A 56,223-nucleotide genomic window follows, 5' to 3' on the forward strand; every position below is an offset into this window, starting at 1 on the left:
CCACGGTGTAAACGTGGCGCTCTACCAGCTGAGCTAAAGGCCCTGGTGCCCCCAGTGTATCGGCCACCCGATGCGCGACTGTGTCGTAGAAGAGGGATAGGCTGATTCCGGCGCGCGTTGTGCACAGCTGACAAGGCTGCCCGTGTCGCTTCCCGTTTCCTTGGCATGACCTGCCAGCTTGACGAAAGGTTCGCCCCGTGACCGTGCACGACCAGGATCCTTATTCCCAGGGCCCACTCGACAGCGATCCGGAGGAGACCGGCGAGTGGCAGCAGTCCCTCGACGAGCTGGTCGATGCCAAGGGCCACGGCCGAGGCCGCGAGATCATGCTCAGCCTCCTCAAGCGCTCGAAGGAGCTGCACCTGGGCGTGCCGATGGTCCCGACGACGGACTACATCAACACCATCGCGTCCGAGAACGAACCCGAGTTCCCCGGTGACGAGGAGATCGAGCGCCGCTACCGCGCCTGGATCCGGTGGAACGCCGCGATCACGGTGCACCGTGCGCAGCGCCCCGGTATCGGCGTCGGCGGTCACATCTCGACCTACGCCTCGTCGGCGGCTCTCTACGAAGTCGGCTTCAACCACTTCTTCAAAGGTGCCGACAACCCGGGCGGCGCCGACCAGATCTTCATCCAGGGTCACGCCTCCCCCGGCACCTACGCCCGCTCCTTCCTCGAAGGACGCCTGAGCGAGGACCAGCTCGACGGCTTCCGCCAGGAGAAGTCGCACGCGCCGCACGGCATCCCCTCCTATCCGCACCCGCGCCTGATGCCGGAGTACTGGCAGTTCCCGACCGTGTCGATGGGTCTCGGCCCGATCAACGCGATCTACCAGGCGATGTCGAACAAGTACCTCGAGAACCGTGGCATCAAGGACACGTCCCAGTCGCACGTCTGGGCGTTCCTCGGCGACGGCGAGATGGACGAGGTCGAGAGCCGCGGCCAGCTGCAGGTCGCCGCCAACGAGGGCCTCGACAACCTGACCTTCATCGTCAACTGCAACCTGCAGCGCCTCGACGGCCCGGTGCGCGGCAACGGCAAGATCGTCCAGGAGCTGGAGTCGTTCTTCCGCGGCGCCGGCTGGAACGTCATCAAGGTCGTCTGGGGCCGTGAGTGGGACGACCTGCTCGCCCGCGACACCGAGGGCGCTCTGCTCAACCTGATGAACGTCACACCCGACGGTGACTACCAGACGTACAAGGCCGAGTCCGGTGCCTACATCCGCGAGCACTTCTTCGGCCGCGACGAGCGCGCAGCCGCCCTCGTCAAGGACTACTCCGACGACGACATCTGGAACCTCAAGCGCGGTGGCCACGACTACCGCAAGGTCTACGCCGCGTTCAAGGCAGCGACCGAGCACAAGGGCAAGCCCACCGTCATCCTCGCGAAGACCGTCAAGGGCTACGGCCTCGGTCCGCACTTCGAGGGCCGCAACGCGACCCACCAGATGAAGAAGATGACGCTGGACAACCTCAAGACGTTCCGCGACGCGATGCACATCCCGATCACGGACGCGCAGCTCGAAGAGAACCCGTACCTGCCCCCGTACTACAACCCGGGCCCCCAGGACGAGACGATCCAGTACATGCTCGAGCGCCGTCAGGCACTCGGCGGCTACCTGCCGGAGCGCCGCTCGACGCACGTCGGCCTGTCGCTGCCGGACGACACCGCATATGCGCTTCCCAAGAAGGGTTCCGGCACGCAGGAGATCGCCACCACCATGGCATTCGTCCGTCTGCTCAAGGACCTGCTGCGTTCGAAGGACTTCGGCCACCGCATCGTGCCGATCATCCCCGACGAGGCGCGCACGTTCGGTATGGACGCGTACTTCCCCTCGGCGAAGATCTACAACCCGAACGGCCAGCACTACACGTCGGTCGATCGCGAGCTGCTCCTCGCCTACAAGGAGAGCCCGCAGGGCCAGATCGTGCACGTCGGCATCAACGAGGCCGGCGCACTCGCAGCCTTCACCGCCGCCGGAACCTCCTACGCCACGCACGGTGAGCCGCTCATCCCGGTCTACATCTTCTACTCGATGTTCGGCTTCCAGCGCACGGGCGACGCTCAGTGGGCTGCCGGAGACCAGATGGCCCGCGGCTTCATCATGGGCGCCACCGCCGGTCGCACCACCCTCACCGGTGAAGGCCTCCAGCACGCCGATGGCCACTCGCATCTGCTCGCCGCCACCAACCCGGCGACGATCTCGTACGACCCGGCCTACGGCTACGAGATCGCGCATATCGTGCGCTCCGGTCTCGCTCGCATGTACGGCGGCAACCACGAGGACCCCAACGTGATGTACTACATCACGCTCTACAACGAGCCGATCGTGATGCCCGCCGAGCCGGAGAACGTGGACGTGGACGGTATCGTCCGCGGCATCCACCGCATCTCGGTCGGCGAGGGCGACGGCCCCCGCGCGCAGCTGTTCGCGTCGGGTGTCGGACTCCCCTGGGCTCTCGAGGCCCAGGAGCTGCTGAAGAACGACTGGGGCGTGATCGCCGACGTCTGGTCGGTCACCTCCTGGACCGAGCTGCGCCGCGACGGCCTCGCCGCTGACGAGCACAACTTCTTGCACCCCGAGGCGGAGCCGCGCACCGCGTACCTCACCCAGAAGCTCCAGGGCGCGGAAGGTCCGGTCGTCGCGGTCAGCGACTTCATGCACGCCGTGCAGGACCAGATCCGCCCGTGGGTCCCGAACCGCTTCGCCACGCTCGGCGCCGACGGCTTCGGCTTCTCGGACACCCGTGCAGCTGCTCGTCGCTTCTTCAAGATCGACGGCCCGTCGATCGTCGTCCGCACGCTGCAGTCGCTCGCCGAAGACGGCAAGGTCGACCGCTCGCTCGCGGCGCAGGCGATCGAGAAGTACCGTCTGCACGACGTGAACGCCGGCACCAGCGGCAACGCGGGTGGCGAAAGCTGAGCCCTCAGTGACAGGTTCTTCTCCTTCCGGCATGGACAAGGCCGCGACGCTCACCTGGCTGCGCCGGATCTCCGGTGACATCGCCTCGGTGACGATCAAGCGCCTGGAGGACACCCTCCCGTGGTACGCCGACATGCCACCAGCCCGCCGCTCCGCGGTCGGGCTGGTGGCCCAGGCGGGAATCACGTCGTTCATCCAGTGGTACGAAGACCCCAACTCCACGCCGTGGATCGCGGCGGACATCTTCGCCGCGGCACCGCGTGAGCTGCTGCGCAGCGTCAGCCTCCAGCAGACTCTGCAGCTCATCCGCGTGACGGTCGAGGTCACCGAGGAACGCGTCGCCGGTCGGGGGAACGATCTCCGCGAGGCGATCCTGCTGTACTCCCGCGATGTCGCCTTCGCGGCAGCCGACGTGTACGCCAGAGCCGCAGAGGCTCGAGGCCTCTGGGATGCGCGCCTCGAAGCCCTCGTCGTCGACTCGATCCTCACCGGCGAAGCCGACGAAGAGCTCCCGAGCCGGATCGCGGCACTCGGCTGGCACGGTCACGGCGAGGTCGCCGTCCTGGTCGGCACCACCCCTCCACAGTTCGACGTGGACCTCGTCCGCCGAACGGCCAGGAAGCTCGCCGTCGACGTGCTCATCGGCGTTCAGGGCTCTCGTCTCGTCCTCGTCCTCGGGCGCGCACGCGCCGAAGGAGCTGAAGGGGAAGAAGAGGAGCTGGGGTTCCAGGAGATCGCGACCAGGCTCGAGCCGTCGTTCGGACCGGGTTATGTCGTACTCGGGCCCGCTGTCGCGGCGCTCGTCGACGCGAGCCAGAGCGCGCGGGCAGCCCTGGCCGGTTTCGCGGTCGCCCGTGCCTGGCGCAGCGCACCCCGTCCGGTCGAAGCCGACGACCTGCTCCCGGAACGAGCCCTCGCCGGAGACCCGCTCGCGAAGCAGACGCTGATCGAGCGCATCTTCCGTCCCCTGCAGGCGCACTCCACCGACCTGGTCACCACCCTCTGGAGCTACCTCGACAACGGACGCTCCCTCGAGGCGACGGCCCGCGAGCTCTTCGTGCACCCGAACACCGTGCGCTACCGACTCAAGCGCGTGAGCGAGGTCATCGGGTGGGATGCCACCGGTCCCCGCGAGGCGCTCATCCTGCAGACCGCGCTGATCCTCGGCTCCATCGGCACGGCGGAGCAGGTGCGGCGACGAGCCCCGCTTCGGCGACAGCAGCGCTGATACCCGGCCGATCTGTGCGCCACACACAAGGGTTTCTCGCAATCTTGTGATGGATCATCCACCGCTCTGCCGCAATCGTTGGCAGACTGGGTGGGTGATTGTCGTCGTATGCCCTGGTCAGGGCTCGCAGACCCCCGGTTTCCTCGCTCCTTGGCTCGAGCTCGACGGAGTGGCCGAGCGCCTCGCCGCGTACTCGGATGCCGCAGAGGTCGATCTCCGCGAACACGGCACGGTGTCGGATGCCGATACCATCCGTGACACGCGCATCGCGCAGCCGCTCATCGTCGCAGCGTCCCTGATCGCCGGTGACGCACTCGTCCAGAAGGCGGGACGCCGCGCCGACGGCATCGCCGGACACTCGGTGGGCGAGATCGCGGCGCTCGTGGGCAGCGATGTGATCGACGCCGAGACCGGCATGCGCCTCGTCGGCATCCGCGGTCGTGCGATGGCCGATGCCGCAGCGCAGGAGCAGACCGGCATGAGCGCGGTTCTCGGTGGCGATGAGGAAGCCCTCCTCGCACGACTCGCCGAACTCGACCTCGCCCCCGCGAACTACAACGGCGGTGGACAGATCGTGGTCGCCGGCGCGCTTCCTGCCCTCGCAGCTCTCGCCGAGGAGCCCCTCAAAGGCACGCGCGTGATCCCCCTCCAGGTCGCCGGTGCGTTCCACACCCGCTACATGGCCTCGGCCGTCTCGGCCCTCCGCGATGCGGTCGCCGATGTCACGCCCGCGAACCCCGACATCACGCTGTGGACCAATCGTGACGGCTCTGCCGTCGCTGACGGCGCTCAGGCGCTCAGCTACCTCGTCGACCAGGTCTCCTCCCCCGTGCGCTGGGACCTGTGCATGCGGTCGTTCTCCGACGCCGGCGTCACCGGTGTGATCGAACTCACTCCCGCTGGCGCCCTGGTCGGACTCGCCAAGCGCGGCCTCCGTGGCGTGCCGACCGTTGCTGTGAAGACCCCCGAAGACCTCGATGCAGCCGTCGCGCTGCTGAACGGAGAAGCCGCATGAGCGTCACCCTCGCCCAGGTCACCGGCCCCGCCTACACCCGCATCTACTCGTACGGTGCCGCCCGCGGTGAGAACGCCGTGCCGAACGAAGACCTGATCGGGCCGATCGATTCCAGCGACGAGTGGATCCGCCAGCGTACCGGCATCATCACTCGTGCCCGTGCCGACAAGGGCACCGACGCCATCGACCTCGCCACCACGGCCGCAGCCGAGGCCATCGAGAAGTCGGGCGTGCCGGCCGATCAGGTCGACCTGGTGATCGTCGCGACCATCAGCAACCCGAAGCAGACCCCCTCGGTCTCGGCCATCGTCGCCGACCGCGTCGGTGCGAATCCGGCCGCCGCCTACGACATCAACGCGGCCTGCGCCGGATACGCCTACGCGATCGCCCAGGCCGACGCCCTGATCAAGGCCGGAGCAGCCCGCTACGCACTGGTCATCGGCACCGAGAAGCTGTCCGATGTCGTCGACCCGACCGACCGCAGCATCTCGTTCCTCCTCGGCGACGGGGCGGGTGCCGCACTGATCGGCCCGAGCGACACGCCGGGCATCGCCCCCGCTGTCTGGGGCTCCGACGGCTCGAAGGCCGACGCCGTGGGCATGAACGGCACGCTGACCGACTTCCGCGACGGCGTGGTGCCGTGGCCGACCCTGCGCCAGGAGGGCCAGACGGTCTTCCGCTGGGCCGTGTGGGAGATGGCCAAGGTCGCGCGCGAGGCGCTCGACCGGGCCGGCGTCGAGCCCGCCGACATCGCCGCATTCATCCCGCACCAGGCGAACATGCGCATCATCGATGAGTTCGCGAAGCAGCTGAAGCTGCCGGAGACCACGGTGATCGCCCGCGACATCGAGACCACGGGCAACACCTCGGCGGCGTCGATCCCCCTGGCGAGCCACCGTCTGATGGCCGAGCACCCCGAGCTCTCGGGCGGTCTCGCCCTGCAGATCGGCTTCGGCGCCGGACTCGTGTTCGCCGCACAGGTCGTCGTCCTTCCCTGAGAATGCGCTGACCTTCTCTAGACTGTTCCACGGTTCCGAATACAACCCGTAAGAAAGAGGAAGACCACATGGCTTTCACCAACGATGAGGTCCTCGCAGGCCTCGCAGAGCTCATCACCGACGAGACCGGCATCAACGCCTCCGAGGTCGCCCTTGAGAAGTCGTTCACCGATGACCTCGATATCGACTCCATCTCGATGATGACGATCGTCGTCAACGCCGAAGAGAAGTTCGGCGTCACCATCCCCGACGACGAGGTCAAGAACCTGAAGACCGTCGGCGACGCCGTCAGCTTCATCGTCGCGGGCCAGGAGTAATCCCGGCAGGATGCCACCCCCCACCTCGCGGGGAGTGGCATCCTCCGCCCTGCCCTCTCACCCCCTTCGACGTTCGACAAGGAACCACACCCCATGACCAAGCGCATCGTCGTCACCGGCATCGGCGCCACATCCGCCATCGGCGGCACGGCCCCGGAGAACTGGACGAACCTGCTGGCCGGAATGTCCGGCACCCGCACGCTCGAGCACGACTGGGTTCAGCAGTACGAGCTGCCCGTCACGTTCGCCGCCGAGGCGATCGTGCGCCCGGAAGAGGTGCTCCCCCGCCACGAGGCCAAGCGCCTGGATCCGTCGTCGCAGTTCGCCCTCATCGCGGCCCGCGAGGCATGGGCCGACGCCGGTTCCCCCGAGGTCGCGCCCGAGCGCCTCGGCATCGACTTCGCCACCGGCATCGGTGGTCTCTGGACCCTGCTGGACGCCTGGGACACGCTGCGTGAGAAGGGCCCGCGACGGGTCATGCCGCTGACGGTCCCGATGCTCATGCCGAACGCCGCTGCGGGCAACCTCTCGCTGCAGTTCGAGGCTCGCGCCTATGCGCAGACCGTCGTCAGCGCGTGCGCCTCCAGCACGGAGTCGATCATCCACGCTTTCCACCACCTGCAGGACGGTCTCGCGGACGTCGTGATCGCCGGTGGCACCGAGTCCGCGATCCACCCGATCACAATGGCTTCGTTCGCATCGGCGCAGGCACTGTCGCGTCGGAACGACGATCCTGCCCACGCCTCCCGCCCCGGGGCCATCGACCGTGATGGGTTCGTCATGGGTGAGGGTGCGGCCGCGCTGATCCTCGAGACCGAGGAGCACGCCAAGGCTCGCGGCGCCAAGATCTACGGCTACGTGCTCGGCGGCGGAGTCACTGCCGACGCGTACCACATCACCGGGAACGACCCCGAGGGCAACGGCGCAGCACGAGCCGTCACGCAGGCGCTCGACGAGGCCGGCGTGACCGCTGACCAGGTCACGCACATCAACGCGCACGCGACGTCGACCCCGGTCGGCGACCCGAACGAGTACGTCGCGCTCAAGAAGGTCTTCGGCGACCGGATCGACGAGATCCCCGTGTCGGCGACGAAGGCCTCCACCGGACACCTGCTCGGTGGTACGGGGGCACTCGAAGCGATCTTCTCGCTTCTCGCGCTGCGTGATCGCGTCGCTCCGCCGACCATCAACATGACCGAGCCCGACCCGGCGGTTCCGTTCCGTCTTTCCGGCGAGGCCACGCCGCTCGGCGACGGCCCCCAGATCGCCATCAGCAACTCGTTCGGGTTCGGCGGACACAACGCCGTGCTGGTCGTCGCCAGCGCCGACTGACCCTGCATACACGAAGAGAGGCCCCGGGATTCCGAGGGCCTCTCTTCGCGCAACAGGACCGGAGTCCGAAGCCGCTCAGACGGCGCGCAGTGCCCCGAGCTGACGCGAACGGGCTTCACGGATGCGCGTGATGCGGGGCAGGAACCACCCGATCAGCGGACCGACTCCGAAGGCGAAGAGCACCGTTCCGACGCCCACCGGGCCGCCGAGGAGGAAGCCGACGAGCAGCACACTTCCCTCGATCAGGGTGCGGACGAGCCACACCGCCCATCCGGTGCGGCGGACCAGCCCCGTCATCAGGCCATCGCGCGGCCCAGGCCCGAAGTCGGCAGCGATGTAGAGGCCCGTCGCGAAGGCGAGGAGCAGGAGCCCGAAGACGAACATGGGGGCACCGATCCACACCGAAGCGGGCTGCGGGATCAGGAAGAGCGCCAGATCGGCGCTCGGGCCGACCAGGAGCGCGTTCAGCACCGTGCCGAGCCCCACCCGCTGACGCAGCGGGATCCACAGCAGTAGCACGACGATCGAGACGAGCACGGTCATGGCCCCGTATCCGACGCCTGTCTGCCCCGCCAGGCCCAGCGCCAGAACATCCCACGGCGCCACACCGATGCCGCCTCGTACCATGAAGCCGAGTGCCACACCGTAGAGGAACAGACCGACGAGAAGCTGCACGAGCCGCTCGACGAGGTCACGCCGGCTGGTGGCGGCTATGGGGAGGAACAGAGAACGGAGGAACATCCTCCTACTCTGGCCCGTGGACCACGGTCCGATGCGAAGCCACTCGCCGCAAAGTGGCCTGCGCATATCAGACCACTTTGCGCCATGCTGGAGGCATGGGATCACGGCTCGTCGAACAGCTCGGAGTGGATAACGTCGCGGGCACCGCGGCGACGGCGCTCGCCGACCGCATCAGGGCGCTGATCCTCGACGGCCGTCTCACGGTCGGCGAGCGTCTGCCGAGTGAGCGGGCGCTCGCGCTCGAACTGCGCCGATCACGCTCGACGATCACCCGCACCTACGGCCTGCTGGAGGCCGACGGCTACGTCTCCCGCCTGCACGGAGGAAGCACCCGGGTCACGCTGCCGCACGGTCGCACCGCTGCGGGCGCGGACGCCGACGACGACGCCATCGACCTCTCGATCGCCTCGATGGATTCGACACCCGGCCTGTACGACGCGACAGTCCGCTCCCTTCCCCGCCTCGCGGCCTTGCGCGGCACCAGCGGGTATTCGCTCCGCGGGCTCCCTGAGCTCCGTGAAGCCGTCGCCCAGCGGTTCCGCGATCGCGGAGCACCGACCTCCGCCGACGAGATCATCATCACGTCGGGGGCGCTCAACGCCGTGAACCTGATCCTCACGGCCATCGGGCGTCGCGGTGAAAGGGCACTGGTCGAGCAGCCGACGTTCCCCCACGCGCTCGAAGCGCTGCACCGGCACGGATACCGACCGGTGCCCACGCCCGTCGACGTCGACGGCTGGGACACCCGGCATCTGAACGAGACGCTTCTCGGGACGCGTCCGCACATCGCCTACCTCATCCCCGACTTCCACAACCCCACCGGCGCGACGCTTCCCGATGACGAGCGCTCGCGGATCGTGACGACGGCTCGGAACGTCGGCACCCACCTCATCGTCGACGAGACGACCGCAGAACTCGACATCGATCGCGGCTGGGCGCCTGCACCGATGGCTGCGAGCGGACCGAATGTCATCACCGTCGGATCGATGTCGAAGATCGCCTGGGGCGGTATGCGCATCGGCTGGATCCGCGCGGAGCGCTCTGTGATCGCGCGACTGCTCGCCGTGCGCCCCTCCTTCGAGTTGGGCACCGCCCTGCTGGAGCAGTGCATCGCCGTGGAGCTGTTGGACGACATGCCGGCGTTGACGTCTCACGTTCGCCGCAGGTTGCGCGCAGGGCGCGACGCGGTCGAGCGCGGTGTCTCAGGGATCGCCGGGTTCCGGATGCCGTCTACGCCCGGCGGCCTCTCGGCCTGGATCGACATCGGGGCGCCGCTCTCCACCTCCCTCTCCCTGGCTGCGCGAGAGCATGGTCTCGTGCTGCCGCCGGGCCCCCGCTTCACGACCGGCGGCGTGCTCGAACGTCGACTGCGCATCCCCATCACCCTCCCGCCGGAGCGGACGACCGAGGCCATGCAACGACTGGCTCTCGCCTGGGAAGACGTGCGCGGCGGCGCGCACTCGCGCACCCACGAGCTGCAGCACACCGCCGTGATCTGACCGGCGAGCCACCGCTGCGCGACGAGGACCCCGCCTCTTTTCGGGGCGGGGTCCTCGTCGTGCGGAGCGGGGATACGTCTTCTCAGCGTCCGGGATGATTCACCGGCATCCGATACTCACGCCTCCCCCGCTCCCGGTCTGTGGTGTCGGCTAGCCGACCTTGTGGAGCCAGACGACCCTGGCGTCGTCGCTGGCATGACGGAACGGCTCCAGTTCCTCGTCCCAGGCGGACCCGAGCGCGATGTCCAGCTCGCGCTGCAACTCGATCGCACTGCCCGCGGCGATCTCCATCGCATAGCGGATCCGATCCTCGCCGATGACGATGTTGCCGGCGGCATCCGTCTGGGCGTAATGGATGCCCAAGTCGGGAGTGTGCAGCCAGCGTCCGCCGTCGCTGCGCGGAGTGGGGTCCTCGGTCACCTCGAACCGCAGATGCTCCCACCCGCGGATGGACGTCGCGAGAGCAGCACCCGTGCCGACAGGGCCGTCCCAGTAGAACTCGGCCCGCCGGGCACCCTCGAGGACGGGCTGCGCGGTCCAGTCGAAATTCACCGCACGCCCGATAGCGCGACCCACCGCCCATTCGAGGTGTGGGCAGAGCGCGCGAGGCGCAGAGTGGATGAACACCACTCCGCGTGAGTAAGCCGTCGCCATGATCTCTCCGTTTCATCAGGTGCGTCTTCCCCAACGACCTGAACCACGAAGTGGCGAGAATATGCGGTTGTGGGCCCATTCTCGCCGAGATCTCCTGAAATCACAAGCATGTGATTCGACGACGAAGGCCCCGGTCACAGGGACCGGGGCCTTCGCAGTGCTCAGAAGAGGATCAGGCCTCGCTCATGGCCTGCTTGACCTGCTGGCCCTTCGCCGCGTAGTACGCCGCACGTGCAGCGTCCTTGCGCGCCTGCTCGGCGTAGCCGAACTCCAGCGTCTCCTGGTCGACCTCGTAGTTGGGGACATCGTCAGTGCCGTGGTACTTCTCGATGTAGGCGTCGAGCTCGGGGCCCGAGGTCCACGACGTGATGAGGCAGTAGCGCGGCTCGGTGCCGTTGTGCGTGGCCGCGTGCCACAGGCGCTGAGTGTCGACGATGAGCTGCGCGCCGGCCGGAAGAGCGATGCGGTACTCGATGCTCGGGTCGGTGCGGTTCTCGCGCAGGACGAAGTAGCTGTCCTTGTCGTCCGTCAGGTTGAAGAAGCCGCGGACCACCCAGCCGGTACCGTCGGGGTTCAGACGGTTGTTGTCGTCCTGGTGCAGGTTGTAGAGGCACTCGCCGTAGGGGGTCGGCTGCAGCTCGATCACGCGGCAGCGGCCGACGTTGGCGCCGGGCTCCTGCGCACGACGCGTCAGGTTCGGAGCCTTCTCGGTCTGCGAATCGATCCAGACGCCGTCCTTGTCGGTGCGCGGCGGCTTGTGGTTCCAGAAGCCGTTGCACTCGATGTCGCCGAAGGCACTGGCGAGCGGCGCGAAGCGGGTGTCACCCGACGACTTCCAGTCGTTGTACTCGATGTCGAGCCATTCCTTGGGGTCGAGCTCCTGGTTGTAGCTGTCGAGGACGACGAATCCCTTTTCCTCGAGGGCAGCGGACTTGATGTAACCCATGATCGAGTCATGTTCCTTTCATCGGGGGCCAGCACGTTTTAACAGGCCCTGATAAGGCAAGCCTAACAGCGAAGCCCGCGAGCCCTTCGGAGGTCGGCCGTGGATAACCGAATAGACTGATCGGGGCGCCCGGCGAGTCCTCGGCACCCGTCGCTACGGGAGGACGAGACACCAGTATGAGCACCGCGACCAACGTCGAGGCGACAGCAGTCAACACGATCGAGTGGCTCGCGGCGGGCAGCACCACCATCGTCGTCCCCGTGTATCAGCGGCAGTACCGCTGGGACATCGGCGGGTGCGAGCGTCTCCTCTCCGACATCCGCGCCGTCGCGCGGGAGGACGACGCCCACCGCCACTTCATCGGCTCGATCCTCTCCGCCGAAGACGGCACGTCGACCGATTCCGACCTGATCCTCATCGACGGCCAGCAGCGCATCACCACGCTGATGCTGCTGGTCGCCGCGCTGCACCATGCGATCCGCGACACCGATGCCGCTCTGGCCGCCTCGTTGGAACGCGTGCTCGTACGCTCGGACGACCGTGGCCGCACCAAGCTGCGCCCGCACGATGCGTGGGCCGAGTTGTACGAGTCCGTCGTGCTCGACCGCCGCGACGACGCGGACCGCGAATCCCGCTTCGACGACAACTACGCCTTCTTCCGCAGTCAGATCCACGTTGACGAGGTTCCCCTCATCTGGCGTGGGCTGCAGAAGCTCGAGCACGTGTCGATCACCCTCGGAGCCCAGGCGAACGCCCAGCAGATCTTCGAGAGCCTGAACTCCACGGGCGAGCCGCTGCGCGACCACGAGCTCATCCACAACTACATCCTGATGGGGCTCAGCCACGCGGAGCAGGTCGACGTCGAAGCCGGGTTCTGGGTGCCGATCGAGCATCACACCGGTGAGGCCATCGGCGCGTTCTGGCGGCACTACCTCGTGCTCGTCACCGGCCGCGAGGTGGCGGCGAACGGCGAGCACGGCGTGTACAGCGCGTTCCGGCAGTCCTTCCCCCGCGTCGACGTCACCCACCTGCAGGCAGACGCGGAAGAGTGGCGGCACTACGCAGAGGTATACGGCATCCTCCTCGATCCCTCACGGGAGAAAGACCCGGAGATCGCGCAGCAGCTGCGGCACGTCAACACCTTCGGGCGCTCGTCGTATCCCCTCGTGCTGAGCGTGTACAGCGATCACGCGCGGGGCGTCATCGACCGCGCCGAACTCCTCGAGACGCTGGAGTGGATCCAGTCGCTGTACCTCCGCCGCGCGCTGGTCAACCTTCCGGCCGAGAGGCTGATCGCCAGGCTCTGCCGCGCACGCCGGGAAGGTCGCGATTCGCTCGCCCGCGCCTTCGCGCGGATCACCCCCTCCGACGAGCGTGTGAGCGCGGTACTGAAGTACAGCGAGCTCCCCCACCCCGCTTACGTGCTCGGTCGCCTGGAAGGCGTCGGCGACGTCGACGGGTTCGACGTGGAGCACATCGTGCCCACTGTCCCCGGCGACGCCTGGTCGGGAGACGGAGAACGCCCCTGGAACGAGTACTCCGAGGACGAACAGAACAGCCATCGCGCGCTCGCCCCGACTCTCGGCAACCTGACCCTGCTCGAGCAGCCGTTGACCGAGCGCGTGTTCGGCGCCGCCTTCCCCGTCAAGCGAGATGAGGCGTATGCCCGCAGCGCGGTGCCGGCGACCCGCGAGCTGGCCGAGGTCCCGACCTGGAACACGGCCGCCATCACCCGGCGCACGGTCGCCCTCACCGCCGACCTGATCCGCATCTGGGCGCGACCGGCACTGCCGGAGATCGACGACGACGGCCTGACCCCGATCCTGGATGCCGTGCGCCGTCGCGGCTGGCCGACCGGCTGGGAACGCGAGTTCGACTACGTCGAGTACCGCGGTGAGCGCTGGGAGGTCCCCGACGTGAAGTACCTCTTCAACCGGGTCTTCCGACGCGCGTGGACCGACACGAGGGCCGCTGCCCTCGCCTACTGTGCCGCCCACGGCGGGCCGATCTACCAGGGCAGGGCGTGGAAGGGGCAGTGGGACGCGCTCGACGAATCCCACTTCCTCTACATGGGCTGGGACTCCAACTACATGATGACCGCCGTGCAGGGGGTGCTCGAGGAGTCGGGCATCGCCTCGGAGGTCTTCGTCAAGTACTCCTACATCGGGAATGTGATGTGATCATGACCACCGTCGTCCGCAAGCTGCTGGATCTCACCGTCGAAGAGCACACGCTCACCGTCCCTCTCGTATGGGGCGATCCCGCCGACTCCCGCACCATCGACATCTTCGCGCGCGTGGTCGCCCGCGAAGGCGGTGAGACCCTCCCCTATCTGGTCTTCCTGCAGGGCGGACCGGGGCACGAAGCTCCCCGCCCGTTCCATTCTTCGACGTCGCCGGCCTGGCTGGATGAAGCTCTCGCCCACTACCGTCTGGTGCTCCTCGACCAGCGCGGAACGGGCCGCTCGACCCCGGTCGGCGATCACGATCTCGCCCGCGGCGCCGAGGCCGTGGCCGAGCAGCTGACCCACCTGCGCGCCGACTCGATCGTGCGCGACTGCGAGGCGATCCGCGAACACCTGGGAGCTGCCACCTGGAGCGTGCTCGGGCAGTCCTTCGGCGGCTTCACGACACTGGCCTACCTCTCGACGGACGCGTCCTCGCTGCAGGACGTCTTCATCACGGGCGGACTCAGCGCGATCGGGCGCCACCCCGATGATGTGTACGCGCTCTGCTACGAGAAGATGCGCACGACCTCCGAGCGTTACTACCGTCGGTTCCCGGAGCACCGCGACGCCATGCGGCGACTCGTCGATCTGGCAGACGCCGGCGATATCGTCCTCCCCGACGGCGAGGTCGTGTCCCGATCGCGGTTGCGATCGATGGGCTCGGCCCTCGGCACGAACGACGGCTGGCAGACCGTCTGGTCGTTGCTCGAGCGTGACCCTTCCTCCAATGCCTTCCGGCACGACCTGATGCACGCGATGCCGTTCGACGGCCGCAATCCGCTGTATTTCGCGTTCCACGAGTCCAGCTACGCCGACGGCCACGCCACCCGATGGTCGGCCGAACGCACAGAGCCCTCCGACTTCCGCGACGACCCGACGCTCTTCACGGGCGAGCACATCCGGCGCGACTGGACCGAGACGGTTCCCGCCTTCCGCCCCTGGCGTGACGTCACCCTCGCGCTCGCGGAGTACGAATGGCCGAGCATCTACGACGCCGAGGCGATCGCCGCGTCCGGGGCTACGGGCGCCGCCGCCGTCTATGTCGACGACGTGTACGTCCCGATGGAGTTCTCGCTCGAGACAGCACGCCTGCTACCCGGCGTGAAGCTGTGGGTGACCAGCGAGCACGAGCACAACGGGCTGCGCTCGGGTCCCGTGCTGTCGCGCCTCATCGACCTGGCGCAGGGCCGCCGCCTGCGCTGAGGATCTCCGCCTCGAGGAGGATGCCGCTCTTCTCCGTCACGCCTATCCTGAAGTCATGAAGGACGTGATGGCGTGGGCGACCGTGATCATCGTGCTGGGCATGGGCCCCGCTCTGCTGATCTTCGGGATGATGCACACCTTCTCGCGGAAGCCGGTCGAGGAGAAGTACGAGCACGTCGCCAACGGCGGCCTCGTCGGCGTCTTCGACAGCGTCTGGTCGCCCAGTGCCCATGAGGCGAACCAGGAACGCGACCGGCAGACGCAGCGGACGGCACCGGCGCCCTCGCCCGGCGACCCGCCGAGCCGCATCGACTCCGGCCGTATCGTCATCGACGTCTGAGACCGTCCCAGAGCCCTCGAGGAACGAAGAAGGCCCCACGCTCCGAGGAGCGTGGGGCCTTCTTCGTGGCAGTCGTTACTTGGACGAGCCGCCGAAGCCCTTGAAGCGCTGGTTGAACTTCTCGACGCGGCCGGCCGAGTCCATGATGCGCTGCTTGCCCGTGTAGAACGGGTGCGACGCGGACGAGATCTCGACATCGATGACGGGGTACTCCACGCCGTCCAGCTCGATGGTCTTGTCGCCGGTCACGGTCGAACGGGTGAGGAACGTCTCGCCCGAGCCCAGGTCGCGGAACACGACAGCCTTGTACTCGGGGTGAATGTCAGTCTTCATGGGATTCCTTAGTTGCTGCCCTGGATTGTGCCAGGGACGAGGGAAGTCTGCGGTGCGGAGAGCACCAAGGATCAATTCTATCAGACCTGGATCAGGATGCTGCGCGGGCGGCGTAGCGGCCGTCTTCGCTGCTGAGCACGATGGGCATGCCGAACGTGTCGGTGAGTGCCTCGGCCGTGAGCATCTCGGCGATCGGTCCGGCAGCGACGATCGCTCCGTCGCGAATCAGCATCACGTGCGTGAAGCCCACCGGGATCTCCTCGACGTGGTGCGTCACCATCAGCATCGCCGGCGTCGTCGGCGAGGAAGCGTACCCACTGAGCAGCGCCAGCAGCTCTTCTCGCGATCCGAGATCGAGCGAGGCGGTGGGCTCGTCCAGCAGCAGCAGCTCCGGATCGGTCATCACGGCGCGCGCGATCTGCACGCGCTTCTGCTCGCCATCGCTCAGCGTGCCGAACGTGCGGTCCGCCAGGTGGTCGAGGCGCCAGTCGGCGAGGACGCGGAGCGCGCGGCGCTCATCGATGTCCTCGTAGTTCTCGTTCCAGCGACCGAGCACCGAGTATGCGGCGGTGAGCACGGTGTTGAGGACCGTCTCATCGCGGGGAACCCGCTTGGCCATCGCGGACGAGGCGAACCCGATGCGCGGGCGCACCTCGAACACGTCGGTGCGGCCCAGAGTCTCGCCCAGCACGGTCACGGTGCCCGAGGTCGGATGCATGAGGGTGTCGGCCAGCTGCAGGAGGGTGGTCTTGCCTGCCCCGTTCGGTCCGAGGATCACCCATCGCTGATCGTCGTCGACCTCCCAGGTCACGTGATCGATGATGTTGCGTCCTTCACGGCGCACGACGACGTCGGTGAATTCCAGAGCGCTCGGCATGGTTCCAGCCTATCGGCTCAGGCGGTGAGCTCCGCGTAGAGCGCGCGCGTCGTCTCCGCGATCGCGGCCCAGCTGAAGTCGTCCCGCGCGCGCTCGCGTCCGGCCTCACCGTAGGCCCGCGCGCGCTCCGGATCCATGGCGACCTCGGTGAGCACTGCGGCCAGGTCCGCCACGTAGCGCTCCGGATCCACCGGCGTGCCGGTGCCGTCCTGCAGCTGTTCGATCGGCACGAGCCGACCAGTGACGCCGTCGGACACGACCTCGGGGATGCCCCCGGTCGCGGTGCCGACGACCGCAGCGCCGCAGGCCATCGCCTCGAGGTTCACGATCCCGAGAGGTTCGTAGACGGAGGGACAGACGAAGGTCGTCGCCGCGGTGAGGATCGCCGACAGCTCATCGCGCGGCAGCATCCGCTCCACCCAGATGACGCCTTCACGCGTCTCCTGCAGAAGCCGCACTCCCTGTTGCACCTCGGCCATGATCTCCGGAGTGTCCGGGGCGCCGGCGCACAGGACGAGCTGCACCTCGGGCGGCAGGAGTCGGGCGGCCTGCAGCAGATACGGCAGACCCTTCTGCCGCGTGATCCGGCCGACGAACACGACGGAGGGACGTGCGGGATCCATTCCGATCGACTGGAGGAATGCCGCGTCCTGCACCGGGCGCCAGCGTTCGACGTCGATGCCGTTGTGGATCACGCGGACCTTCGCAGGGTCCACCTGCGGATAGCTGCGGAGGATGTCGGCGCGCATGCCGGCGCTCACCGCGATCACCGCGGCGGCGTTCTCGTAGGCGAGTCGCTCGATGCCGCTGGAGATCGCGTACCCGCCGCCCAGCTGCTCGGCCTTCCAGGGGCGGAGGGGCTCCAGGCTGTGCGCGGTGAGAACGTGCGGGATGCCGTGAAGCTGCGAGGCCAGGTGGCCGGCGAAGTTCGCGTACCAGGTGTGACTGTGGACGAGGTCGGCGTCGGCGATGGCGGCGACGATCTCGAGGTCTGTCCCCAGCGTCTGCAGCGCGGGGTTCGCTCCAGTGAGTTCCGCGGGCGTGCGATAGGCGAAGGTACCGGGTTCGTCGCGGGTCGCCCCGAACGCACGCACCCGCACGTCGACGTGCTCTCGAAGCGCGGCGACGAGTTCCGCCACATGCACTCCGGCACCGCCGTAGACCTCGGGCGGGTACTCCTTCGTGATCATTTCGACTCGCATGTCTGAACGCTAGTACAGCGGCCGGGAACGCATCTATGGTGGAGCCATGTCCGCTCCAAAGAAGGTCTTCGGGATCATCCTCGCCGGCGGCGAGGGCAAGCGCCTCATGCCGCTCACGGCGGATCGCGCGAAACCCGCAGTGCCGTTCGGCGGACAGTATCGCCTGATCGATTTCGCCATCTCGAACCTCATCAACTCCGGCCTACGGCAGATCGTCGTGCTGACGCAGTACAAGTCGCACAGCCTCGACCGGCACATCTCGCAGACCTGGCGGATGTCGGCGCTCCTCGACTCATACGTGACTTCGGTCCCCGCGCAGCAGCGACTCGGCAAGCGGTGGTTCTCGGGATCCGCCGACGCGATCCTGCAGAGCATGAACCTGATCAATGATGAGAAGCCCGACATCGTCGTGGTCATCGGCGCCGACCACGTGTACCGGATGGACTTCCGGCAGATGCTGGAGGCCCACATCGAATCCGGTGCGAAGGCGACCGTCGCCGGGATCCGCCAGCCCCTCGCCCTGGCTTCGCAGTTCGGGGTGATCGATGCCGATGCCGAGTCCGGGCGCATCAAGCAGTTCTTGGAGAAGCCGACCGACATCGCCGGCCTCGAGGATTCGCCGCACGAGGTGCTCGCCTCGATGGGGAACTACATCTTCGATGCCGACGCACTCATCGCCGCCGTCGAGGCCGACGGCGAGTCGCCGACCTCCGGGCACGACATGGGCGGCGACATCGTCCCGTACTTCGTCGACCGCGGCGAGGCCGGTTACTACGACATGCAGCAGAACGATGTGCCCGGCTCCTCCCCGCGCGATCGTTCCTACTGGCGGGACGTGGGGACGATCGACTCGTTCTTCGACGCGCACCGCGACCTGATCTCGACCCTGCCCGTATTCAACCTCTACAACATGGAGTGGCCGATCCACTCGCAAGCGGTCAACTCGCCGCCCGCGAAGTTCGTGCGGGACTCGGTCGGGCGCATCGGGAATGCGATCGACTCGATCGTCTCGCTCGGATCGGTCCTGTCCGGCACCCATCTGGAACGCAGTGTGGTCGGCCCCTGGACGCTCGCCGGCGGCGGCTCGACCATCACGGACTCGGTGGTTTTCGACCACGTCCAGGTGGGACAGGGCGCGCGCATCCATCGGGCGATCCTCGACAAGAACGTGGTGCTGGCCGACGGGGCGACGGTGGGCGTCGATCGCGAGCGGGACCTCGCACGGGGTTTCACCGTGACGGAGTCCGGCATCACCGTCGTCGGCAAGGGCGTTTTCATCGAGCGCTGACGCCGTCATGGCGCATCGGCACGTCAGGTGATCGATAGGCTCGACGGGTGACCGCTGCGCGCTTCCTCGTCGTCCTCGATGCCGACTCCACCCTGATCCGCAACGAGGTGATCGAGCTGCTCGCCGACGAGGCCGGGCGCCGCGCGGAGGTGCAGGCGGCCACGGAGGCGGCCATGCGCGGCGAAGTCGACTTCTCCACGAGCCTTCGTTCCCGGGTCGCGGCCCTTCAGGGCGTGCCGGTCTCGGCATTCGAGCGGGTACGTGCACGGATCGAACCCACGCCCGGAGTGCGCGATCTCACCGCCGCCGTCCACGACCGCGGCGGTGTCGTCGGAGTCGTGTCCGGGGGGTTCCACGAGATCCTCGACCACATCGCGCCGGGGCTCGGGGTCGACCGGTGGCGGGCCAATCGTCTGGAGCTCGCCGACGGCGAACTCACCGGTCGTGTCGACGGCGACATCGTCGACGGAGCTTTCAAGGCCGCCTCGCTCCAGGAATGGGCAGCGGAACTCGGCGTACCCTCGCATGCGACGATCGCGATCGGCGACGGCGCGAACGACCTGCAGATGATGGCGGTCGCTGGACTCGGCCTCGCCTTCAACGCGAAGCCCGCGGTTCGCGAAGCGGCGAGCCTCATCATCGGACCGCAGGATCTGTCCGAGGTCATCGCGCTGCTCCCGTAGCCGAGACCTGGTGAATGTCGGTCGCCGCAGCTAGCGTCGGCTCATGGACATCATCCTCATCCCCGGACTCTGGCTCGACGCCTCGAGCTGGAACGACGTGATCCCCGCTCTCGAACGGGCAGGGCACCGCGTGCACGCCCTCACCATGCCAGGGCTCGGCGAGCCCGCGGCCGCCACCTCCGATGTCGGCATCGCGGACTGGGTCGACGCCGCGGTCGCCGCAGTCGATGAGGTCGACGGCGATGTCGTGGTCGTCGGACACAGCGGAGGTGGCAACGTCGCATGGGGTGTCGCCGATGCGCGCCCCGACCGCGTGAGCCGAGTGATCTTCGTCGACACCGTCCCTCCTCCGCCCGGAAACGGGATCAGCGAGTTCCCGATCGTCGACGGGGTCGTCCCGTTCCCCGGCTGGGACTTCTTCGAGGATGAAGACGTGCACGACCTCGACGAGGCCACACGCGCACGCACAGCGCCGCTCACGTCGAGCGTCCCCGCACGCGTGCCGACCGACGGCATCGCCCTCACCGACCCCGCGCGCTATCGAGTGCCCGTCACACTGCTCATGGGCGATCTGGATCAGGCGACGTTCGAGGGGCTGATCGACCAGTGGGGCCCATTCGGCGAGGAGTACCGCGCGATCGAGGATGCGGAGGTCATCCGGATCGGCTCCGCCCACTGGCCGCAGTTCACCGTGCCGGATCGCCTCGGCGAACTCCTCACCGCAGCGATCTCGCGCTGATCGAACGGCGTGGGGTCAGTGCCCCATGCCGAGACCACCGTCGACGGGGATGACCGCACCAGAGATGTACCCGGCGTCGTCGCCCGCGAGCCAGGTCACGACGCCCGCGACCTCGTCGGGAGTGGCGAATCGTCCGGCCGGGATGTTCGCCTTGTACTGCTTCTGCGTCTCTTCCGGGAGCTCGGCCGTCATGTCGGTCTCGATGAAGCCCGGGGCGACGACGTTGGCGGTGATCCCCCGCGCGCCGAGTTCGCGGGTGATCGAGCGGGCGAACCCGACGAGCGCGCTCTTCGACGCGGAATAATTGACCTGACCCGCGGAACCGTAGAGCCCCACGACGCTCGAGATCAGGATGATGCGGCCGAAACGCGCGCGGAGCATACCCTTCGAGGCGCGCTTGACGACGCGGAACGTGCCGCCGAGGTTCGTCGCGACCACGCTGTCGAAGTCCTCTTCGCTCATGCGGAGGAGCAGCGTGTCCTTCGTGATACCGGCGTTCGCGACAACGATCTCGACCGGGCCGAGCTGCTGCTCCACCTCGGTGAACGCCGCGTCGAGAGCCGCGGCGTCGGTCACATCCGCACGGACGGTGAGCGTCCCCTCCGGCCCTTCGCCGCTGCGGGCGGTGACGGCGACCCGGTACCCGTCGCACACGAAGCGCTCTGCGATGGCGCGGCCGATGCCGCGATTGCCGCCGGTGACGAGGACGACGCGCTCAGCACTCATGGGGGACACTCCTGATCTGGCCGGTCGGCCCGCGGTCCCGGGCCGTCATCGATCCTATCGACCATGCCGCTGCCGGCTGCGCCCGCGTGCCGGGTCGGCTGCATCCTGGTGTTTGACAGACGGGGACGCTGCTGGAACCCTGATCGAGACGAAAGGCTTCATCGTGAGCGACAACCGCATCCCCTCTCCCGGTGGCGAGCCGCCGTTGACACCGCCTCCTCCGCCCGCCGCCCCCACTGCCACGCCGGCGCTTCCCGCCGAACCGGTACGGCCCGGTCCGCAGCCGACACAGAGCCACCCGGGAGCCGCGCCGACCTATGCGCCTCCGGCGTACCCGGCCTACGGCGCGCAGCCGGCCGCGGCACCGCAGCCGGGATACGCTCCACCGCCCGCACCGCCCGGTTATGCCTCCCCAGCCGACTACGCCGCGCCCGCCTCTCAGCCCGGCTTCGCCACTCCGGTACAGCCCGGCTACGCCCCGCCTGCCTCTCAACCCGGTTACGGCGCCTACCCGAGCGGGGGGCATCCCGCCGCCGCGTCTCGCCCCACCAGTCCGCTGGCTGTCACCTCACTCATCTGCGGCATCGCCGGGCTCGTCCTGATCTGGGCCATCATCCCGGTGCTGGCCTCGATCGCGGCCGTCATCACGGGGCACATGGCGCTCGGACAGATCAAGCGCCAACCCGGAGTCGGCGGGCGTGGGCTCGCCATCGCCGGTCTCATCCTCGGCTACGCGGTGGTCGCGATCGGTGCGTTCACGATCGTCAGCACCATCATCAGCTTCCTGTTCGTCGGGGTGTTCACCCTGCCGTTCCTGTTCTCGAGCTGAGTCGCCGAACGGCACGCCGGGAGGGCTGCACCGGCGTAGGCTTGAGACATCGTGAAGAACGCGCGTCAAGTCCCGGCCGTCACCTCACTGCCGCAGTCTCCGCGGGATGAGGCTGATCATCGTGTGCGCCGTTATGCCTTGACGATGACCATCCGCATCGTGTGCTTCGGGCTCATGGTGCTCGTGCAGCCGTACGGCTGGTACACGTGGGTATTCGGGATCGCGGCCGCCGTACTGCCCTACATCGCGGTCGTCTTCGCGAACGCGGGAAGCGACAGCACTGAGGCCACAGCGGAGTCTCCGGTGCGCGAGCTCGACACCCCTCGACCTGCTCCGATCGAGACCGAAGCTCCGGCTCCGCAGGTGTTCACGATCCACGAAGGCCCGAAAGACCGATGACTGACCTCGAGTGCTCGCGCGCCGGCTGCCGGAGCGCGGCGACCAGACAAGTGGTGTGGCGCAATCCCCGCATCCATGCCGCCGATCGCGAGAAGGTGTGGCTGGCGTGTGACGAGCACGTGGACTTCCTCCGCGACTACCTGGCCGCACGGGACTTCCCGGTGACCGTCCGCGACGGTGTTCCCGCATGAGTCGCCGTCTGACCAGGTGGGCGGTGTACGTGCTCATCGCCATCGGCTTCGCCATCGCGTGCGTCTTCCTGTCGAATTGGCAGTTCGAGCGGAACGAGACTCGTGCCGCCCAGATCGAACTCGTCGAGCAGAACTACGACGCGGACCCCGTTCCCCTCGCCGATGTCATCGGCGCTGACGGTGCGCTCGACCCCTCAGACGAGTGGCGCCCTGTGACGCTGCAGGGTGAGTACCTGGCCGACCAGCAACTGCTCGTGCGCAATCGACCGCACGGCGGTACGAGCGCCTTCGAGGTGCTGGTGCCGTTCCGCGACGCTGATGGTCGCGTGTTCATCGTCGATCGCGGCTGGGTGGCGCCGGGCGAGGGTGCGGAGCCCGACTCTGTGCCGTCCCCGCCGGAAGGCGAGGCCGAGGTCACGGTGCGCCTGCGGCCTGGGGAACAGCTGCCCGCATCGGGCCGCGGTGCACCGGAAGGACAGGTGCCGACCATCCATCTGCCCTCGATCGCCACACTGACCGACGGGGATGTGATCACCGGCGCCTACGGCCGCGTCGTGACCGAGGAGCCCGCCGGTGCCGGCGCACTGGGCGGCTTCGACTCCCCCACCGACGACCCGGGCCCGCATCTCTCCTACGCGATCCAGTGGATCCTGTTCGCCCTGATGGGCTTCATCTTCATCGGTTACATCATCCGCACCGAGATCGTGAAGCACCGCGAAGAGGTCGAGGGCATTCCGACGCCCGTGAAGACTCCGCGGCGCAAGGACCACGACGCCGACGTCGAAGACGAGCTGCTCGACGTCCGCTGACCGACTCTCCCGGAGTCAGTCCATCCAGGGCGTCATCGTGCATGCCCAGCCGGTCTCCGTGCGCTCGTAGACGATCCGCGTGTGGTCTCGTTCCGGCGACCCCTGCCAGAACTCGACTCGTGTGGCGATGATCCGCCAGAGGACCCACTCCCCTGGGGTGACGCCCTCACGAGCGGCGGCGGAGCGCGCAGCGAGGTCTGCCGCACTTTCCTCCGCGGAGGCCTCCTGGACCCGCCCGCGAACGCGCACCGCTCGCAGGAGGGGCTGCCACCAGAAGTTCAGTGCCGCCGCAGGATGCGCGCCGATCTGCGCGCCTTTTCGAGAGGAGCGCGCTCCGGCGAAGGCCCATCCGCGCTCGTCGACGTCCTTGAGGATCAGTGAGCGCGCATCCGGCATGCCGTCTTCGTCGACCGTCGCCAAGGTGGCGACGTGTGGCTCGGGCACGCCTGCGGTGGCGGCCTTCCCGATCCAGTCGAGGAAGAGTGAGACCGGATCGTCAGGAAGGTCAGCGCGTACGAGAGGAGGCGCCGCACCGGTGAGCGCGGGCTGAGCACGCAGCCACCGACTGACCTCTGACGAAGGGAGCCCCTGCTGTGCCGACATGTTCCCGACTATGCCATGGGTGCTCCGGCTGCACGCCGGAAGGCTCAGGCGAGTTCCCTCAGCTCAGGACTATCGGTGATCGGGGTCAGGACGTCGAGCACCTCGCGGAGCGTCGCGATCCGACGGGTGTCGCCGGACCAGTTCTGGTGGCCGCCGTCGAAGTGCACGAACTCCGCGCCGAGATCCTCCGCGATCTCCCGGTCGTGATTGGTGTCTCCGATGACGAGCACAGCGCTCGGCGGGAGGCCGGATGCCGACAGCCACCGCGCGATGACGTCGTGCTTGGACGCGCGATACGGGTCGTCGATCGACAGCACGTCCTCGAACGCGTCGCCCAGATCGTACGGGGCCATCTGCTGCGCGAGTGCATCGGGAAGGGTCGCCGAAGCGAGCACCTGGCGGATGCCGCGCTCGTGGAGAGCCGCGAGCGTGGCGCGCGCATCGGGGTGGAGCTGCGCCTCTCCGACCCGCGCCGCGAGCAGTTCGAGGTAGGCCGTCGCGGCGGGCACGAATCTGTCATCGCCGAGCCCGACGGAGCCGTAGAAGTCCCGGATCGGGAATCGGAAGACCGATCGGTAGGCGTGCTCATCGGTCAGCGGATCGAGCGCGTGCTCCTCGAGCACGGAGTTCATCACCTGACGACAGATCTCCACGTCGTCGAGCAGCGTGCCGTTCCAGTCCCAGCACACGGCGCGGATGTGATCCATGCTCATGCCCTCACGCTACAAGCGGTCGCCGACATTGGGGCCACCGCTCATCGCGCCCACGCAGCGGACGATCCGCCGATGTTCCGACGATTCGCCGAGATATCCGCGGGGAAAGGTCGGAGGATCGTCGTCGCTTCGGAGGATCGTGCGCGCGTCAGGCGAGCTCGATGAGGTCCTGGTACTCCTGGCTCCAGATGTCTTCGACTCCGTCGGGCAGGATGAGCACGCGCTCCGGGTTGAGCGACTGCACGGCGCCGGGATCGTGCGAGACGAGAACGACCGCACCCTCGTAGTGCGCGAGGGCGCCGAGGATCTCCTCGCGCGAGGCGGGGTCGAGGTTGTTGGTCGGCTCGTCGAGCAGCAGCAGGTTCGCCGAGGAGACGACGAGAGTCGCGAGCGACAGACGCGTCTTCTCTCCACCGGAGAGGACTCCCGCGGGCTTCAGCACGTCGTCGCCGGTGAACAGGAACGAACCCAGCACCTTGCGCGCCTCGGTCTCGGTGATGTGCGGTGCGGCCGAGACCATGTTCTCGAGCACCGAACGGTTCACGTCGAGGTTCTCGTGCTCCTGCGCGTAGTAGCCGACCTTGAGGCCGTGCCCCGGCTCGAGCTGTCCGGTGTCGGGCTGGTCCACACCCGCGAGCATGCGCAGCAGCGTGGTCTTGCCCGCACCGTTGAGGCCGAGCACCACGACCTTGGAGCCGCGGTCGATGGCGAGGTCGACATCGGTGAAGATCTCGAGCGATCCGTACGACTTCGAGAGTCCGGACGCCATCATCGGCGTCTTGCCGCAGGGCGCCGGCTTCGGGAAGCGCAGCTTCGCGACCCGGTCTTCCTGGCGCACCTCGTCGAGTCCGGCGAGCAGCTTCTCAGCGCGCGCGATCATCTGGTGCGCCGCAGCCGCCTTGGATGCCTTCGCGCCGAAGCGTGCCGCCTGCAACTGCAGGGTCGTGGCCTTCTTCTCGGCGTTGGCGCGCTCCTTCTTGCGACGCTCCTCGTCGGCCACCCGCTGGCGCAGGTAGTTCTTCCAGTTCATGTTGTACGTGTCGATGATCTGGCGGTTCGCGTCGAGGTAGAACACGCGGTTGACGGTCTCGCCGACGAGCTCGACATCGTGGCTGATGACGATCAGGCCGCCCTTGTACCCCTTGAGGAACTCGCGGAGCCACACGACGCTGTCGGCGTCGAGGTGGTTGGTGGGCTCGTCGAGGATCATCGTCTCGGCATCGGAGAAGAGGATGCGGGCGAGCTCGATGCGGCGACGCTGACCACCGGAGAGCGTCGACAACGGCTGATCCAGGATCCGGTCGGGAAGCGACAGGTTGTTCGCGATCGACGCCGCCTCGGCCTCCGCCGCGTAGCCGCCCTGGGCCTCGAACTGCTCGGTCAGGCGGGCGTAGCGCTTCATCGCCTTGTCGGCGACGGCGGGGTCGTCCGAGCCCATCGCGAGTGCCGCCTCGGTCATCCCGAGGTTCAGCTGCCCGAGTCCGCGGGCATCGAGGATGCGCGTGCGCGCTAGGTCTTCGGGGTTTCCGGAACGCGGGTCCTGCGGAAGGTAGCCGAGCTCGCCGGACCGTGTCACGCTGCCGCCGGAGGGCAGGACATCACCGGCGAGCACCTTGGTGAGCGTGGTCTTCCCGGCCCCGTTGCGGCCGACGAGTCCGATCTTGTCTCCGTCGGCGACGCGGAACGAGACGTTCTCCATCAGCAGGCGCGCGCCAACGCGGATCTCGAGGTCGTGCACGGCAAGCACAGCGGACGTCCGTTCTTTCAGGGAGGGTGTTCGGCCGATCGGCCAGCCTCCCAGTATAAGTGCCATGGCCGGGAGCGGCGGTCAGCAAGATCAGCCCGGAGAGTGAGGCCCGCGATACCCCAGAGGGATGACCGCCCGGGTACGCCCTGCATAGCGTGCAGGAGTGGACATCCTCAACGAGCTCATCATGCAGGCCATCGCCTCGCCCTGGCTGTACCTGGTCCTGTTCACGGTCACCGTGATCGACGGCTTCTTCCCCCCGGTGCCGAGCGAGACGGTGCTCGTGGCGGCCGCGGCCGTCGCCGCGTCCACCGGCGACGGGAATCTGCTTCTCCTCGGTGCGGTCGCCGCGATCGGCGCGGCGATCGGCGACAACATCGCCTTCGTGATCGGCCGACGGCTCGGCACCACGCGCTTCGCCTGGATGAGACGCCCCCGTGTGGCAGCGACATTCGCCTACGCTCAGCAGGCGCTCGATCGGCGCAGCGCCACCCTCATCCTCGGCGCCCGCTACATCCCGGTCGGACGCGTCGCGGTCAACATGTCCGCCGGGGCTCTCGAGTTCCCGTGGCGGCGTTTCCTGCCTCTGAGTCTGATCGCCGGTGCCAGCTGGAGCGTCTTCAGCCTGGCGATCGGCCTGCTCGCCGGCGCCTGGATCAAGGACCAGCCGCTGCTGAGCGCCGGTCTCGGCATCGTCATCGCGCTCGTGATCGGCTTCACGATCGACCGCATCGCCGCGGCCCGGCGCCGCCGCGCTCCCGCGCCGCAACTGGCAGGATGACAGTCATGGCACGCCGCCGACAGCGCACACCGCTGCGCCAACGGATCAGCCGTCGCACCTTCGCCCTCGGGGCGCTGGGTGCGGCGGTCGTGGCGTTGTACGCGATCCTCGTCCCGCTCCAGACCGTCCTGTCCGGCACGCCGCTGCCTCTGTCGTTCATCCTCGGCGCGGCGCTGTGCGTCTCGCCTGTGCTCGCGATCAGCCGCCCGGTCTGGGCGATCGGCTTGTTCACCGTGGGAGCACTCACCCTGCCACTCACGGTCGTGCCGGAACTCGCGATCCAGTCGCCGTGGCCCTGGCCCGTCCCCGCCCTCCTGACCTTCGCCCTGTTCGTCGGGGTGGTCACATTCCTCCATGGCGCACGCCTCGGTGCCTTCGCACTGATCCTCGGCGCGATCGCGTCGCTTCTGGCGCCGGTGCTCCGCCCCGACATGGTGGCCACGCCGGAGTCATCCGCCAGCGCCACGGCCGACCTCATCGTCACGACAGCGGTGGCATCCGCGGTGTACCTCATCGCGGCGCTCGTCGCCGGGAGGGTCCGGGTCGCTGCCGAGCTGACGCGCGAGAAGGAGCACAGCGCGCTCGAGGAGGCCCGGCGCGCGCTCGTCGAGGAACGCACGCGGATCGCGCGCGAGCTGCACGACGTGGTCGCACACAGCATGTCCGTGATCCAGGTGCAGGCGTCGACCGCCAAATATCGCATTCCCGCGCTCAACGACGCGGCGACAGCCGAGTTCGACGACATCGCTGCGACCGCCCGCGGCTCGCTGGCCGAGATGCGGCGGATGCTCGGGGTGCTCCGCACCGAAGACCAGACCGCCGAGCTCGCTCCCCAACAGGGCATCGACGACATCCCGGCGCTGGTCGACACCATCCGCCGCGCGGGGGTCGAGGTCGGACTCGTGCTCGAGGGCGGCGAGGCCGCAGCAGCCGCGACACCCTCGGTGCAGATCGCCGCGTTCCGCATCGTCCAGGAGGCGCTGAGCAACGCCGTGCGGCATGCGCCCGGTGCCCGCATCGCCGTGCAGCTGCGTGCCGAGGCCCGCAGCATCCGCATCCGTGTGCACAACGGCGCACCGCCCCGCACGCCCGACGGCCCCGGCGGGGGCTACGGCCTGCGCGGGATGCGCGAACGCGCCGAGATCCTGGGCGGCAGCCTTTCGGCCGGCCCCTCATCCGATGGCGGCTGGGACGTGGAGGCCGTGCTCCCCCTGGATGCGGACGGTTCCGATGCGGGCGCAGCCGCTTCTCTCGACAAGGAGACCCCGTGACGATCAGCGTCCTCATCGCCGACGATCAGGCCATGGTCCGTGCGGGTTTCGCCGCTCTCCTCGATGCCCACGAGGGCATTCGGGTGTCCGGGCAGGCGGCGAACGGCGCCGAAGCCGTCGCCCTGGCGGCGCGTCTGGATCCCGACGTGATCCTGATGGACGTGCGCATGCCCGAACTCGACGGGATCGAAGCCACCCGGCGGATTCTCGGCCCGTCGTACCCCGCCGCGCATGTCCCCCGGATCCTGATGCTCACCACCTTCGACATCGACGACTACGTGTACGACGCGCTGGAGGCCGGAGCCAGCGGGTTCCTGCTGAAGGACGCACTCCCCGAGGAGCTCGTGCACGCGGTGCGCGTCGTCGCGAACGGGGATGCGCTCCTCGCGCCGAGCGTGACCCGACGAATCATCGAGCAGTTCGCCGGCCGCAGGCCCCGTGCACCTCGCCCGACCACTGCGCTCGCCGAACTCACCGACCGTGAGCGGGAGGTGCTGGTACTGATCGGGAAAGGGCGCTCGAACACCGAGATCGCGGCCGACCTCTTCATCGCGGAGCAGACCGTCAAGACCCATGTCGGCAAGGTACTCGCCAAGCTGAACCTCCGCGACCGCGTGCATGCGGTGATCCTCGCCTACGACACCGGACTGGTCGAGCCGTCCTCCTGACTCACACCGTCGTAGGGGGTCGTAACGGCACCCGAGGGTGATGCATCCGCGGACACGGCATCCATAGTCTCCTGGGACACCGCTCCCGAGGAGGACTCATGACCACCGTCCAGGCACCCACTGCCGGCATCATCGCGCCTCCGCAACGCGCGTCCCGTGACACCGGGATCGACTTCGTCCGGGCGCTCTGCGTCGTCGGCGTGGTCCTGCTCCACTCGATCATGGTGGGCGTCACCGTCGACGCGTCCGGCCCCGTGTTCGAGAACGCCAGCGACGGTACCGGGTGGATCGCACCGCTGAGTTGGCTCCTCCAGGTGATGCCGCTGTTCTTCGTCATCGGCGGGTTCTCCGGGCTCCTCGCCTACCGTCGGCTGCGGGAGCGCGGCGGGAGCGCCCTCGGGTTCGTGGCCGGGCGACTGCATCGTCTGCTGCGACCCGCCGTCTTCACGATCGCCATCGTCGGGGTCGGGCTCGCGCTCCTCACGGTCTTCGGTGTACCCGCCGATCTGATCGCGACCGCGGGCTTCCGCTACGGTCAGCCGCTCTGGTTCCTCGGCGTCTTCCTCCTGTGCCAGGCGCTGCTTCCCGCATTGGCCGCCGCCCACGAGCGCGCCCCCTACCGCACGATCGGTGCTCTCGTCGCGGCATCCATCGCCGTCGACGTGTTGCGCGCCGCGACCGGGCTCGAGGGCCTCGGCTTCCTGAACCTCGCCTTCGTGTGGATGACGCTGCAGCAGCTGGGGTTCTTCCTCGCCGACGGACGCATCGGGCGCCTGAGTCGACGCGTCCGGGCCACCGCGGGCCTCGGCGCCCTGCTCCTGCTCGTCGCAACGTTCCTGACCGGGGTGTACTCCCCCGACCTCATCGCCAACATCAACCCGCCGACTGCAGCCCTCCTGCTCGTCGGCGTCGCACACACCAGCCTGCTCTCCCTGCACCGCGAACGCATCGAGCGGTTCAGCCGCCGACCGCGCGTGGCGGCATTCACGGCGTTCGTGACGGTGCGCACCATGACGATCTATCTCTGGCACATGCCTGTCCTGCTGGTGATGGCCGGCGCGACCGCCGTGTACGCCCTCGTCACGGGCGTCACGCTCCCGGCGCTCGACAGCGCGGACTGGTGGGCGGCCCGACCGCTCTGGCTCGCGACCGCGCTCGCGCTGACCGCACTCGTCGCTGTGGCCTTCACCCGTTTCGAGTCACAGCCCGCGCCGCAGGCCACCGGTTCGCTACCCCGCCTCGTCGCGGGAGCGCTGAGCGGCCTGGTCGGTGTCCTGATGCTCCTGGTACTCGGCACATCCGTCGCGACCGCTCTGATCGCGGTCGCCCTGATCCTCGCGGCGCTCCGACTCGCGTCTCAGACGACGCCGCTGCCGCCGGTCGGAGTGCGCACGCTCGTCCCCGCATAGGGTCAGCCCAGGCCCCGTGCTGCCAGCGCGTCACCGACATCGTCCGCGTGTCGGAGGGCGAGAACGAACAGGGGCACCACGGCGCGCACGCCCAACCGCACGTCGCGGGCTCGCGACGCATCCCGCACGCGCTCCGCGAAGCCGGCGATCACGGGGATCGTCGTGATCGTGAGCGAGATCGTGAGCGCCACCGCGTCGGGATCGACTCCCCATCGCTGGAACGGGCGCAGGATGCCCTGCAGCACCTCCACGAGATCCGCCATCCGGGTCGTGAGCGTCAACAGGCTCGCGAGCAGGAGAATCGTCACGACGCGCCCCGTGCCGACCCACGCCGCGAGAGGCGAGACGAAGACCCCGAGCGCCGCGGCGAGCACGACGATGATCCAGCGCAGACGCCAGATCTCGAGCAACGGCACCCGGATGGGCATTCCCCCGATGCCGTACAGCGCGAGGACCGCCGCGAGCGAGAGGGGGATGCTCACCGCGTCGTGGGGGTACAGCGACAGAACGAGTGCTCCGATCGCCAGCGCGGCGAGCTTGAGCCCGGCAGGAGCGCGATGGAGGATGCTGCTTCCGGGACGGTAGAGCGCGATCATCCGCACGCTCGACGATAGGCCGCGATCACGGTCGACGGCTCTCCGGACGCCGTGACCCGCCCGTCTTCGAACAGCATCGCGGCCTCACAGCGCGCGGCCAGTTCGAGGTCATGTGTCACCACGACGACCTGGGCCCGCTGCGCCAGGAGCAGGTCGCCGATGCGTCGGGAGTTGCGCAGGTCGAGGAGTGTCGTCGGCTCGTCCGCGACGATGAGCTGCGGTTCGGTGGCCAGCACTGCGGCCAGGGCGAGCATCTGCTTCTGGCCCCCCGACAGGCTGGATGCGGGGACATCTGCGTGGTCTGCCAGACCATGCACGGCGAGGGTGTCTCTGACGCGATCGGCGATCTCGGCCTTCGCCCGGCCGCGCAGGGACAGCGCGATGTCTTCGGCCGGGGTGGGCATGAGGATCTGCGCATCGGGGTTCGTGAACACGAATCCGACGCGGCGGCGGAGGGCGGCGCGGTCACGCATCGTGTCGAGGCCGTGCACCCTCACCTCGCCGGCGCTCGGAGTGACGAGTCCGTTCAACAGCCGGGCGAACGTGGACTTCCCCGACCCGTTCGCACCGATCACCGCGATCGTCGGAGCCGTCAGCGAGGCGGTGACCTCTCGCAGCACGGGGCGGCCGTCGAGCACCACCGAGACCGCGTCCACGGCGATCGTCGCGACACCCGTCTCTCGTGTGCGTGTCATGCGGATCCCTCCGACGCGTTTCTCCTGAACACCGTTCACCTGAACGTCGTTCACTATAATCGGAGGATGAGCCCGGAGACGAATCAGGCACGGCACGACCGCGACAGCGTCGCCCGGAGCGCGCTCGCCCTCCTCGACGAAGTCGGGCTCGCCGACCTCTCGATGCGGCGCATCGCCGCCCGCCTGGATGTACAGCCCTCTGCCCTCTACTGGCACTTCACCAGCAAGCAGGAGCTGCTCGCCGAACTCGCCGACCGGATCACCGCATCGATCCCCCGCGGCAGCGACGGCGTGCTGGCAACCGCCCGAGGCATCCGCGACGCCCTCTTCACCCACCGCGACGGCGCCGAACTGGTCCTCAGCACCTATGCCCTGCAACTCGGCTCCTCGCACGCGCAGTCGGTGCTGACCGCGGCACTGGAGGCCCACGGCGCACCCGACGCCGCTGACCGGGGCGCGGCGATCCTGCACTTCGTCCTCGGACACGCCACCCTCGTGCAGCAGCGCATGCACGCCGACAGCCACGGTGCGCTGCCCACCGCCGGGGAGATCGACGTCACGGCCGGCCTCGACCGTGTCTTCGACCTCGGAGTGACTGCGCTCGCGGGGGTGCTCAGCGCACCGGCGACTCCGCCGCGTGCCCGAGCCTGAGTCCGGGCACGATCGCGAGAGCGACGAGTCCGACGCAGAAGGCGAACACCGCACCGAAAGCACCCGCCTCACCTCCGAGGGATGCCACCGCGAGACCGGCCAGCGCGATCGCGACGGCCGAACCGGTGGCGTCCGAGATCGACAGGGCAGAGGAGTTGAATCCCTGATTCGTCTCGTCCGAGTACGCGAGCGTCAGGACGGTCAACCGCGGGTACAGCAGCCCCATCCCGCCACCGGCGAATGCCCAGCCGAGCACCACCACCGCCGCCGAGACGTCGAAGAGCGCGGCGACGAGGACGCAGAGCAGCGCCACCAGGAGCGAGCCGAGACTGATCAGCGTGATGCGGTGATTCCCCAGACGCTCACCGTATCGCCCCTGCAGCGCCGAGGCGCCGGCCCAGGCCAATGCCGCCAGCATCAGTGCGACTCCCGCCCACGTCGCACTGAAGTCGAACTTCTTCATCAGCAGGTACGGGATGTAGGCCTCAGCGGCGAAGAACGCACCCGCCACAATGCCGCGCATCAGCACCACGCTCGGCAGCCCCTGGCCCGCGCGCAACGTGCACCGTGGCAGCAGCGGGAGCACGGCGAGTCCGATCGCGACGACGGCGCCGAGCGCGGCCGGCCAGCCGACCGACGGTGCCATGTCGGCAGAGAAGCCGATCACGACGGCGAGAACGGCCACGACCACGGCGAGTGCGAGGCGCACGACGAGGGCGCGTCGGTTCTGCGGCTCCCCCTGCCCCAGGTCGACACCACGGAGGCGGACAGCGATCATCACGAATGCGGCGCCCGTCAGCACCGCGACGCCCAGGAACGCCCATCGCCAGTCGAGGTACTCCGCGACGGCCCCGGCCAGGAATGGTCCGACCATCGACGGCACGACCCAGGCCGCGGCGAAGGCGGCGAAGATCCTGCCGTGCAGATGAGGCGGATACAGCCGCGCCACCACCACGTAGAGCGCAACGGTCTGCCCGCCGGTGCCGAGCCCCTGGACGAGTCGTCCGATCAGGAACTGATGCATCGTCACGGCGAAGCCCGAGACGAGAAGACCGACGATGAAGAGCGTGACGGCGACATACAGGGCGCCGCGCGGTCCGCGCGCGTCCGACCACGCGCCCGTGGCGACCATGCCGATCACACTCGTCGCCAGGGTGCCGGCGAAAGCCACGGCGTAGAGGGCCTCGCCGTGGAGAGCCTCGCTGACGATCGGCATGACCGTCGTCACCGCGAGTGCCTCGATGGCGGCGAGGAAGATCAGGGCGACCGCGCCGAGGGTCACCCAGATGCGTTGGCGGTCCCAGATCGTCGCGGCGTCGACCGGAGTCGTCATCGGCCCACGAGCGCCGCGATGCGCTCGATCGCCTCAGTGATGATCTCCGGGGAGGTGCCGAAGTTCAGCCGCACATGGCCCGCACCCTCGGCGCCGAAAGCCGGTCCGAAGTGCAGGGCGACCTTCGCGTCGCGCAGGATGCGTCGCGCGGGATTGTCGCCCCAGTCGAGCGCGGTGAGGTCGATCCACGCGAGGTACCCGGCGTCCGGAATGCGATAGCGCGCACCCGGCAGGTGAGCCGCCAGAAGGTCCTCGAGCAGCACTCGATTCTCATCGAGGGTGCGCAGCAGCCCATCCAGCCAGGGGTCGCTCTCTTCCGAGAATGCGGCCACGGCGGCGAGCAGACCGAACTGTCCGGTACGCCACTCCACCTCGACGGGCAGGCCGCGCACGACCTCACTCGTCGCGTCGTCGGCGGTGACCATCAGGGCACACTTCAGACCTGCGAGGTTGAACGCCTTGCTGGCGCTGACGACTGCATAGCCGACGCGCCGGGCCGCATCGCTCACGGCGAGGAACGGCGTGAACCCGGTTCCCGGTTGCGCGAGCGGCGCATGGATCTCGTCCGAGACGACGGCCGCCCCGAACTCATCCGCCAGCTCCGCGAGCGCGGCGAGGCCGTCACGGTCATGCACCGTGCCGGTCGGGTTGTGCGGGTTGCAGAGCAGGATCGCCGTCGCTCCGTCGTCGAAGGCCGCACGGATGCCGTCGAGATCGAGTTCCCATCGGGTTCCCGTGTCACGCAGCGGGACGCGCTCCACCTCTGCGCCGGCCTCGGCGACCAGGTCGTAGAACGGCGGATACACCGGAGGGGTCACGACGACCCGCTCCCCCGGCTGCGTCACACGGCGGAGGATCTCCACGATCCCCATGCTCACGTCCGCCGTGCTCCGCATGCGCGCGGGGTCGGGCTCCCAGCCGTAGCGTCGGTTCGCGAAAGCGGCGAACGACTCGGCGAGCGGTGTGCGCGATGCGACATACCCGGTGTCACCGATCTCCACGGCGCGCCGCAGCGCATCCGAGATCGCCGGCGCCAGCGGGAAGTCGGTCTCGGCGACGAACAGCGGAAGCACATCGTCCGGGTACTCACGCCACTTCTCGCTGCTGCGCTCGCGGAGCTCCGCCAGAGGCAGTGCCTTCACCTGAAGCATTCGTTCTCCCGAGGTTCCGAAACGCGTCATCGTCGTATCGTCGGATCCGACGCGCGCGTCGTCGTGCCGCCTCGCGGCAGCGGTCCCGTGCGGATCAGATCGCGAAGCCGAGCGCGCGCATCATGTCGCGCCCGTCGTCCGTGATCCGCTCCGGACCCCACGGCGGCATCCAGACCCAGTTGATGCGGAATCGATCGACGACGCTGTCCAGAGCCTGAGCGGTCTGGTCCTCGAGCACGTCGGTGAGCGGGCAGCCCGCGCTGGTCAGCGTCATGTGGATGACGAGAGCATCGTTCTCGTCATCCCAGGCGAGGTCGTAGATGAGGCCGAGGTCGACGACGTTGATCCCGAGCTCGGGGTCCATGACGTCTTTGAGAGCCTCGGTGACCGCGTCGTACTTCTCGTCCGTGAGGGTCGCTGTCATGCGATCAGCCTACGCCTCGATGGGGGCTGCAGGGTCGAGGAAACGGTCGTATCCCTCGTTCTCCAGCCGGTCTGCGAGCTCGGGGCCGCCCTCTTCGACGATCTTGCCCGCGACGACCACGTGGACGAAGTCGGGGCGGATGTAGCGGAGGATGCGGGTGTAGTGCGTGATCAGCAGCACGCCGAGGCCGGTGGACTCCTTCGCGCGGTTGACGCCCTCGGAGACGATCTTGAGCGCGTCGACGTCGAGACCCGAGTCGGTCTCGTCGAGGACTGCGAACTTCGGCTTCAGCACCTCGAGCTGCAGGATCTCGTGGCGCTTCTTCTCGCCGCCGGAGAAGCCCTCGTTGACGTTGCGCTGCGCGAACTTGGGGTCCATGCGCAGATTCGACATGGCCGCCTTGACGTCTTTGGTCCAGCCGCGGATCGCCGGTGCTTCGCCGTCGAGCGCGGTCTTCGCCGTGCGGAGGAAGTTCGTCACCGTGACGCCCGGGATCTCGACCGGGTACTGCATGGCGAGGAAGAGCCCGGCGCGGGCGCGCTCGTCGACCGTCATCTCCAGGACGTCCTGGCCGTCGAACGTGATCGAACCGGAGGTCACCGTGTACTTCGGGTGACCGGCGATCGTGTAGGCCAGGGTCGACTTGCCCGAGCCGTTGGGGCCCATGATGGCGTGGGTCTCACCGGTGTTCATGGTGAGGTTGATTCCGTTGAGGATCGGGGTGGTCCCCGCATCGGTCTCGACCGTCACATGCAGGTCGCGGATCTCGAGAACAGACATTCTTCAAACTTCCTTAATAACAGTCGGATCGATGAGCACGTCGTCGCCGTCGATCTGGACGACGTAGACCGGGACGGGCTCATATGCGGGGAGATTCTGGGGCTTGCCGGTGAGCAGCGAGAACGCGGAGCCGTGAGCCCAGCACTCCACCGTGTCACCTTCGACGAAGCCTTCGGACAGCGAGATGTCGCCGTGGGTGCAGGTGTCGCCGATGGCGTGGATGACTCCCTCGCCGTCTTTGATCACCGTGATCGGCACGCCGCCCGGATCGACACGCAACGGCATGTCCTGCTCGAGGTCGGCGACTCCGCAGACGCGTTCGGCGGTCATGCACTCACCTCGGCCAGCTCCGTCTCGATCGCCGCCAGAAGCTCGGCCTCGAGGGCGGGGATGCCGAGGCGCTGCACGATGTCGGTGAGGAAGCCGAGCACGACGAGCCGACGTGCCTCCTCCTCGCTGATACCGCGCGCCTGCAGGTAGAACAGCTGCTCGTCGTCGAAACGCCCCGTCGCACTCGCGTGTCCGGCGCCGAGGATGTCGCCGGTCTCGATCTCGAGGTTCGGGATCGAGTCGGCGCGGGCGCCCTCGGTGAGGACCAGGTTGCGGTTCGCCTCGTAGGAGTCGGTGCCCGTGGCGTCGGCTCCGATCAGCACGTCGCCGATCCAGACGCTGTGTGCGCCCTGCCCCTGCAGCGCACCCTTGTAGAGGACGTCACCCTTGGTGTGCGGTCCCTTGTGGTGCAGGTACACCTGGCTCTCCAGATGCTGCCCGGCGTCTGCATAGGACAGGCCGTAGAGGTACCCCTCAGAGCCTGCGCCTGCGAGCTCGACGTTCGGGTTGACGCGCACGACGCCGCCGCCGAAGCTCACGACGAAGTGCTTGAGCGTCGCATCCGCACCGACCCGTGCCTGGTGTGCAGACGCATGGACCGCGTCATCCGCCCACTGCTGCAGGCTGATGACCGACAGCTTCGCGCCGTCGCGGACGATGATCTCGACGTTCTGGGCGTACTGGGCGGACCCGGTGTGCTGCAGGACGACGGTCGCCGAGCTGTGCTCGAGCGCCTCGATCACGATGTGCGCGTCGGCACGACGGTCGGCTCCGAGACCGGCGATGGAGACGAAGATCGGCTCTGCGACCTCTTCCTCGCGCGGGATCCGCACGTGGAGGGCCTCGGCGGATCCCTGCCAGGCCACGGCCGCGGTGACGTCTTCGGCGAGGAAGACCTCGCCGCGGGGGGCGGTACCGATCGCGAGCGGCGCGGCGATGTACTGCTCCCCCGCGTTGATCGTGTAACTCACACCGTCGTTCTGCGGAGCCACCTCGAACAGCGAGGTGAGCTGCGCGACGGGTGTGTGCTTCCAGTTGACCTCGCGCCCGGTGGGGGCGCCGAAGTCGGCCGGCTCGAAAGAGTGCGGACGCTCGGAGCGGGTCTGCACCGGGACGAATCCGGCCGCGGCCACCTGGGCGGCGGGGTCGATGTGCGCGTTCGTGTGCTGCGCCTCGGCAGGCGCTGTCGTAGCGGCGGTCACTAGCCGACCGATCCTTCCATGCCCATCTCGATGAGCTTGTTCAGTTCCATCGCGTATTCCATCGGCAGTTCCCGCGCGATCGGCTCGATGAAGCCGCGCACGATCATCGCCATCGCCTCGTCCTCGGGCATGCCGCGGGACTGCAGGTAGAACAGCTGCTCCTCGCTCACCTTCGAGACCGTGGCCTCGTGGCCGAGCTGCACGTCGTCGACACGGATGTCGATCGCCGGATAGGTGTCGGAGCGGGACTTCGTGTCGACGAGCAGAGCGTCGCAGCGCACGGTGTTCGCAGAGTGGTGTGCCGCGGCGTCCACGCGTACCTCACCGCGATAGCCGGCACGTCCTCCGCCGCGGGCGATCGACTTCGAGACGATCGACGACTGCGTGTAGGGCGCCATGTGGATCATCTTCGCGCCGGCGTCCTGGTGCTGACCGGGACCGGCGAAGGCGACCGACAGGGTCTCGCCCTTGGCGTGCTCGCCCATCAGATAGATCGACGGGTACTTCATCGTCACCTTGGAGCCGATGTTGCCGTCGACCCACTCCATGGTCGCACCCTCGTACGCCACGGCACGCTTGGTGACCAGGTTGTAGACGTTGTTCGACCAGTTCTGGATCGTCGTGTAGCGAACGCGGGCGTTCTTCTTCACGATGATCTCGACGACGGCCGAGTGCAGCGAGTCCGACTTGTAGATCGGGGCCGTGCAGCCCTCGATGTAGTGGACGTAGCTGTCCTCGTCGGCGATGATCAGGGTCCGCTCGAACTGGCCCATGTTCTCGGTGTTGATACGGAAGTACGCCTGCAGCGGGATCTCGACGTGCACGCCCTTGGGGACGTAGACGAAGGAGCCGCCCGACCACACGGCCGTGTTCAGCGCGGCGAACTTGTTGTCACCGGCGGGGATGACCGAGCCGAAGTACTCCTCGAAGAACTCGGGGTGCTCGCGCAGGGCCGTGTCGGAGTCCATGAAGATGACGCCCTGCGCCTCCAGGTCCTCGCGGATCTGGTGGTAGACGACCTCGGACTCGTACTGGGCTGCCACACCGGCCACGAGCCGCTGACGCTCGGCCTCGGGGATGCCGAGGCGCTCGTAGGTCTCGCGGATCTCGGCGGGAAGGTCTTCCCACGTCTGCGCCTGCTTCTCGGTGGAGCGGACGAAGTACTTGATGTTGTCGAAGTCGATCTCGCTGAGGTCGGCGCCCCAGGTCGGCATCGGCTTCTTCCCGAAGAGCTGGTACCCCTTGAGACGGGTCTTCAGCATCCATTCGGGTTCGCTCTTGAGTGCAGAGATTCCTCGCACGACCTCTTCCGAGATCCCGCGTTTGGCGATGGCGCCGGCGGCGTCTTCATCGTGCCAGCCGAATTCGTACACCCCCAGACCGTCAAGCTCCGGGCGGTCGATCAGTACATCCGACATCCAACACTCTCCTCACAGGTCCCAAACGGTGTCATCCGCCCCGACACACCTGATCCCCGTCGAGTCTGCGGGAGCGGGTGCCGTTGGTGGGCCCTCATCACCGGCGCTTCCATCGCGCCTAAACTGTTGTCGATGCTTCAGCGCGGTCAGCGCTCATCGCAACAATCCGATTCTACAGGTTCCGCCTGACAGACGGGCCATGCCCGCAGGTTCCAGCGCGGTCCGGAGGACTAATGCCCGAGACGACGATCCCCGCCTCCACTCCGACGCAGACGGCTCCGCCCCGTTCTGCTCCGTGGGGACGCGCGCTGACGGTCTTCGCCTGGCTCTCCTTCCTCAGCGAGACCATCATCATCGGCACCGGCGGCGCGGTGCGCCTCACCGGATCGGGCCTCGGATGCTCCGACTGGCCGCTGTGCACACCGGACTCCCTGGTCCCGATCCTCGAAGTGCAGGGCATCCACGGCATCATCGAGTTCGGCAACCGCCTGATGACGGGCGTGGTCGGGATCATCGCGCTGGCCGTCGTGCTGCTGGTCCTGCACCTCTTCAGCGGGAAGCGCGGCCTGGTCACCGCGCTCTGGTACGCCGCCGGCGGCATCGTGGCGGCCGTCGCCGCGTTCGGCATCGCCGCCCCCTTGCACTTCCCGGCCTCCCCCATCGCGCTCGGCGTGCTCTTGATCGCCGTCATCGCGGCGGCGGTCCGCTCCATCCGCACGACGCCCTCCCGACGTGACCTGGTCCTACTGGCCTGGCTCGTGCTCATCGGCGTGGTCGCCCAGGCGCTCGTCGGCGGCATCACGGTGCTGACCGGCCTCAACCCCTTCATCGTGGGCTTCCACTACACCTCGTCCCTGCTGCTCGTCTGCATCACGGCGGCGTTCCTGGTGCGCCTGAAGACGGACGGCGGACCCCGTGAGCGCGCGGTTCCCGCGTGGTTCGCGGCTGTCACCCACGTGACCGGCCTCGCACTCGCCGTGACGATCGTCTTCGGCGTGCTGACGACCGGGTCGGGTCCCCATTCCGGCGACGCGGATGTGCTGCGGCACGGCTTCGACGCGACCGTGCTCGCCCACGTGCACTCGTGGCCCGGCTACATCCTGGCCGCCCTCGTGCTGTTCCTCACGGTCGCCGCCTGGGTGCTGCGCCTGGAGCCGCGGCGCTGGCTGCTCGTCCTGGTGCTGGCGATCCTGGTGCAGGTCGGTGTGGGGGTCTGGCAGGCACGTGAGGGACTCCCTCCGCTGCTCGTCGGCATCCACATGGTGCTCGCCTCGCTCTCGGCCGCCGCGTACACCGTGGTCGTGCTCCATCTGAAGCGCCGGGTCCCCGCCGAGGCCTGACCCCGCACAGGCGATCCACAGCTCGCACATCGCCGACTCATCAGCGTGTCCGCGATCGTGGACGACATGAACAAGTCACTCTCACGCAGCATCGGATTCTGGCTCCTCCTGGTCGTGTCCCTCGCCACGACAGCTGTCGGCGGATGGCTCATCTCCGGTCAGATCGGGACGATGACGACCACCCTGCTCGACGGCACGGCCACGGGCGTCGAGGTATACGTCGGCCAGTCTCTCGTCGTCGTGGGCGCAGGCGTCCTCGCGGCCGGAATCGTCGGCATCCTGCTCACCCTCGGGCTCGTCGCGGCACGCTCGCTCGTCCCCGCTCCCGCCCCGGCCGTCGTCGAGGCGATCGACTGGACCGCCGAGACCGCACAGCCTCAGGCCGCGGCCGAGCCCGCAACGTCCGAAACCACCGCATCCCCCGAGGCAGCGCCGACGTACGACACGGCGACAGTCGACGAGGTGCCCGCCGCTGACGCGCACGACACCGCTCGGGACGACGCTCCCGCCGGCGACGCGAAGCCGGACGACTCGACGATCACACGCTGATCTTCTGAGCGGAAAGAACGACGGAGCGGCGCCGAGGAATCGGCGCCGCTCCGTCGTTTCAGAAGCTTCGGGTCAGAACGGCAGCAGCGGGTCGATCGCGACCGCGACGAAGATCAGCGTCAGGTAGGTGATCGAGGCGTGGAACACGCGCATGGGCCGCGGCTCGGTGCCGTGGACGGCGCGGTTGTAGAGCCGGTGCGACTCGTAGATGAACCATCCGCCGAAGACGGCCGCGGAGACGGTGTAGACCAGGCCCATGTCCGCGATCGGGACGAGGAGCAGAGAGCACGCCACCGTCGCCCACGCGTAGAGGATGACCTGGAGGCCGACCTGCGAGGCGTTGCGGGTGACACCCAGCATCGGCACGTCGACGTCTTCGTAGTCGTCCTTGTACTTCATCGACAGCGGCCAGTAGTGCGGCGGCGTCCAGAGGAAGATCAGGAGGAAGAGGACGAACGCCGGCCAGTCGAGCGAGCCGGTGACGGCGGACCAGCCGATGAGCACGGGGAAGCACCCGGCGATGCCGCCCCAGATGATGTTCTGCTCGGTGCGGCGCTTGAGGATCATCGTGTAGATCACGACATAGAAGAAGATCGCGGTCGCGGACAGGGCTGCGGCGAGCCAGTTGGTCGTGGCGAGCAGCCAGACCGTCGAGACGATCGCGAGCGTCCAGGAGAAGATCAGCGCGCCGCGCGGGCTGATCTCGCCCGTGACCAGCGGTCGATTCTCGGTGCGGTGCATGTGCGCGTCGATGTCACGATCGAGGTACATGTTGAATGCGGCGGCGGAACCGGCGCTCAACGAGCCGCCGATGACGGTCGCCAGCACCAGCCACAGGTTGGGCAGTCCGCCCTGCGCCAGGAACATCACCGGAACGGTCGAGACGAGCAGAAGCTCGAGCACACGCGGCTTGGTGAGCGTGATGTAGGCCTTCACCGTGCGACCGATGGACGACTTCCTCACGGTCTGATCAGACATCGTCGAGATCTCGATCGCCTCCTCCGCACATGTGACCGGACAACCTCTCCAGTCTATGACACCGGATGACGTCATCCGCGCCGTCCACTCGCGTAGCACGACAGTCGTCTTCGCTATGCTGAGAGCACTCGCGCGCCCGGCGCTGCGCACACCCCTCCACCCGTCTCCGCGACGGTGCAGGATGCGCCAGGGAAGTTGCGGATGCGCCAGGGAATAAGGGCGCCCTCGAAACTGTCGGAAAGGGCATGAACGTGTCGGAATTGCAGTGGGATGAGATCGATCGACGCGCGGTGGACACCGCCCGAATCCTGGCGGCCGATGCCGTCGAGAAGGTCGGTAACGGTCACCCCGGCACGGCCATGAGCCTCGCTCCGGCCGCGTACCTCCTCTACCAGCGCGTGCTGCGCCACGACCCGACCGACGTCGACTGGCTGGGCCGCGACCGCTTCATCCTCTCCGCGGGACACTCCTCGCTCACGCAGTACGTGGAGCTCTACCTCGGTGGCTTCGGACTGGAGCTCGATGACCTCAAGGCGCTGCGCACGTGGGGCTCCCTCACCCCGGGTCACCCGGAGTACGGCCACACCAAGGGCGTCGAGATCACCACCGGCCCGCTCGGTCAGGGTCTCGCCTCCGCCGTCGGCTTCGCCTACGCCGCCCGCTACGAGCGCGGCCTGTTCGACCCCGAGGCGGCCGCCGGCACCAGCCCGTTCGACCACTTCGTCTACGTCGTGGCCGGGGACGGCGACCTCCAGGAGGGCGTGACCAGCGAGGCCTCTTCGCTCGCGGGCCACCAGCAGCTCGGCAACCTGATCGCCATCTACGACTCCAACCAGATCTCGATCGAGGATGACACCAACGTCGCCTTCACCGAGGACGTCGCGAAGCGCTACGAGGCCTACGGCTGGCAGGTGCAGACCGTCGACTGGAAGAAGACCGGTGAGTACGTCGAAGACGTCGCCGAACTGTTCGCCGCGATCGAGGCAGCCAAGGGCGAGACCTCGAAGCCGTCGCTCATCATCCTCAAGACGATCATCGGATGGCCGTCGCCCGGCAAGCAGAACTCCGGCAAGATCCACGGTTCCGCTCTCGGAGCCGACGAGCTCGCTGCCACGAAGAAGGTGCTCGGCTTCGACCCCGAGCAGACCTTCGTGGTCGCCGACGACGTACTCGCCCACACCCGCGGTCTCGCTGCTCGTGCCGCCGAAGCCCGCGCCGCCTGGCAGGAGTCCTTCGACGCCTGGGCCGCCGCGAACCCCGAGAAGAAGGCGCTCCTCGACCGTCTCGAGGCACAGGAGCTCCCCGCCGACATCACGGCCGCGCTCCCGGTGTTCGAGTCCGGCAAGGAGGTGTCGACCCGCGCCGCATCCGGCCAGGTCATCAACGCCCTCGCCGCCGAGCTTCCGGAGCTGTGGGGCGGTTCGGCCGACCTCGCCGAGTCGAACCTCACCACGATCAAGGGGGCGCCGTCGTTCATCCCGGCCGAGTGGTCGACCCATGAGTGGTCGGGCAACCCGTACGGACGGGTGCTGCACTTCGGCATCCGCGAGCACGCCATGGGCGCGATCGTCAACGGCATCGTCCTGCACGGCAAGACGCGCGCGTTCGGCGGCACCTTCCTCATCTTCAGCGACTACATGCGTCCCTCGGTGCGTCTCGCCGCCCTCATGAACATCTCGAGCATCTTCGTCTGGACCCACGACTCCGTCGCCCTCGGTGAGGACGGACCGACGCACCAGCCGATCGAGCAGCTCGCGACGCTCCGCGCGATCCCGAACTTCACGGTCGTCCGCCCCGCCGACGCCAACGAGACCTCGGCCACCTGGCTCGAGATCCTCCGTCGCCACGAGGGACCGGCCGGCATCGCTCTGACCCGTCAGAACATCCCGGTGTTCGAGCGCGGCGAGGGTGCGGCCTCCGGCGACACTTTCGCTTCGGCGGACAACGCGGCGAAGGGAGCCTACGTCCTCGCCGAGGCGCCGAACGGCACCCCGGACGTCATCATCGTGGCCACCGGCTCGGAAGTGCAGCTCGCCGTGAACGCCCGCGAGGCGCTGGCCGCCGACGGCGTGAACGTCCGCGTGGTCTCCGCTCCGTCGCTCGAGTGGTTCGACGAGCAGGACGAGGCCTACCGCGAGAGCGTGCTTCCCGCATCCGTCACCGCTCGCGTCTCCGTGGAGGCGGGCTCCGTGCTCTCCTGGCGCGGAATCGTGGGCGACCGCGGCCGCTCGGTCGGTATCGACCACTTCGGCGCCTCCGCCGATTACAAGACCCTGTTCGAGAAGTTCGGCATCACGACCGAGGCCGTCATCGCGGCCGCACGCGAGACCATCGCCGCAAACAGCACCAAGGAGAACGCATGAGCACCCCCACCGCACAGCTCGCCGCCGCAGGTGTCAGCATCTGGCTCGACGACCTCTCCCGCACCCGCATCGACTCCGGCAACCTCGCCGAGCTGATCTCGTCGCGCAACGTCGTCGGCGTCACGACGAACCCGACCATCTTCGCGAACGCGATCACCGACAAGAGCAACACGTCGTACGACGCACAGGTCACCGAGCTCGCCGCCTCCGGTGCGAGCGCCGAGGAAGCGGTGTTCGCCGCCACGACCCAGGACGTCGGCGCCGCACTCGATGTGTTCCGCCCCGTCTGGGAGGCCTCGGGACATGTCGACGGCCGCGTCTCGATCGAGGTCTCCCCCGACCTCGCCCACGACACCGCGGGCACCGTCGCTCAGGCCAAGGAGCTGTGGTCGAAGATCGACCGCCCCAACCTCCTCGTCAAGATCCCGGCCACCAAGGCAGGGCTTCCGGCGATCACCGAGGCGATCGCGACCGGCATCAGCGTCAACGTCACGCTGATCTTCAGCCTGGAACGCTACGCCGAGGTCATCGACGCCTACCTGACAGGTCTGGAGCGCGCACACAGCGCCGATTTCGACCTGTCGAGCATCCATTCCGTCGCCTCGTTCTTCGTGTCTCGTGTCGACACCGAGACCGACAAGCGGCTGTCGGCGATCGGCACCCCCGAGGCCGAGGCACTCAAGAGCAAGGCCGGGCTCGCGAACGCGCGCCTCGCTTACGAGCTCTTCGAGCAGAAGTTCGCGGAGAAGCGCGCCCAGGACCTGATCAAGCTCGGCGCGAACCTGCAGCGTCCGCTGTGGGCCTCGACCGGCGTCAAGGACCCCGCGCTCCCCGACACCCTGTACGTGACCGAGCTGGTCGCCGACGGCGTGGTGAACACCATGCCCGAGAAGACCCTCGAGGCGACGTTCGATCACGGCGTCATCACCGGCGACACCATCACGGGCGGATACGCGGAGGCGCACCAGGTGTTCGATGACCTCGCCGCCGTGGGCATCGACCTCACCGACGTCACGCAGGTCCTGGAGGATGAGGGCGTCTCGAAGTTCATCGACTCCTGGCACGACCTGCTGGGTCAGGTGGCCGAGGCTCTGGAGTCCCAGCGATGACCTTCTCGATCCACACGTCCGGCGCGGCGCGAGCCGCGATCGATGAGACCGTGCCCAGCCTGGTCCACGATCTCGTCGCCTCGCGCATCACCGGCGGCGACCCCACCCTCTGGGGTGCGGCCGCCGAGGCCGAGGCCGCCGTGCGCCTCGGCTGGGTGGAGGCCGTCTCGGTCTCCCGCCCGCTCGTCGCCGATATCGTCGCCCTGCGCGCCGATCTGAACGCCAAGGGCGTCACCCGCGTGATCCTCGCCGGCATGGGCGGCTCCTCGCTCGCGCCCGAGGTCATCGCGCAGACCGCGGGTGTGCCGCTGACGATCCTCGACTCCACGGCCCCCGGCCAGGTGCTCGCCGCTCTCGACGAGGGGCTCACCGACACCGTGCTGGTCGTGTCGTCGAAGTCGGGCTCCACCGTCGAGACCGATTCGCAGCGCCGCACGTTCGAGGCCGCGTTCCGCGATCTCGGAATCGACCCCGTGGAGCGCATCGTCGTCGTGACCGACCCGGGTTCGCCGCTCGATGTCTCGGCCCGCGAAGCGGGATACCGCGTCTTCAATGCGGACCCGAACGTCGGCGGCCGCTACTCGGCACTCACCGCTTTCGGCCTGGTGCCTTCGGGCCTCGCGGGCGTCGACATCGACGAGCTGCTGAACGAAGCCGAAGCGTCTTCGCTCGAGGTCGCGGTGGACTCCGCCGAGAACCCCGCGCTCCGCCTCGGCGCAGCGATCGCCGCAACGAACCCGCGACGCGACAAGCTTGGTCTGATCACCGACGGCACGCACATCAAGGGTCTGCCGGACTGGATCGAGCAGCTCATCGCCGAATCCACCGGCAAGGACGGCACCGGCATCCTCCCGGTGGTCCTGCTCCCGGTCTCTCCTGAACTCGACCCGGTGCCCGCCGACCTGCAGATCGTCCGCCTGGTCGACGACGCCAACGAGTTCCACCTGCACGAGCGCCACGAGGGCGAGATCCTCGTGAGCGGCACCCTGGGTGCGCAGCTCATCGTCTGGGAGTATGCGACCGCGATCGCCGGTCACCTGCTCCGGATCAATCCTTTCGATCAGCCTGACGTGGAGTCGGCGAAGATCGCCGCCCGCGGCCTTCTCGACGCCCGTCCGGAGCCGACTGCTCCGGCATTCGTCGAGAACGGTGTCGAGGTGCGTGTGTCCGACACCGCCCTCGCCGCCTCCGGCACCGTCGAAGGTGTGCTCGATGCGCTCTGGGCCCAGCTCCCCGCCGATGGCTACGTGTCGATCCAGGCATACGTCAACCGCCTCGAGGTTCCGCAGCTCCAAGGCCTGCGCGAGCTCGTCGCGGCGGACTCGGGTCGCCCCACCACATTCGGATGGGGCCCGCGGTTCCTTCACTCGACCGGCCAGTACCACAAGGGCGGACCGGCGCAGGGCGTGTTCCTGCAGATCCTGGAGCGCACCGAGGTCGATCTCGAGATCCCGGATCGCCCGTTCACCTTCGGGCAGCTCATCCAGGCCCAGGCCGCCGGCGACGCCGCCGTGCTCGCCGAGCACGGCCGCCCGGTCGTCACGCTGACGATCACCGAGTCCTCGGACGACGTGCTCGCCCTCTTCGAAGCCGCACAGAAGTAACAGCAGGAGAATCCCCCACCCATGTCTGTTCCCATCTCGCGCGGGCACAACCCGCTGCGTGACCCCGATGACCGTCGTCTCAACCGGATCGCGGGGCCCAGCGCTCTCGTGATCTTCGGCGTCACCGGAGACCTGTCACGCAAGAAGCTGATGCCCGCGGTCTACGATCTCGCCAACCGCGGTCTGCTTCCGCCGGGGTTCGCCCTCGTCGGATTCGCTCGCCGCGACTGGGAGGACCAGGACTTCGCCCAGGTCGTCTACGACGCGGTCAAGGAGCACGCCCGTACGCCGTTCCGTGAGGAGACCTGGACGCAGCTGCTTCAGGGCATCCGGTTCGTGTCGGGTGAGTTCGACAACCCCGACTCGTTCCGCAAGCTCCGCGAGACCATCGAGAAGCTCGACGTGGAACGCGGCACGATGGGGAACCACGCGTTCTACCTGTCGATCCCGCCGAAGGACTTCCCGCTCGTCGCGAAGCAGCTGAAGGATTCGGGTCTCGTCGGCGAGAACAGCGATGATGACGAACGCTGGCGTCGCGTCGTGATCGAGAAGCCGTTCGGGCATGACCTCGAGTCCGCCCGTGCGCTCAACGCGGCGCTCGAGGTCGCGTTCCCTGCGGACTCGATCTTCCGCATCGACCACTACCTGGGCAAGGAGACCGTCCAGAACATCCTGGCGCTGCGCTTCGCGAACGAGCTGTACGAGCCGATCTGGAACCGCAACTACGTCGACCACGTGCAGATCACGATGGCCGAGGACATCGGCGTCGGCGGACGCGCGGGGTACTACGACGGCATCGGCGCAGCGCGCGACGTGATCCAGAACCACCTGCTGCAGCTGCTCGCGCTCACCGCCATGGAGGAGCCCATCAGCCTCTCAGCGGAGCACCTGCGTGCCGAGAAGGAGAAGGTGCTCGCCGCGGTGCACGTGCCGGACGACCTCTCCCTCGCCACGGCTCGCGGCCAGTACGCGGGCGGGTGGCAGGGCGGCGACAAGGTCACCGGCTTCCTGGACGAGGAGGGCATGAACCCCGACTCCACCACCGAGACGTATGCGGCCATCAAGCTCGAGATCGACACCCGTCGCTGGGCCGACGTGCCGTTCTACCTGCGGACCGGCAAGCGTCTCGGACGCCGCGTGACCGAGATCGCCGTGGTTTTCAAGCGGGCCCCACAGCACCTGTTCGGGCGTGGCAACGCCTCGGAGCTCGGGCAGAACGCGCTCGTCATCCGTGTGCAGCCCGATGAGGGTGTGACGATCCGCTTCGGATCCAAGGTGCCCGGCAGCGGGAGCAACGTGCGCGACGTCACGATGGACTTCGGCTACGGCCACGCCTTCACCGAGGCGAGCCCCGAGGCCTACGAGCGTCTGATCCTCGACGTCCTCCTGGGCGACCCGCCGCTGTTCCCGCGGCACGAGGAGGTCGAGCTCTCCTGGAAGATCCTCGACCCCGTGGAGAAGTACTGGGCGGCCGTCGGCGGTCCGGTGGAGCAGTACGCTCCGGGCTCGTGGGGTCCGGCATCCGCCGACGACCTGCTGGCCCGCGACGGACGAGTCTGGAGACGCCCGTGATCATCGACCTTCCCGACACGACCGTCAGTCAGGTCGCCAAGCAGCTCGTCAAGGTACGCGAAGAGGGCGGCGCCGTCGCCCTCGGACGTGTGCTGACCCTGGTCATCGCCGCCCGCAACGGTGTCGCCGAAGCGGCCATCGATGCGGCCAACGACGCATCGCGTGAACACCCCATGCGCGTCATCGTCATCACCACGGGCGACGGCGATTCCCGCCTCGACGCCCAGATCCGCGTGGGCGGCGACGCCGGCGCGAGCGAGGTCGTCGTGCTGCGCGCCTACGGAGACGCCGCGAGCAACGAAGAGAGCCTGATCACCGGCCTTCTCCTTCCCGACGCACCCGTCGTCGCCTGGTGGCCGGAGGATGCTCCGACCTCGCCGTCGACGTCACCGCTCGGCCGCATCGCCCAGCGCCGTATCACCGATGCCGCCACCTCGCCCGACGTGCGCGATCGGCTCGCGCTGCTCGGACGCACCCACGCCCCCGGAGACACGGACCTCGCCTGGACGCGTCTGACGCACTGGCGGGAGCAGCTGGCCGCTGTGCTCGATCAGCCGCCGTACGAACCCATCACGGGTGTCGAGGTGCGCGGTGGGTCGGCTTCTCCGTCGACCGCGCTGCTCGCCGCCTGGCTGCAGATGGCTCTGGGCGTTCGCGTGCGCTGGTCGTACGAGAACCCCGAGCACTGGCAGGAGGGCATCAAGTCGGTCCGTCTGACCCGCGCCTCCGGCGACATCCTGCTCGAGCGGCCTTCGCCCGGCATCGCCATCCTCACGCAGCCGGATCAGCCGAACCACGACCTCCACCTGCCGCGCCGCACGCTCCGCGAATGCCTCGCGGAGGAGCTGCGCAGGCTCGACCCCGATGTCCTGTACGGTCGAGTCATCACCGAGGGGTGGGAGAAACTGGGTCCGCCCGAGACTGGAGAGTGACGTCGATGCCGGTATCGTCCGCAGAGAAGCGGGTCGTGGTGGAATCCACACCTGCCGCCCTCGCCACCCGAGTAGCAGACCGTTTCCTCACGCGCGTTCGCGCGCGCACGCGGAACGGTCGACTCGCCCATATCGCCCTCACCGGCGGTTCGATGGGCGGTGCCGTGCTCCGCGCCGCGGCAGACGATCCGCGGTCCGCCGCGATCGACTGGTCGCTGGTGCATTTCTGGTGGGGTGACGAGAGGTACGTGCCGCGAGACGACGCGGACAGGAACTCCCTGCAGTCGCGCGAGGCGCTCCTCGACCACATTCCCGTGCCCGCAGAGAACGTGCATGAGGTGGCGGGGCCCGAGACCGGACTCACGCTCGACGAGTCGGCCGCGGCCTACGCCGCCGAACTCGCCCGTTTCGGCACCGACGAGCACCCGTGGCCGTCATTCGCCGTCTGCTTCCTGGGCGTCGGTCCGGACGGACACATCGCCTCGCTGTTCCCGGATCGGGAGGAGGTCACGGTCACCGACGCCGCTGCGCTCGCCGTCCGCGACTCTCCGAAGCCCCCGCCCGAGCGCGTCACGCTCACCCGTCCGGTGCTCAACTCGTCGAAGCGGGTGTGGCTCGTGCTCACCGGCGCCGACAAGGCCTCGGCCCTCGGACTCGCCCTCGCCGGTGCGAGCTACACGAGCGTGCCGGCGGCCGGCGCCAAGGGGCGCAAGCGCACCGTGTTCTTCGTGGATGAGGCCGCCGCCTCCGAGGTCTCACCCGACCTCATCGATCAGGCGTACTGACCGTCGCGTCGCTCCCGGTCCCCGTTCGGGCGGCTACGGCTGCTCGGGGGGACCGGAGCGGCCCGGCGGCAGGTCGCCGTCGTCCGGGCTCTCGGAGCTCTCCGGACGTTCGCGTTCCGTCGCGTCGACGGCCGTCGTCCGCGAGGAGGAGGCTTCTGCGGACGCCCCCTGCCCCGTCGGCGTGCTCCCGCGCTCGATTCCCAGCTCCTGGCTGTCGCTGAGCACCTGCGGGTGGTAACGGGCGAGACCCACCACTCCCCACACGGCGATGGCTCCGGCGATCGCGAAGATCACCATGACCCACGGCGGTGCGGCCGCGGCCTCGCCGAGAACGACCATGCCGATCAGAACCGCGACGAGCGGATCGACGACCGTGAGGCCGGCGATCACCAGGTCGGGCGGTCCCGAGCTGTACGCGGTCTGCACGAAGTAGCCGCCGACCGCAGCCGCGGCCAGGAGCGCGAGGACGCAGATCGCGGTGATCCACTCGAACTGACCGGCCTCGATGCGCTTGATGATGACCTTGGCGAGGGTGGCGACGAAGCCGTAGAGCACGCCGGCGCCGACCACGTAGAACAGCGCCCGCATGCGGTGGCGGAGTATCAGCCAGCAGGCTCCGAGGATGATGATGACGACGAGCAGGAGGGCGAGGATCACGAAGAGCTCGCGCTCCGTCACCTCCTGCTCCGTCGCGTAGATCGCGGCGAAGAAGACGAAGAGGAAGATACCGCCGACGCAGCAGGCTATGGCTGTGAGCGATTGTCTCGTCGGACTGTGACCGGAGACTCTCGCGTTCAAAAGCGTCGTGATGACGAGCGCGATGGCACCGAGCGGCTGCACGACGATCAGCGGCGCCTGGACGAGGGCCGCGAGCTGACAGACCACCGCGAGGCCGAGCATGAGCGTTCCGACGAGCCAGGAGGGCCGTGTGAGCAGTCGTTTCAACTGGTCGAAACTCAGCCCCGATGCCCCATCGGCGCCGCTGAGGCGCTCGACCTTCTCCACTCCTCGGTGCTGGTATTGCGCGCCGAGCGACATGAAGACCGCTCCGGCGAGGGCCAGGGGGATCCCGAGCAGGATGCCGGGGTTCTGGAAGGCTCCCACGAGCTGATCGCCGACCTGTTCGGCCCCGTTCATCCACACCCCAGCAGTCACGGTACGAGCCTACCGGGCGAGCGCCGCCGACTAGGGTTGTGACGTGGCTGTACTTCCGATTCGCATCATGGGCGACCCCGTCCTGCACTCCCCCGCATCCCCCGTCGACGAGATCACCGACGACATCCGCACGCTCGTCGCCGACATGTTCGAGACGATGGACACCGCTCCGGGAGTCGGGCTGGCGGCTCCGCAGGTCGGCGTGCCCCTGCGCATCTACACCTACGCCTACGTGGACGACGACGATCAGCCCTGGCGCGGCGTGCTCATCAACCCTGAGCTGTGGATGGTGCCGCTCGAACCGGGCGACCCCGACCCCGACCTCGAATCCGAGGGCTGCCTCTCGTTCCCCGGTGAACGTTTCCCCCTGCGTCGCTCGGAGCGGGTGCACGTGACGGCGACGGATCTGGACGGCCGACCGGTCACGATCGACGTGGACGGATGGCGTGCCCGGATCATGCAGCACGAGTTCGATCACCTCGACGGCATCCTCTATGTGGATCGTCTCTCCGACGGCGACTGGAAGACGGTGCAGAAGATCGCACGCAAGCGCGGATGGGGACGTCCGGGGGCGAGCTGGATGCCCGGTGTTGACGACCTCGAGGGCTGAGCCGCAGCACAAGCGGACATCGTGTCCCCGAAGGCACGAAGGAAGACCAAGATGAAGCTGTACGAACGACCGTCTCTGCTGTTCGCCGCGTGCGCCCTGACGCTCGCGGTCGCCCTGACCGGCTGCGGGACCTCTGAGCCCTCTCCTGAACGCAGTGCGACCGGCGACGGCGCTGGTGTCGCGAAGGTCGAGACGCCCGCGGTGACGGTCGGTGACTGTCGCCTCGAAGCCGCCAGCGGCCTGCCCGAAGACGCCGAAGTCGTCCCGTGCGCCGAGCGGCATGACGAAGAGGTCTTCCACGAGATCGAGATGCCCGACGACACCTTCTCCCAGCAGGCGGTCGAGGCAGCCTCCGCCGAGTGCGTCGGGGATGCGTTCACGGCCTTCGTCGGAGTGCAGCGGGAGGCGTCCGCGCTCGGCGTGTACCCGATCCCCCCGGCGGAAGAGACGTGGGACCAGCCCTACGGGCGCACCGTCTACTGCGTGCTGTTCGATCCGGCCGGACAGATCGAAGGAACGCTGGAGGGCGCCGCGCGCTGAGCGAACGCTCCGGTGACTCTCAACCGTCCGACGCGCGCAGCGCGAGCCACGCGGCGACGCGATCGTCCGGATCGGCCAACGACAGCCCGATCAGATCCTCGATCCGTCGGATGCGAGCGGTCAGGGTCTGCCGGTGGATCCGCAGGCGGCTGGCGCTCTCGCCCCACGCACTGTTCGTGGCGAGGAAGACCCGCAGCGTCTCGATGAGTTCCGTCCCTTGATCCCCCGAACGGAGCGGATCGAGCAGTCGGCCGACCCTGCCCACCTGCTCCCGATCGAGTTGCCCGAGCACGAAGGACACGGTCGGGATCGCGGTGTAGCGGACCACACGTTCGCCACCGGCACGAGCCGCTTCGCACGCCTGGCGGGACTCGTCGACGCTCCGGGCGAGTGCGTCCGTGCCGGCCGGGCGTCCGAGGCCGAGGTACAGCGTCGAGGCGAAGGCCTCCACTCGGTGCGCGATCTCTTCCACGTGCTCTTCCCGCAACAGGCCCTGGATGAGTCCGCGCTGCGATGTGAAGACGTGCTCGGCGCCGAGTTCGTCCAACCACAGTGCGAGTAGATGCTCGACGTCGACGCCGCTCGTGCGGGACGCCAGAGCGAATCCCACGAGGGTCCGCTCGTGCACACCCCAGCGGCGGAGGAGGCGCGTCGCCCGGTCTCCGCCCTCGAGAACCGTCTCGAGCATCATCGATCGACCGAGACGCTCGAGATGGCTGCTGTCGCGCGTCCTCATGAGCAGATCGAGCAGCGCAGCGGCTTGCGAGCTGAGTTCCCGGCCCCGACCGGAGCTGTCGTTGCGCGGGGCGGTGACGAGCTGCGCGGTGACGTCCTGTCCGGGGCCCACGGGATGAACCTGCAGTGCTCGATGACGCACGCGGACGGGCCGGCCGATCGCGACCGCGATCGCGTCGTCGATGTGCAGGCTTCCCGCACCGGCGGTCGTGATCACCTCGCCGTGCCGGTCGAGGAGCACGGCCCAGCCGTCGATCCGGTGTGCGAGTTCGGCGATGACGCCTGTGATCCCGCTGCGTCGAGCCGCGAGCGTGAGAACCCGCATCGCCGAGGTGATCGCTCTGGCCTCCGCGGCCTGGTCGACGGCGAGGAGGGCCGTGAGCCGGGGCACGAGCAGTTCCTGCGATGTGTCCGCCCCCACGATCGCGGTGATCCGCGATGCGGAGAGCACCTGACGCAGCGGAGGTGTGTCGACGCTCGTGACGAGCACGATGTCGCGCAGGAGCGTGGCGCGTTCCGGATCGTCGACGAGCGCGAGGATCGGCTTCTCGTCTGTCGTCACGAGTGTCGTGAAGAGCCGGTCGGTCGGGATGCCGAACGCGTCGATCGCGACCACCGAGTTCACGTGTCGGGTGCTCGGGACCTCGCCCTGCAGGAGTTCGCCGTCGAGGTACCGCGCTACGGAGACGACATCACGAACCATATCTCGATCATACGAAATGTCGAGCGCAGGCTTTTCCATTCACACATTTGTCGGATGCTCCGACCGGGCGCGCTCTCCTAGCATCGTGCGCATCCCCTCTCCACCCGAAGGATGTCATGAAAGCTGTTGTCTTCCGCGATCCGCAGTCACCGATCGAGTTCGTCGACGTCGACCTCGCGCCCCCGCGCGCCGGCGAGGTCCGCGTGCGAATCGCGGCCGCCGGCGTCTGCCACTCCGACCTGCACGTGAAGCGCGGCGAGTGGGATGCCGCTGCTCCCCTGGTCATGGGCCACGAAGGATCCGGCGTCGTCACCGAACTCGGTGAAGGCGTGAACACGCTCGCCGTGGGCGATCACGTCGTGCTGAGCTGGGTGCCGCCGTGCGGCGAGTGCCGCTACTGCCGTGCCGGTCACGAGGCACGGTGTCAAAAGGTCGCGACCGTGGTCGCGCCCCTCGGCGTGCTGTTCGACGGGACCTCGCGTCTCAGCCGCGACGGCGAGACGCTGCATCACTACCTCGGCGTCTCCTCGTTCGCCGAGGAGGTCGTGGTGCCCGCGTCCGGAGCCGTGAAGGTGCGCGACGACGCCCCGCTCGATGTCGTCGCCGTCGTCGGGTGCGCCGTGGCCACCGGCGTCGGTGCGGTGCTCAACACGGCCGCGGTCGAGCCCGGTTCCACCGTCGCGGTGATCGGGTGCGGCGGCGTGGGCCTCAACGTCGTCCAGGGGGCGCGACTCGCCGGTGCGGAGCGCATCGTCGCGATCGACGTGCGACCCGAGAAGACCCAGCTGGCCCTGCAGTTCGGCGCGACCGACCGCATCGACGCCTCTCAGGGCGACGCCGTCGCGCAGCTGCGGGAACTGATCTCCGACGGGGTCGACTACGCCTTCGACGCCATCGGACGCACCAGCACGACGGAGCAGTCGATCCAGATGCTCGGGCTCGGCGGCGCCGCCGTGATCGTGGGCCTCCCCCCGACGGGTGCCCGCGCCTCGTTCGAACCCCTCGTCCTCGCCGAGGCCGACCAGCGCATCCTCGGATCGAACTACGGCTCCGTCCGCCCCTCCATCGACGTTCCCGCTCTGGTGGACCGCTACATGGACGGACAGCTCAAGATCGACCCCCTGATCTCCGGGCGGCGCCCGCTGTCCGAGGCCGCGGCGGCCCTCGACGATCTCGAGACCGGTTCGGCACTGCGTACGCTCCTCATCCCCTGACCGCGCACCGCGGACCCTCACCCCTGAAACCCGAATCCAGGAGAACCCATGTCTGACACCGTCGTCGCCCCGCCCGGCGCGCCCCAGGATGCCGGCCTTCGCACCGGCGTCATGAGCGGCCCCGAACTCGCCGCTCAAGCCATCGCCAACATCGCCCCCAGCGCCGTCATCGCCTTCACCGCGGCGGCGATCTTCCTCGGTGCGGGCAACGGCACCATCTACGCCTTCGCCCTGGCGACGATCGTCATCCTGTGCGTCGGCTACTGCGTCGTCGTGTTCGCTCGCAAGCACGCCTCGGCGGGTTCGCTGTACACGTACGTGTCGAAGGGCCTCGGGCCTTTCGGCGCCTTCCTCGCCGGCGTCACCCTGCTGATCGGCTGCTTCGGCATCGCGGCCGCCTCCCTCAGCGGTTCCGTCAGCTACATGGCCCAGTTCCTCCGCATGCTCGGCCTTCCGGCCCAGGGACTCGGATGGGACATCGGCCTCGCCGTCGTGCTCGGCGGGTTGGCGACACTGTTCACCATCCGCGGCATCCGCCTGTCGGCCCGGGTCTCGCTCGTGCTCGAGCTCCTCTCCGTGGGTATCATCCTCGTGCTCCTGGTCGCGGCACTCATCTGGGCCGGACCCGCCGCGTGGGACCCCGCTCAGGTGCTCGCCACCGGATCCTCGTTCCAGGGGGTCGCGTCAGGCATGGTGCTCGGCATCCTCGGGTTCGTGGGGTTCTCCTCTGCTGACGCACTCGGCCGAGAGGCCAAGGAGCCG

The 56,223-nt window shown here is 68.3% G+C and carries 56 protein-coding genes (1 of these 56 only partly in view); 34 read left to right on the top strand and 22 right to left on the bottom strand.

Annotated features, from left to right (window positions below; translation table 11 throughout):
- Positions 1–197 precede the first annotated feature (197 nt).
- The 6 genes from aceE (at position 198) to OC372_RS04530 (ending at position 7,814) form a co-directional block, all read left to right on the top strand.
- Positions 198–2,924: a pyruvate dehydrogenase (acetyl-transferring), homodimeric type gene (aceE, locus tag OC372_RS04505; protein WP_262001035.1), complete on the top strand. Its 2,727-nt coding sequence runs from the start codon at positions 198–200 to the stop codon at positions 2,922–2,924.
- A gap of 31 nt (positions 2,925–2,955) precedes the next feature.
- Entirely contained in the window at positions 2,956–4,152 is a 1,197-nt protein-coding gene (locus OC372_RS04510; protein ID WP_029261788.1) for a PucR family transcriptional regulator, read from the top strand.
- Between the two features lie 94 nt (positions 4,153–4,246).
- A complete protein-coding gene (locus OC372_RS04515) occupies positions 4,247–5,167 on the top strand; it encodes an ACP S-malonyltransferase (protein ID WP_262001036.1) in 921 nt (306 codons plus the stop codon).
- A complete protein-coding gene (locus OC372_RS04520; protein WP_262001037.1) occupies positions 5,164–6,165 on the top strand; it encodes a beta-ketoacyl-ACP synthase III in 1,002 nt (333 codons plus the stop codon). Before OC372_RS04515 ends, OC372_RS04520 begins: the two co-directional genes overlap by 4 nt.
- A 68-nt stretch (positions 6,166–6,233) precedes the next feature.
- Positions 6,234–6,482 (top strand): acyl carrier protein, encoded by a 249-nt coding sequence (locus OC372_RS04525; RefSeq protein WP_017830435.1) that lies wholly within the window; start codon positions 6,234–6,236, stop codon positions 6,480–6,482.
- A gap of 93 nt (positions 6,483–6,575) precedes the next feature.
- Positions 6,576–7,814 carry a beta-ketoacyl-[acyl-carrier-protein] synthase family protein gene (locus OC372_RS04530; RefSeq protein ID WP_029261785.1) on the top strand — a complete coding sequence of 413 codons (1,239 nt, stop codon included), beginning with the start codon at positions 6,576–6,578 and terminating at the stop codon, positions 7,812–7,814.
- 75 nt (positions 7,815–7,889) lie between these two features.
- On the opposite strand, the gene OC372_RS04535 is transcribed toward OC372_RS04530, so the two are convergent.
- Entirely contained in the window at positions 7,890–8,555 is a 666-nt protein-coding gene (locus OC372_RS04535; protein ID WP_262001038.1) for a YczE/YyaS/YitT family protein, read from the bottom strand.
- A gap of 95 nt (positions 8,556–8,650) precedes the next feature.
- On the opposite strand from OC372_RS04535, the gene OC372_RS04540 reads away from it, so the two are divergent.
- Complete coding sequence (locus OC372_RS04540; RefSeq protein ID WP_262001039.1) at positions 8,651–10,054, top strand: PLP-dependent aminotransferase family protein; 1,404 nt, start codon at positions 8,651–8,653, stop codon at positions 10,052–10,054.
- A gap of 150 nt (positions 10,055–10,204) precedes the next feature.
- Here OC372_RS04540 and OC372_RS04545 read toward each other — a convergent pair whose 3' ends face one another.
- The gene (locus OC372_RS04545) at positions 10,205–10,708 is read right to left on the bottom strand and encodes a DUF3145 domain-containing protein (protein ID WP_029261782.1); all 504 of its coding nucleotides are present in this window, start codon (positions 10,706–10,708) and stop codon (positions 10,205–10,207) included.
- 172 nt (positions 10,709–10,880) lie between these two features.
- A complete protein-coding gene (locus OC372_RS04550) occupies positions 10,881–11,654 on the bottom strand; it encodes a hypothetical protein (protein ID WP_105710063.1) in 774 nt (257 codons plus the stop codon).
- A gap of 176 nt (positions 11,655–11,830) precedes the next feature.
- On the opposite strand from OC372_RS04550, the gene OC372_RS04555 reads away from it, so the two are divergent.
- From OC372_RS04555 to OC372_RS04565, 3 genes are read left to right on the top strand one after another with little or no spacing between them, the layout of a single operon-like run.
- Complete coding sequence (locus OC372_RS04555; protein WP_262001040.1) at positions 11,831–13,834, top strand: DUF262 domain-containing protein; 2,004 nt, start codon at positions 11,831–11,833, stop codon at positions 13,832–13,834.
- Entirely contained in the window at positions 13,831–15,084 is a 1,254-nt protein-coding gene (locus OC372_RS04560; RefSeq protein ID WP_262001041.1) for an alpha/beta fold hydrolase, read from the top strand. Before OC372_RS04555 ends, OC372_RS04560 begins: the two co-directional genes overlap by 4 nt.
- A gap of 55 nt (positions 15,085–15,139) precedes the next feature.
- A complete protein-coding gene (locus OC372_RS04565; protein ID WP_105710066.1) occupies positions 15,140–15,424 on the top strand; it encodes a hypothetical protein in 285 nt (94 codons plus the stop codon).
- Positions 15,425–15,499: 75 nt separating this feature from the next.
- On the opposite strand, the gene OC372_RS04570 is transcribed toward OC372_RS04565, so the two are convergent.
- From OC372_RS04570 to glgA, 3 genes are all read right to left on the bottom strand, one after another.
- Entirely contained in the window at positions 15,500–15,757 is a 258-nt protein-coding gene (locus tag OC372_RS04570) for a type B 50S ribosomal protein L31 (RefSeq protein WP_028501712.1), read from the bottom strand.
- A 91-nt stretch (positions 15,758–15,848) separates the two neighbouring features.
- Positions 15,849–16,634: an ABC transporter ATP-binding protein gene (locus tag OC372_RS04575; RefSeq protein ID WP_262001042.1), complete on the bottom strand. Its 786-nt coding sequence runs from the start codon at positions 16,632–16,634 to the stop codon at positions 15,849–15,851.
- Positions 16,635–16,651: 17 nt separating this feature from the next.
- The gene (gene glgA, locus OC372_RS04580; protein WP_262001043.1) at positions 16,652–17,836 is read right to left on the bottom strand and encodes a glycogen synthase; all 1,185 of its coding nucleotides are present in this window, start codon (positions 17,834–17,836) and stop codon (positions 16,652–16,654) included.
- 46 nt (positions 17,837–17,882) lie between these two features.
- Here glgA and glgC point away from each other — a divergent pair, with 46 nt between their 5' ends.
- Genes glgC through OC372_RS04595 form a run of 3 tightly spaced genes read left to right on the top strand, consistent with a single transcriptional unit; the run spans position 17,883 to position 20,546 of the window.
- Positions 17,883–19,124, top strand: a complete 1,242-nt coding sequence (glgC, locus tag OC372_RS04585) for a glucose-1-phosphate adenylyltransferase (RefSeq protein WP_262001044.1) — start codon at positions 17,883–17,885, stop codon at positions 19,122–19,124.
- Between the two features lie 47 nt (positions 19,125–19,171).
- A complete protein-coding gene (serB, locus tag OC372_RS04590; protein ID WP_262001045.1) occupies positions 19,172–19,807 on the top strand; it encodes a phosphoserine phosphatase SerB in 636 nt (211 codons plus the stop codon).
- A gap of 43 nt (positions 19,808–19,850) precedes the next feature.
- The gene (locus OC372_RS04595; RefSeq protein ID WP_262001046.1) at positions 19,851–20,546 is read left to right on the top strand and encodes an alpha/beta fold hydrolase; all 696 of its coding nucleotides are present in this window, start codon (positions 19,851–19,853) and stop codon (positions 20,544–20,546) included.
- Between the two features lie 15 nt (positions 20,547–20,561).
- Here OC372_RS04595 and OC372_RS04600 read toward each other — a convergent pair whose 3' ends face one another.
- Entirely contained in the window at positions 20,562–21,272 is a 711-nt protein-coding gene (locus OC372_RS04600; protein ID WP_262001047.1) for a beta-ketoacyl-ACP reductase, read from the bottom strand.
- A 163-nt stretch (positions 21,273–21,435) separates the two neighbouring features.
- On the opposite strand from OC372_RS04600, the gene OC372_RS04605 reads away from it, so the two are divergent.
- From OC372_RS04605 to OC372_RS04620, 4 genes are read left to right on the top strand one after another with little or no spacing between them, the layout of a single operon-like run.
- Positions 21,436–22,101, top strand: coding sequence for a DUF4190 domain-containing protein (locus OC372_RS04605; RefSeq protein WP_262001048.1), 666 nt, complete (start codon positions 21,436–21,438; stop codon positions 22,099–22,101).
- A 51-nt stretch (positions 22,102–22,152) separates the two neighbouring features.
- On the top strand, positions 22,153–22,500 hold the full coding sequence (locus OC372_RS04610; RefSeq protein ID WP_029261771.1) for a DUF3099 domain-containing protein: 348 nt from the start codon (positions 22,153–22,155) through the stop codon (positions 22,498–22,500).
- Positions 22,497–22,691: a hypothetical protein gene (locus OC372_RS04615; protein ID WP_029261770.1), complete on the top strand. Its 195-nt coding sequence runs from the start codon at positions 22,497–22,499 to the stop codon at positions 22,689–22,691. Before OC372_RS04610 ends, OC372_RS04615 begins: the two co-directional genes overlap by 4 nt.
- Entirely contained in the window at positions 22,688–23,500 is an 813-nt protein-coding gene (locus tag OC372_RS04620) for an SURF1 family protein (protein WP_262001049.1), read from the top strand. The genes OC372_RS04615 and OC372_RS04620 overlap by 4 nt, the downstream gene beginning before the upstream one ends.
- A gap of 15 nt (positions 23,501–23,515) precedes the next feature.
- On the opposite strand, the gene OC372_RS04625 is transcribed toward OC372_RS04620, so the two are convergent.
- The 3 genes from OC372_RS04625 to abc-f form a co-directional block, all read right to left on the bottom strand.
- Complete coding sequence (locus tag OC372_RS04625; protein WP_262001050.1) at positions 23,516–24,103, bottom strand: pyridoxal 5'-phosphate synthase; 588 nt, start codon at positions 24,101–24,103, stop codon at positions 23,516–23,518.
- Between the two features lie 44 nt (positions 24,104–24,147).
- Complete coding sequence (locus tag OC372_RS04630) at positions 24,148–24,816, bottom strand: HAD family hydrolase (RefSeq protein WP_262001051.1); 669 nt, start codon at positions 24,814–24,816, stop codon at positions 24,148–24,150.
- A 148-nt stretch (positions 24,817–24,964) separates the two neighbouring features.
- Complete coding sequence (gene abc-f / locus OC372_RS04635; protein WP_262001052.1) at positions 24,965–26,563, bottom strand: ribosomal protection-like ABC-F family protein; 1,599 nt, start codon at positions 26,561–26,563, stop codon at positions 24,965–24,967.
- A 163-nt stretch (positions 26,564–26,726) separates the two neighbouring features.
- Between abc-f and OC372_RS04640 the strand changes: the two genes are divergently transcribed.
- The 4 genes from OC372_RS04640 to OC372_RS04655 all read left to right on the top strand — a co-directional run bounded on the left by OC372_RS04640 (position 26,727) and on the right by OC372_RS04655 (position 30,692).
- Positions 26,727–27,344 (top strand): DedA family protein, encoded by a 618-nt coding sequence (locus OC372_RS04640; RefSeq protein ID WP_105710075.1) that lies wholly within the window; start codon positions 26,727–26,729, stop codon positions 27,342–27,344.
- A 5-nt stretch (positions 27,345–27,349) separates the two neighbouring features.
- The gene (locus OC372_RS04645; RefSeq protein ID WP_105710076.1) at positions 27,350–28,615 is read left to right on the top strand and encodes a sensor histidine kinase; all 1,266 of its coding nucleotides are present in this window, start codon (positions 27,350–27,352) and stop codon (positions 28,613–28,615) included.
- Complete coding sequence (locus tag OC372_RS04650; protein ID WP_105710077.1) at positions 28,612–29,283, top strand: response regulator; 672 nt, start codon at positions 28,612–28,614, stop codon at positions 29,281–29,283. Before OC372_RS04645 ends, OC372_RS04650 begins: the two co-directional genes overlap by 4 nt.
- Before the next feature lie 98 nt (positions 29,284–29,381).
- Entirely contained in the window at positions 29,382–30,692 is a 1,311-nt protein-coding gene (locus OC372_RS04655) for an acyltransferase family protein (protein ID WP_262001053.1), read from the top strand.
- Between the two features lie 2 nt (positions 30,693–30,694).
- On the opposite strand, the gene OC372_RS04660 is transcribed toward OC372_RS04655, so the two are convergent.
- Together OC372_RS04660 and OC372_RS04665 are read right to left on the bottom strand one after the other, a co-directional pair.
- Positions 30,695–31,288, bottom strand: coding sequence for an energy-coupling factor transporter transmembrane component T family protein (locus tag OC372_RS04660; protein ID WP_262001054.1), 594 nt, complete (start codon positions 31,286–31,288; stop codon positions 30,695–30,697).
- Positions 31,285–31,983 (bottom strand): energy-coupling factor ABC transporter ATP-binding protein, encoded by a 699-nt coding sequence (locus tag OC372_RS04665; protein WP_105710360.1) that lies wholly within the window; start codon positions 31,981–31,983, stop codon positions 31,285–31,287. The genes OC372_RS04660 and OC372_RS04665 overlap by 4 nt, the downstream gene beginning before the upstream one ends.
- A 66-nt stretch (positions 31,984–32,049) precedes the next feature.
- On the opposite strand from OC372_RS04665, the gene OC372_RS04670 reads away from it, so the two are divergent.
- Positions 32,050–32,634 carry a TetR family transcriptional regulator gene (locus tag OC372_RS04670; protein ID WP_262001055.1) on the top strand — a complete coding sequence of 195 codons (585 nt, stop codon included), beginning with the start codon at positions 32,050–32,052 and terminating at the stop codon, positions 32,632–32,634.
- Here the strand turns inward: OC372_RS04670 and OC372_RS04675 are convergent.
- The 7 genes from OC372_RS04675 to sufB all read right to left on the bottom strand — a co-directional run bounded on the left by OC372_RS04675 (position 32,597) and on the right by sufB (position 39,272).
- Positions 32,597–33,967 carry an MFS transporter gene (locus tag OC372_RS04675; RefSeq protein ID WP_262001056.1) on the bottom strand — a complete coding sequence of 457 codons (1,371 nt, stop codon included), beginning with the start codon at positions 33,965–33,967 and terminating at the stop codon, positions 32,597–32,599. The genes OC372_RS04670 and OC372_RS04675 overlap by 38 nt on opposite strands.
- Positions 33,964–35,118: a MalY/PatB family protein gene (locus OC372_RS04680; RefSeq protein WP_262001233.1), complete on the bottom strand. Its 1,155-nt coding sequence runs from the start codon at positions 35,116–35,118 to the stop codon at positions 33,964–33,966. The genes OC372_RS04675 and OC372_RS04680 overlap by 4 nt, the downstream gene beginning before the upstream one ends.
- Positions 35,119–35,212: 94 nt before the next feature.
- Positions 35,213–35,542, bottom strand: coding sequence for a metal-sulfur cluster assembly factor (locus tag OC372_RS04685; protein WP_021200756.1), 330 nt, complete (start codon positions 35,540–35,542; stop codon positions 35,213–35,215).
- Between the two features lie 9 nt (positions 35,543–35,551).
- Positions 35,552–36,322, bottom strand: a complete 771-nt coding sequence (gene sufC / locus OC372_RS04690) for a Fe-S cluster assembly ATPase SufC (protein ID WP_029261756.1) — start codon at positions 36,320–36,322, stop codon at positions 35,552–35,554.
- Between the two features lie 3 nt (positions 36,323–36,325).
- Positions 36,326–36,652, bottom strand: a complete 327-nt coding sequence (locus OC372_RS04695; protein WP_017830403.1) for a non-heme iron oxygenase ferredoxin subunit — start codon at positions 36,650–36,652, stop codon at positions 36,326–36,328.
- Positions 36,649–37,854: a Fe-S cluster assembly protein SufD gene (gene sufD / locus OC372_RS04700; RefSeq protein ID WP_105710082.1), complete on the bottom strand. Its 1,206-nt coding sequence runs from the start codon at positions 37,852–37,854 to the stop codon at positions 36,649–36,651. The genes OC372_RS04695 and sufD overlap by 4 nt, the downstream gene beginning before the upstream one ends.
- Positions 37,854–39,272 carry a Fe-S cluster assembly protein SufB gene (gene sufB / locus OC372_RS04705; RefSeq protein ID WP_262001057.1) on the bottom strand — a complete coding sequence of 473 codons (1,419 nt, stop codon included), beginning with the start codon at positions 39,270–39,272 and terminating at the stop codon, positions 37,854–37,856. Before sufB ends, sufD begins: the two co-directional genes overlap by 1 nt.
- 233 nt (positions 39,273–39,505) lie before the next feature.
- Here sufB and OC372_RS04710 point away from each other — a divergent pair, with 233 nt between their 5' ends.
- Positions 39,506–40,612 (top strand): COX15/CtaA family protein, encoded by a 1,107-nt coding sequence (locus tag OC372_RS04710; RefSeq protein ID WP_105710083.1) that lies wholly within the window; start codon positions 39,506–39,508, stop codon positions 40,610–40,612.
- Between the two features lie 66 nt (positions 40,613–40,678).
- Positions 40,679–41,161: a tetraspanin family protein gene (locus OC372_RS04715; protein WP_262001058.1), complete on the top strand. Its 483-nt coding sequence runs from the start codon at positions 40,679–40,681 to the stop codon at positions 41,159–41,161.
- Between the two features lie 72 nt (positions 41,162–41,233).
- Here OC372_RS04715 and OC372_RS04720 read toward each other — a convergent pair whose 3' ends face one another.
- On the bottom strand, positions 41,234–42,139 hold the full coding sequence (locus tag OC372_RS04720) for a heme o synthase (RefSeq protein ID WP_262001059.1): 906 nt from the start codon (positions 42,137–42,139) through the stop codon (positions 41,234–41,236).
- Positions 42,140–42,390: 251 nt separating this feature from the next.
- Here OC372_RS04720 and tkt point away from each other — a divergent pair, with 251 nt between their 5' ends.
- The 6 genes from tkt to pgl are packed head-to-tail and all read left to right on the top strand — an operon-like array spanning position 42,391 to position 50,504.
- Positions 42,391–44,502 carry a transketolase gene (gene tkt / locus OC372_RS04725; protein ID WP_262001234.1) on the top strand — a complete coding sequence of 704 codons (2,112 nt, stop codon included), beginning with the start codon at positions 42,391–42,393 and terminating at the stop codon, positions 44,500–44,502.
- Positions 44,499–45,611, top strand: a complete 1,113-nt coding sequence (gene tal, locus OC372_RS04730) for a transaldolase (RefSeq protein ID WP_029261749.1) — start codon at positions 44,499–44,501, stop codon at positions 45,609–45,611. The genes tkt and tal overlap by 4 nt, the downstream gene beginning before the upstream one ends.
- On the top strand, positions 45,608–47,215 hold the full coding sequence (locus OC372_RS04735; protein ID WP_262001060.1) for a glucose-6-phosphate isomerase: 1,608 nt from the start codon (positions 45,608–45,610) through the stop codon (positions 47,213–47,215). The genes tal and OC372_RS04735 overlap by 4 nt, the downstream gene beginning before the upstream one ends.
- Positions 47,216–47,236: 21 nt before the next feature.
- Positions 47,237–48,787 (top strand): glucose-6-phosphate dehydrogenase, encoded by a 1,551-nt coding sequence (gene zwf, locus OC372_RS04740; RefSeq protein ID WP_029261747.1) that lies wholly within the window; start codon positions 47,237–47,239, stop codon positions 48,785–48,787.
- Positions 48,784–49,719, top strand: coding sequence for a glucose-6-phosphate dehydrogenase assembly protein OpcA (locus tag OC372_RS04745; RefSeq protein WP_029261746.1), 936 nt, complete (start codon positions 48,784–48,786; stop codon positions 49,717–49,719). Before zwf ends, OC372_RS04745 begins: the two co-directional genes overlap by 4 nt.
- A gap of 5 nt (positions 49,720–49,724) precedes the next feature.
- The gene (gene pgl / locus OC372_RS04750) at positions 49,725–50,504 is read left to right on the top strand and encodes a 6-phosphogluconolactonase (RefSeq protein ID WP_262001061.1); all 780 of its coding nucleotides are present in this window, start codon (positions 49,725–49,727) and stop codon (positions 50,502–50,504) included.
- 33 nt (positions 50,505–50,537) lie between these two features.
- Here pgl and OC372_RS04755 read toward each other — a convergent pair whose 3' ends face one another.
- Positions 50,538–51,641: a DMT family transporter gene (locus OC372_RS04755; protein WP_262001235.1), complete on the bottom strand. Its 1,104-nt coding sequence runs from the start codon at positions 51,639–51,641 to the stop codon at positions 50,538–50,540.
- Positions 51,642–51,702: 61 nt separating this feature from the next.
- Between OC372_RS04755 and def the strand changes: the two genes are divergently transcribed.
- The gene (def, locus tag OC372_RS04760; protein ID WP_105710086.1) at positions 51,703–52,269 is read left to right on the top strand and encodes a peptide deformylase; all 567 of its coding nucleotides are present in this window, start codon (positions 51,703–51,705) and stop codon (positions 52,267–52,269) included.
- 51 nt (positions 52,270–52,320) lie between these two features.
- Positions 52,321–52,809: a septum formation family protein gene (locus tag OC372_RS04765; protein WP_262001062.1), complete on the top strand. Its 489-nt coding sequence runs from the start codon at positions 52,321–52,323 to the stop codon at positions 52,807–52,809.
- A 19-nt stretch (positions 52,810–52,828) separates the two neighbouring features.
- Here the strand turns inward: OC372_RS04765 and OC372_RS04770 are convergent, their stop codons facing one another.
- On the bottom strand, positions 52,829–54,247 hold the full coding sequence (locus tag OC372_RS04770; protein WP_262001063.1) for a PucR family transcriptional regulator: 1,419 nt from the start codon (positions 54,245–54,247) through the stop codon (positions 52,829–52,831).
- Positions 54,248–54,363: 116 nt separating this feature from the next.
- Here OC372_RS04770 and OC372_RS04775 point away from each other — a divergent pair, with 116 nt between their 5' ends.
- A complete protein-coding gene (locus OC372_RS04775) occupies positions 54,364–55,461 on the top strand; it encodes an alcohol dehydrogenase catalytic domain-containing protein (protein WP_029261740.1) in 1,098 nt (365 codons plus the stop codon).
- 48 nt (positions 55,462–55,509) lie between these two features.
- On the top strand, positions 55,510–56,223 hold the 5' end (the start) of the coding sequence (locus OC372_RS04780; RefSeq protein ID WP_105710090.1) for an APC family permease. Its footprint extends 723 nt past the window's final position; the window shows 714 of its 1,437 coding nt (coding positions 1–714); it begins with the start codon at positions 55,510–55,512; its stop codon lies beyond the right edge, outside the window.

Origin of the sequence: Microbacterium sp. Mcb102 (assembly GCF_024519805.1) — a bacterium.
GTDB lineage: Bacteria > Actinomycetota > Actinomycetes > Actinomycetales > Microbacteriaceae > Microbacterium.

What these genes read in the sequence shown, in the direction of transcription:
- OC372_RS04510 (WP_029261788.1), top strand. Translation starts at nt 2,956, where the DNA reads ATGGACAAGGCCGCGACGCTCACCTGGCTGCGCCGGATCTCCGGTGAC.
- OC372_RS04520 (WP_262001037.1), top strand. Translation starts at nt 5,164, where the DNA reads ATGAGCGTCACCCTCGCCCAGGTCACCGGCCCCGCCTACACCCGCATC.
- OC372_RS04525 (WP_017830435.1), top strand. Translation starts at nt 6,234, where the DNA reads ATGGCTTTCACCAACGATGAGGTCCTCGCAGGCCTCGCAGAGCTCATC.
- OC372_RS04530 (WP_029261785.1), top strand. Translation starts at nt 6,576, where the DNA reads ATGACCAAGCGCATCGTCGTCACCGGCATCGGCGCCACATCCGCCATC.
- OC372_RS04535 (WP_262001038.1), bottom strand. Translation starts at nt 8,555, where the DNA reads ATGTTCCTCCGTTCTCTGTTCCTCCCCATAGCCGCCACCAGCCGGCGT.
- OC372_RS04540 (WP_262001039.1), top strand. Translation starts at nt 8,651, where the DNA reads ATGGGATCACGGCTCGTCGAACAGCTCGGAGTGGATAACGTCGCGGGC.
- OC372_RS04545 (WP_029261782.1), bottom strand. Translation starts at nt 10,708, where the DNA reads ATGGCGACGGCTTACTCACGCGGAGTGGTGTTCATCCACTCTGCGCCT.
- OC372_RS04550 (WP_105710063.1), bottom strand. Translation starts at nt 11,654, where the DNA reads ATGGGTTACATCAAGTCCGCTGCCCTCGAGGAAAAGGGATTCGTCGTC.
- OC372_RS04555 (WP_262001040.1), top strand. Translation starts at nt 11,831, where the DNA reads ATGAGCACCGCGACCAACGTCGAGGCGACAGCAGTCAACACGATCGAG.
- OC372_RS04565 (WP_105710066.1), top strand. Translation starts at nt 15,140, where the DNA reads ATGAAGGACGTGATGGCGTGGGCGACCGTGATCATCGTGCTGGGCATG.
- OC372_RS04570 (WP_028501712.1), bottom strand. Translation starts at nt 15,757, where the DNA reads ATGAAGACTGACATTCACCCCGAGTACAAGGCTGTCGTGTTCCGCGAC.
- OC372_RS04575 (WP_262001042.1), bottom strand. Translation starts at nt 16,634, where the DNA reads ATGCCGAGCGCTCTGGAATTCACCGACGTCGTCGTGCGCCGTGAAGGA.
- glgA (WP_262001043.1), bottom strand. Translation starts at nt 17,836, where the DNA reads ATGCGAGTCGAAATGATCACGAAGGAGTACCCGCCCGAGGTCTACGGC.
- glgC (WP_262001044.1), top strand. Translation starts at nt 17,883, where the DNA reads ATGTCCGCTCCAAAGAAGGTCTTCGGGATCATCCTCGCCGGCGGCGAG.
- OC372_RS04595 (WP_262001046.1), top strand. Translation starts at nt 19,851, where the DNA reads ATGGACATCATCCTCATCCCCGGACTCTGGCTCGACGCCTCGAGCTGG.
- OC372_RS04600 (WP_262001047.1), bottom strand. Translation starts at nt 21,272, where the DNA reads ATGAGTGCTGAGCGCGTCGTCCTCGTCACCGGCGGCAATCGCGGCATC.
- OC372_RS04615 (WP_029261770.1), top strand. Translation starts at nt 22,497, where the DNA reads ATGACTGACCTCGAGTGCTCGCGCGCCGGCTGCCGGAGCGCGGCGACC.
- OC372_RS04620 (WP_262001049.1), top strand. Translation starts at nt 22,688, where the DNA reads ATGAGTCGCCGTCTGACCAGGTGGGCGGTGTACGTGCTCATCGCCATC.
- OC372_RS04625 (WP_262001050.1), bottom strand. Translation starts at nt 24,103, where the DNA reads ATGTCGGCACAGCAGGGGCTCCCTTCGTCAGAGGTCAGTCGGTGGCTG.
- OC372_RS04630 (WP_262001051.1), bottom strand. Translation starts at nt 24,816, where the DNA reads ATGAGCATGGATCACATCCGCGCCGTGTGCTGGGACTGGAACGGCACG.
- OC372_RS04645 (WP_105710076.1), top strand. Translation starts at nt 27,350, where the DNA reads ATGGCACGCCGCCGACAGCGCACACCGCTGCGCCAACGGATCAGCCGT.
- OC372_RS04655 (WP_262001053.1), top strand. Translation starts at nt 29,382, where the DNA reads ATGACCACCGTCCAGGCACCCACTGCCGGCATCATCGCGCCTCCGCAA.
- OC372_RS04660 (WP_262001054.1), bottom strand. Translation starts at nt 31,288, where the DNA reads ATGATCGCGCTCTACCGTCCCGGAAGCAGCATCCTCCATCGCGCTCCT.
- OC372_RS04665 (WP_105710360.1), bottom strand. Translation starts at nt 31,983, where the DNA reads ATGACACGCACACGAGAGACGGGTGTCGCGACGATCGCCGTGGACGCG.
- OC372_RS04670 (WP_262001055.1), top strand. Translation starts at nt 32,050, where the DNA reads ATGAGCCCGGAGACGAATCAGGCACGGCACGACCGCGACAGCGTCGCC.
- OC372_RS04675 (WP_262001056.1), bottom strand. Translation starts at nt 33,967, where the DNA reads ATGACGACTCCGGTCGACGCCGCGACGATCTGGGACCGCCAACGCATC.
- OC372_RS04680 (WP_262001233.1), bottom strand. Translation starts at nt 35,118, where the DNA reads ATGCTTCAGGTGAAGGCACTGCCTCTGGCGGAGCTCCGCGAGCGCAGC.
- OC372_RS04685 (WP_021200756.1), bottom strand. Translation starts at nt 35,542, where the DNA reads ATGACAGCGACCCTCACGGACGAGAAGTACGACGCGGTCACCGAGGCT.
- sufC (WP_029261756.1), bottom strand. Translation starts at nt 36,322, where the DNA reads ATGTCTGTTCTCGAGATCCGCGACCTGCATGTGACGGTCGAGACCGAT.
- OC372_RS04695 (WP_017830403.1), bottom strand. Translation starts at nt 36,652, where the DNA reads ATGACCGCCGAACGCGTCTGCGGAGTCGCCGACCTCGAGCAGGACATG.
- sufB (WP_262001057.1), bottom strand. Translation starts at nt 39,272, where the DNA reads ATGTCGGATGTACTGATCGACCGCCCGGAGCTTGACGGTCTGGGGGTG.
- OC372_RS04710 (WP_105710083.1), top strand. Translation starts at nt 39,506, where the DNA reads ATGCCCGAGACGACGATCCCCGCCTCCACTCCGACGCAGACGGCTCCG.
- OC372_RS04715 (WP_262001058.1), top strand. Translation starts at nt 40,679, where the DNA reads ATGAACAAGTCACTCTCACGCAGCATCGGATTCTGGCTCCTCCTGGTC.
- OC372_RS04720 (WP_262001059.1), bottom strand. Translation starts at nt 42,139, where the DNA reads ATGTCTGATCAGACCGTGAGGAAGTCGTCCATCGGTCGCACGGTGAAG.
- tal (WP_029261749.1), top strand. Translation starts at nt 44,499, where the DNA reads ATGAGCACCCCCACCGCACAGCTCGCCGCCGCAGGTGTCAGCATCTGG.
- OC372_RS04735 (WP_262001060.1), top strand. Translation starts at nt 45,608, where the DNA reads ATGACCTTCTCGATCCACACGTCCGGCGCGGCGCGAGCCGCGATCGAT.
- zwf (WP_029261747.1), top strand. Translation starts at nt 47,237, where the DNA reads ATGTCTGTTCCCATCTCGCGCGGGCACAACCCGCTGCGTGACCCCGAT.
- pgl (WP_262001061.1), top strand. Translation starts at nt 49,725, where the DNA reads ATGCCGGTATCGTCCGCAGAGAAGCGGGTCGTGGTGGAATCCACACCT.
- OC372_RS04755 (WP_262001235.1), bottom strand. Translation starts at nt 51,641, where the DNA reads ATGAACGGGGCCGAACAGGTCGGCGATCAGCTCGTGGGAGCCTTCCAG.
- OC372_RS04765 (WP_262001062.1), top strand. Translation starts at nt 52,321, where the DNA reads ATGAAGCTGTACGAACGACCGTCTCTGCTGTTCGCCGCGTGCGCCCTG.
- OC372_RS04770 (WP_262001063.1), bottom strand. Translation starts at nt 54,247, where the DNA reads ATGGTTCGTGATGTCGTCTCCGTAGCGCGGTACCTCGACGGCGAACTC.
- OC372_RS04775 (WP_029261740.1), top strand. Translation starts at nt 54,364, where the DNA reads ATGAAAGCTGTTGTCTTCCGCGATCCGCAGTCACCGATCGAGTTCGTC.